This is a genomic window from Serinicoccus sp. CUA-874, from assembly GCF_001942225.1.
Classification (GTDB): domain Bacteria; phylum Actinomycetota; class Actinomycetes; order Actinomycetales; family Dermatophilaceae; genus Ornithinicoccus; species Ornithinicoccus marinus.
On record NZ_MKJZ01000007.1, the window covers coordinates 1 to 53,108 of the forward strand.

General features: G+C 72.8%; 49 protein-coding genes and 8 pseudogenes. 41 read left to right on the forward strand and 16 right to left on the reverse strand.

Annotated elements, in window-relative coordinates:
* Positions 1-16 precede the first annotated feature (16 nt).
* Positions 17-580 (reverse strand): LLM class flavin-dependent oxidoreductase, encoded by a 564-nt coding sequence (locus BJF80_RS02735; RefSeq protein WP_083673410.1) that lies wholly within the window; start codon positions 578-580, stop codon positions 17-19.
* A gap of 179 nt (positions 581-759) precedes the next feature.
* Between BJF80_RS02735 and ftsH the strand changes: the two genes are divergently transcribed.
* The 8 genes and pseudogenes from ftsH to BJF80_RS02775 all read left to right on the forward strand — a co-directional run bounded on the left by ftsH (position 760) and on the right by BJF80_RS02775 (position 7,350).
* On the forward strand, positions 760-2,805 hold the full coding sequence (gene ftsH, locus BJF80_RS02740; RefSeq protein ID WP_237767395.1) for an ATP-dependent zinc metalloprotease FtsH: 2,046 nt from the start codon (positions 760-762) through the stop codon (positions 2,803-2,805).
* A pseudogene (gene folE / locus BJF80_RS02745) lies at positions 2,783-3,456 on the forward strand (GTP cyclohydrolase I FolE). Before ftsH ends, folE begins: the two are co-directional and overlap by 23 nt.
* 32 nt (positions 3,457-3,488) lie before the next feature.
* A pseudogene (folP, locus tag BJF80_RS02750) lies at positions 3,489-4,306 on the forward strand (dihydropteroate synthase).
* Entirely contained in the window at positions 4,303-5,205 is a 903-nt protein-coding gene (folB, locus tag BJF80_RS02755; RefSeq protein ID WP_075811147.1) for a dihydroneopterin aldolase, read from the forward strand. The pseudogene folP and the gene folB overlap by 4 nt, the downstream one beginning before the upstream one ends.
* Positions 5,202-5,702: a DUF3180 family protein gene (locus BJF80_RS02760; RefSeq protein WP_022925469.1), complete on the forward strand. Its 501-nt coding sequence runs from the start codon at positions 5,202-5,204 to the stop codon at positions 5,700-5,702. The genes folB and BJF80_RS02760 overlap by 4 nt, the downstream gene beginning before the upstream one ends.
* Before the next feature lie 144 nt (positions 5,703-5,846).
* Positions 5,847-6,521 carry a class I SAM-dependent methyltransferase gene (locus tag BJF80_RS02765; protein ID WP_083673411.1) on the forward strand — a complete coding sequence of 225 codons (675 nt, stop codon included), beginning with the start codon at positions 5,847-5,849 and terminating at the stop codon, positions 6,519-6,521.
* Positions 6,518-7,033 carry a hypothetical protein gene (locus BJF80_RS02770; protein ID WP_075811149.1) on the forward strand — a complete coding sequence of 172 codons (516 nt, stop codon included), beginning with the start codon at positions 6,518-6,520 and terminating at the stop codon, positions 7,031-7,033. The genes BJF80_RS02765 and BJF80_RS02770 overlap by 4 nt, the downstream gene beginning before the upstream one ends.
* A 59-nt stretch (positions 7,034-7,092) precedes the next feature.
* Complete coding sequence (locus tag BJF80_RS02775; protein WP_143553942.1) at positions 7,093-7,350, forward strand: hypothetical protein; 258 nt, start codon at positions 7,093-7,095, stop codon at positions 7,348-7,350.
* Positions 7,351-7,357: 7 nt separating this feature from the next.
* Here BJF80_RS02775 and BJF80_RS02780 read toward each other — a convergent pair whose 3' ends face one another.
* Both BJF80_RS02780 and BJF80_RS02785 read right to left on the reverse strand, forming a co-directional pair.
* Positions 7,358-8,527, reverse strand: a complete 1,170-nt coding sequence (locus BJF80_RS02780) for an NADH-quinone oxidoreductase subunit D (RefSeq protein ID WP_075811153.1) — start codon at positions 8,525-8,527, stop codon at positions 7,358-7,360.
* 9 nt (positions 8,528-8,536) lie between these two features.
* Positions 8,537-9,673, reverse strand: a complete 1,137-nt coding sequence (locus BJF80_RS02785) for an SAM-dependent methyltransferase (protein WP_237767396.1) — start codon at positions 9,671-9,673, stop codon at positions 8,537-8,539.
* Between the two features lie 34 nt (positions 9,674-9,707).
* Here BJF80_RS02785 and BJF80_RS02790 point away from each other — a divergent pair, with 34 nt between their 5' ends.
* The 7 genes and pseudogenes from BJF80_RS02790 to BJF80_RS02820 all read left to right on the forward strand — a co-directional run bounded on the left by BJF80_RS02790 (position 9,708) and on the right by BJF80_RS02820 (position 15,318).
* Positions 9,708-10,832 carry a calcium/sodium antiporter gene (locus BJF80_RS02790; RefSeq protein ID WP_075811155.1) on the forward strand — a complete coding sequence of 375 codons (1,125 nt, stop codon included), beginning with the start codon at positions 9,708-9,710 and terminating at the stop codon, positions 10,830-10,832.
* A gap of 49 nt (positions 10,833-10,881) precedes the next feature.
* Entirely contained in the window at positions 10,882-11,910 is a 1,029-nt protein-coding gene (locus BJF80_RS20980) for a bifunctional transcriptional activator/DNA repair enzyme AdaA (protein WP_075811157.1), read from the forward strand.
* Positions 11,901-12,527, forward strand: coding sequence for a DNA-3-methyladenine glycosylase family protein (locus BJF80_RS20985; protein ID WP_075811159.1), 627 nt, complete (start codon positions 11,901-11,903; stop codon positions 12,525-12,527). The genes BJF80_RS20980 and BJF80_RS20985 overlap by 10 nt, the downstream gene beginning before the upstream one ends.
* Positions 12,524-13,030: a methylated-DNA--[protein]-cysteine S-methyltransferase gene (locus BJF80_RS02805; RefSeq protein ID WP_075811161.1), complete on the forward strand. Its 507-nt coding sequence runs from the start codon at positions 12,524-12,526 to the stop codon at positions 13,028-13,030. Before BJF80_RS20985 ends, BJF80_RS02805 begins: the two co-directional genes overlap by 4 nt.
* Before the next feature lie 147 nt (positions 13,031-13,177).
* A pseudogene (lysS, locus tag BJF80_RS02810) lies at positions 13,178-14,598 on the forward strand (lysine--tRNA ligase).
* Positions 14,598-14,825 (forward strand): hypothetical protein, encoded by a 228-nt coding sequence (locus tag BJF80_RS02815; protein ID WP_075811163.1) that lies wholly within the window; start codon positions 14,598-14,600, stop codon positions 14,823-14,825. The pseudogene lysS and the gene BJF80_RS02815 overlap by 1 nt, the downstream one beginning before the upstream one ends.
* 160 nt (positions 14,826-14,985) lie before the next feature.
* Complete coding sequence (locus BJF80_RS02820; protein WP_022925479.1) at positions 14,986-15,318, forward strand: histone-like nucleoid-structuring protein Lsr2; 333 nt, start codon at positions 14,986-14,988, stop codon at positions 15,316-15,318.
* Between the two features lie 167 nt (positions 15,319-15,485).
* Here BJF80_RS02820 and ligD read toward each other — a convergent pair whose 3' ends face one another.
* The 3 genes from ligD to BJF80_RS20990 are packed head-to-tail and all read right to left on the reverse strand — an operon-like array spanning position 15,486 to position 17,322.
* Positions 15,486-16,334, reverse strand: a complete 849-nt coding sequence (gene ligD, locus BJF80_RS02825) for a non-homologous end-joining DNA ligase (protein ID WP_075811165.1) — start codon at positions 16,332-16,334, stop codon at positions 15,486-15,488.
* On the reverse strand, positions 16,331-17,203 hold the full coding sequence (locus tag BJF80_RS02830) for an ATP-dependent DNA ligase (RefSeq protein WP_321166334.1): 873 nt from the start codon (positions 17,201-17,203) through the stop codon (positions 16,331-16,333). The genes ligD and BJF80_RS02830 overlap by 4 nt, the downstream gene beginning before the upstream one ends.
* Entirely contained in the window at positions 17,194-17,322 is a 129-nt protein-coding gene (locus BJF80_RS20990; RefSeq protein ID WP_321166335.1) for a hypothetical protein, read from the reverse strand. The genes BJF80_RS02830 and BJF80_RS20990 overlap by 10 nt, the downstream gene beginning before the upstream one ends.
* 18 nt (positions 17,323-17,340) lie before the next feature.
* On the opposite strand from BJF80_RS20990, the gene ku reads away from it, so the two are divergent.
* Positions 17,341-18,291: a non-homologous end joining protein Ku gene (gene ku / locus BJF80_RS02835; protein WP_075811167.1), complete on the forward strand. Its 951-nt coding sequence runs from the start codon at positions 17,341-17,343 to the stop codon at positions 18,289-18,291.
* Positions 18,292-18,348: 57 nt separating this feature from the next.
* Here the strand turns inward: ku and BJF80_RS02840 are convergent, their stop codons facing one another.
* A complete protein-coding gene (locus BJF80_RS02840) occupies positions 18,349-18,969 on the reverse strand; it encodes a hypothetical protein (RefSeq protein WP_075811169.1) in 621 nt (206 codons plus the stop codon).
* 132 nt (positions 18,970-19,101) lie between these two features.
* On the opposite strand from BJF80_RS02840, the pseudogene BJF80_RS02845 reads away from it, so the two are divergent.
* From BJF80_RS02845 to BJF80_RS02855, 3 genes and pseudogenes are all read left to right on the forward strand, one after another.
* Positions 19,102-21,626: pseudogene (locus BJF80_RS02845) on the forward strand (ATP-dependent Clp protease ATP-binding subunit).
* Positions 21,627-22,077: 451 nt separating this feature from the next.
* On the forward strand, positions 22,078-23,322 hold the full coding sequence (locus tag BJF80_RS19600; protein WP_075811171.1) for a C40 family peptidase: 1,245 nt from the start codon (positions 22,078-22,080) through the stop codon (positions 23,320-23,322).
* A gap of 50 nt (positions 23,323-23,372) precedes the next feature.
* The gene (locus tag BJF80_RS02855) at positions 23,373-24,650 is read left to right on the forward strand and encodes a carboxylate--amine ligase (protein WP_075811173.1); all 1,278 of its coding nucleotides are present in this window, start codon (positions 23,373-23,375) and stop codon (positions 24,648-24,650) included.
* Positions 24,651-24,657: 7 nt separating this feature from the next.
* Here the strand turns inward: BJF80_RS02855 and BJF80_RS02860 are convergent, their stop codons facing one another.
* From BJF80_RS02860 to radA, 4 genes and pseudogenes are all read right to left on the reverse strand, one after another.
* Positions 24,658-25,704, reverse strand: coding sequence for a lipid II:glycine glycyltransferase FemX (locus tag BJF80_RS02860; RefSeq protein WP_075811175.1), 1,047 nt, complete (start codon positions 25,702-25,704; stop codon positions 24,658-24,660).
* A gap of 1,200 nt (positions 25,705-26,904) precedes the next feature.
* A pseudogene (locus tag BJF80_RS02870) lies at positions 26,905-27,794 on the reverse strand (iron-sulfur binding domain-containing protein).
* Between the two features lies 1 nt (position 27,795).
* Positions 27,796-28,878: a DNA integrity scanning diadenylate cyclase DisA gene (gene disA / locus BJF80_RS02875; protein WP_075811178.1), complete on the reverse strand. Its 1,083-nt coding sequence runs from the start codon at positions 28,876-28,878 to the stop codon at positions 27,796-27,798.
* Positions 28,879-28,987: 109 nt separating this feature from the next.
* Positions 28,988-30,405: pseudogene (gene radA / locus BJF80_RS02880) on the reverse strand (DNA repair protein RadA).
* 81 nt (positions 30,406-30,486) lie between these two features.
* Between radA and BJF80_RS02885 the strand changes: the two are divergent.
* The 22 genes and pseudogenes from BJF80_RS02885 (at position 30,487) to BJF80_RS02990 (ending at position 49,675) form a co-directional block, all read left to right on the forward strand.
* Positions 30,487-31,413, forward strand: a complete 927-nt coding sequence (locus BJF80_RS02885; RefSeq protein ID WP_075811224.1) for a Ppx/GppA family phosphatase — start codon at positions 30,487-30,489, stop codon at positions 31,411-31,413.
* Positions 31,410-32,219 carry a sugar phosphate isomerase/epimerase family protein gene (locus tag BJF80_RS02890; RefSeq protein WP_075811180.1) on the forward strand — a complete coding sequence of 270 codons (810 nt, stop codon included), beginning with the start codon at positions 31,410-31,412 and terminating at the stop codon, positions 32,217-32,219. The genes BJF80_RS02885 and BJF80_RS02890 overlap by 4 nt, the downstream gene beginning before the upstream one ends.
* Positions 32,220-32,252: 33 nt before the next feature.
* Positions 32,253-33,218 carry a proline dehydrogenase family protein gene (locus BJF80_RS02895; RefSeq protein ID WP_075811182.1) on the forward strand — a complete coding sequence of 322 codons (966 nt, stop codon included), beginning with the start codon at positions 32,253-32,255 and terminating at the stop codon, positions 33,216-33,218.
* A gap of 5 nt (positions 33,219-33,223) precedes the next feature.
* Complete coding sequence (gene proC / locus BJF80_RS02900) at positions 33,224-34,027, forward strand: pyrroline-5-carboxylate reductase (protein ID WP_075811184.1); 804 nt, start codon at positions 33,224-33,226, stop codon at positions 34,025-34,027.
* 77 nt (positions 34,028-34,104) lie between these two features.
* Positions 34,105-34,644: a GNAT family N-acetyltransferase gene (locus BJF80_RS02905; RefSeq protein ID WP_075811186.1), complete on the forward strand. Its 540-nt coding sequence runs from the start codon at positions 34,105-34,107 to the stop codon at positions 34,642-34,644.
* A 25-nt stretch (positions 34,645-34,669) separates the two neighbouring features.
* Positions 34,670-35,856: pseudogene (locus BJF80_RS02910) on the forward strand (acetoin utilization protein AcuC).
* 215 nt (positions 35,857-36,071) lie between these two features.
* The gene (locus BJF80_RS02915; protein ID WP_028131110.1) at positions 36,072-36,272 is read left to right on the forward strand and encodes a helix-turn-helix domain-containing protein; all 201 of its coding nucleotides are present in this window, start codon (positions 36,072-36,074) and stop codon (positions 36,270-36,272) included.
* Positions 36,273-36,454: 182 nt separating this feature from the next.
* Entirely contained in the window at positions 36,455-36,553 is a 99-nt protein-coding gene (locus BJF80_RS02920; RefSeq protein WP_003792170.1) for a 30S ribosomal protein bS22, read from the forward strand.
* Between the two features lie 113 nt (positions 36,554-36,666).
* The gene (locus BJF80_RS02925) at positions 36,667-36,972 is read left to right on the forward strand and encodes a glutaredoxin family protein (protein ID WP_075811188.1); all 306 of its coding nucleotides are present in this window, start codon (positions 36,667-36,669) and stop codon (positions 36,970-36,972) included.
* A 143-nt stretch (positions 36,973-37,115) separates the two neighbouring features.
* The gene (locus tag BJF80_RS02930; RefSeq protein ID WP_075811190.1) at positions 37,116-37,781 is read left to right on the forward strand and encodes a redox-sensing transcriptional repressor Rex; all 666 of its coding nucleotides are present in this window, start codon (positions 37,116-37,118) and stop codon (positions 37,779-37,781) included.
* Positions 37,778-39,160: a glutamyl-tRNA reductase gene (locus tag BJF80_RS02935; protein ID WP_075811192.1), complete on the forward strand. Its 1,383-nt coding sequence runs from the start codon at positions 37,778-37,780 to the stop codon at positions 39,158-39,160. Before BJF80_RS02930 ends, BJF80_RS02935 begins: the two co-directional genes overlap by 4 nt.
* The gene (gene hemC, locus BJF80_RS02940; RefSeq protein WP_083673413.1) at positions 39,153-40,073 is read left to right on the forward strand and encodes a hydroxymethylbilane synthase; all 921 of its coding nucleotides are present in this window, start codon (positions 39,153-39,155) and stop codon (positions 40,071-40,073) included. The genes BJF80_RS02935 and hemC overlap by 8 nt, the downstream gene beginning before the upstream one ends.
* 61 nt (positions 40,074-40,134) lie before the next feature.
* Entirely contained in the window at positions 40,135-41,769 is a 1,635-nt protein-coding gene (locus BJF80_RS02945) for a bifunctional uroporphyrinogen-III C-methyltransferase/uroporphyrinogen-III synthase (protein ID WP_075811194.1), read from the forward strand.
* The gene (gene hemB / locus BJF80_RS02950; protein WP_075811196.1) at positions 41,766-42,758 is read left to right on the forward strand and encodes a porphobilinogen synthase; all 993 of its coding nucleotides are present in this window, start codon (positions 41,766-41,768) and stop codon (positions 42,756-42,758) included. Before BJF80_RS02945 ends, hemB begins: the two co-directional genes overlap by 4 nt.
* 1 nt (position 42,759) lies before the next feature.
* Positions 42,760-43,233, forward strand: a complete 474-nt coding sequence (locus BJF80_RS02955; protein WP_075811198.1) for a MarR family winged helix-turn-helix transcriptional regulator — start codon at positions 42,760-42,762, stop codon at positions 43,231-43,233.
* 48 nt (positions 43,234-43,281) lie between these two features.
* Positions 43,282-44,604, forward strand: a complete 1,323-nt coding sequence (gene hemL / locus BJF80_RS02960; protein WP_075811200.1) for a glutamate-1-semialdehyde 2,1-aminomutase — start codon at positions 43,282-43,284, stop codon at positions 44,602-44,604.
* Between the two features lie 44 nt (positions 44,605-44,648).
* Positions 44,649-45,359: a histidine phosphatase family protein gene (locus BJF80_RS02965; RefSeq protein ID WP_083673414.1), complete on the forward strand. Its 711-nt coding sequence runs from the start codon at positions 44,649-44,651 to the stop codon at positions 45,357-45,359.
* Complete coding sequence (locus BJF80_RS02970; RefSeq protein WP_075811202.1) at positions 45,356-45,979, forward strand: TlpA family protein disulfide reductase; 624 nt, start codon at positions 45,356-45,358, stop codon at positions 45,977-45,979. The genes BJF80_RS02965 and BJF80_RS02970 overlap by 4 nt, the downstream gene beginning before the upstream one ends.
* Positions 45,976-46,755 (forward strand): cytochrome c biogenesis CcdA family protein, encoded by a 780-nt coding sequence (locus tag BJF80_RS02975; protein ID WP_075811204.1) that lies wholly within the window; start codon positions 45,976-45,978, stop codon positions 46,753-46,755. Before BJF80_RS02970 ends, BJF80_RS02975 begins: the two co-directional genes overlap by 4 nt.
* Complete coding sequence (resB, locus tag BJF80_RS02980) at positions 46,756-48,432, forward strand: cytochrome c biogenesis protein ResB (protein ID WP_075811206.1); 1,677 nt, start codon at positions 46,756-46,758, stop codon at positions 48,430-48,432. It begins immediately after the preceding gene.
* The gene (gene ccsB, locus BJF80_RS02985; RefSeq protein ID WP_075811208.1) at positions 48,429-49,430 is read left to right on the forward strand and encodes a c-type cytochrome biogenesis protein CcsB; all 1,002 of its coding nucleotides are present in this window, start codon (positions 48,429-48,431) and stop codon (positions 49,428-49,430) included. Before resB ends, ccsB begins: the two co-directional genes overlap by 4 nt.
* Entirely contained in the window at positions 49,427-49,675 is a 249-nt protein-coding gene (locus BJF80_RS02990; RefSeq protein WP_075811210.1) for a DUF4229 domain-containing protein, read from the forward strand. Before ccsB ends, BJF80_RS02990 begins: the two co-directional genes overlap by 4 nt.
* A gap of 37 nt (positions 49,676-49,712) precedes the next feature.
* On the opposite strand, the gene BJF80_RS02995 is transcribed toward BJF80_RS02990, so the two are convergent.
* The 5 genes and pseudogenes from BJF80_RS02995 to BJF80_RS03015 form a co-directional block, all read right to left on the reverse strand.
* Complete coding sequence (locus BJF80_RS02995) at positions 49,713-50,585, reverse strand: 1,4-dihydroxy-2-naphthoate polyprenyltransferase (protein ID WP_075811212.1); 873 nt, start codon at positions 50,583-50,585, stop codon at positions 49,713-49,715.
* Between the two features lie 13 nt (positions 50,586-50,598).
* Positions 50,599-50,868, reverse strand: coding sequence for a PLDc N-terminal domain-containing protein (locus BJF80_RS03000; RefSeq protein WP_321166142.1), 270 nt, complete (start codon positions 50,866-50,868; stop codon positions 50,599-50,601).
* 12 nt (positions 50,869-50,880) lie between these two features.
* A complete protein-coding gene (locus BJF80_RS19605; RefSeq protein ID WP_075811214.1) occupies positions 50,881-51,135 on the reverse strand; it encodes a hypothetical protein in 255 nt (84 codons plus the stop codon).
* A 353-nt stretch (positions 51,136-51,488) separates the two neighbouring features.
* Positions 51,489-52,031: pseudogene (locus BJF80_RS19610) on the reverse strand (AMP-binding protein); the annotation flags it as partial.
* Positions 52,028-52,636 (reverse strand): hypothetical protein, encoded by a 609-nt coding sequence (locus tag BJF80_RS03015; protein ID WP_075811216.1) that lies wholly within the window; start codon positions 52,634-52,636, stop codon positions 52,028-52,030. The pseudogene BJF80_RS19610 and the gene BJF80_RS03015, both read right to left, overlap by 4 nt.
* Positions 52,637-53,108: the final 472 nt, after the last annotated feature.

The following is a 53,108-nucleotide window of genomic DNA, read 5'->3' on the forward strand; positions in this document are numbered from 1 at the left end:
CCGCTGCCGATCAGCCTCACCCTGCATACACCCAGAGTCTCAACCCAGCGCCCGGCCAACCCCCGGCGACGCGCGGATTGTTCAGCGCCCTCCTAGGGCGATAGGCACCCACGAGCACCGGCGGCACCTCCTCCGGCGGCCAGTCGAGCGCCACCGCGTCCAGGTGGACGTAGCGACCGTCGGCTGTGACCTCCTCCCCGGCGAGGAGCGACCGCAGGGCGCCGACATACTCCCGCAGCAGGGTCATCGGGGACTCCGCGCGCTCGCCGACCTGCCCCATCCAGTCCAGGACGCCGTGCCCCACCGCGGGCAGGAAGCGGCCCGGGAAGAGTCGTGCCAGGGTGGCGATCTCCATCGCGGTGAGCGCGACGTTGCGCAACGGCACAGGCATGAGCGCGATGCCGACCCGCAGCCGGGTCGTCCACGCCAGCGCCGCAGCGGCGGCCGAGACCCCCGCCTCCTTGAAGCAGTCCTCCCAGAGCCACAGCTCGTCGAGCCCGGCGGCCTCGGCCCCTTGGGCCACCTCCCGGAGCCGCTCCGGAGGCTGGTCCGGCGGAAAGATCACCCCGATGTGCGGCATACCGCTCAACGTAGCCGCTGGTGCTGACAGGGGTCGCTGTGACGGGGCGCGGGCCTCCAGCACCCTGCGAAGGTGGAACACTGACCTCCTGCCGCGCGTTGAGCGGCACGAAGAACCACCGCCGGATCGAGTCGACCAGGAGGACCGGGGAGTCCCGTGGCACCCCGAACGTCACTGACATGAGCACTGCCCCGAACAAGCGGCCCAGCAAGCGGCCCAAGCCCAGCCCGTGGATGTGGGTCTTCCTCTTCCTGGGCCTGGGCATCCTGTGGTACTCGCTGCTCGCGCAGAGCCCCTACAGCCGCATCGACACCGCCGACGCCCTCCAGCTCATCGAGGATGGCCAGGTCGCCGAGGCCGTGGTCACGCCGGACCGGATCGACCTCACGCTCAAGGAGGGCCAGCCGTTCTCCGACGACGAGGTGCGCGAGACCGAGCAGGTGCAGGCGTTCTACGTCGACGCCCGCGGCCCGCAGGTCATCGCCGCGCTCGACGAGAACCCGCCCTCGGAGCGGTGGACCGACGACCCCGCCCGTCAGAACGTCTTCGTCTCGATCCTCGTCAACTTCCTGCCCCTGCTGCTCATCCTGGCGCTTTTCCTCTGGCTCATGACCCGGATGCAGGGCGGCGGCCGCGGCGTGATGCAGTTCGGCAAGTCCAAGGCCAAGCTCGCGACCAAGGACATGCCCAAGGTCACCTTCGCCGACGTCGCCGGGTCGGACGAGGCCGTCGAGGAGCTGCACGAGATCAAGGAGTTCCTCTCCGAGCCGCGCAAGTTCCTCGAGGTCGGCGCGAAGATCCCCAAGGGCGTCCTGCTCTACGGCCCGCCCGGCACCGGCAAGACGCTGCTGGCGCGCGCGGTGGCCGGTGAGGCGGGCGTGCCGTTCTACTCCATCTCCGGCTCGGACTTCGTCGAGATGTTCGTCGGTGTCGGCGCCTCCCGCGTGCGCGACCTCTTCGAGCAGGCCAAGGAGAACGCCCCGGCGATCATCTTCGTCGACGAGATCGACGCCGTGGGCCGCCACCGCGGCGCCGGCATGGGCGGCGGTCACGACGAGCGGGAGCAGACGCTCAACCAGCTGCTCGTCGAGATGGACGGCTTCGACGTCAAGACCAACGTCATCCTCATCGCCGCCACCAACCGCCCCGACATCCTGGACCCGGCGCTGCTGCGCCCGGGCCGCTTCGACCGGCAGATCGCGGTCGAGGCCCCGGACATGCTGGGCCGCCTGCACATCCTGCAGGTGCACGGCAAGGGCAAGCCGCTGGCGGACGTCGACCTCATGGCCATCGCGCGCCGGACCCCGGGCTTCTCCGGTGCCGACCTGGCCAACGTGCTCAACGAGGCCGCGCTCCTCGCGGCCCGCAAGAACGAGCAGGTGGTCACCGACGCCGATCTCGACGAGGCGATCGACCGGGTCATGGCCGGACCGCAGAAGCGGACCCGGGTCATGAGCGCCAAGGAGAAGAAGATCACCGCCTACCACGAGGGGGGTCACGCCCTCGTGGCGGCGGCGATGAACCACACCGACCCGGTGAGCAAGGTGACGATCCTGCCCCGCGGTCGGGCGCTCGGCTACACGATGGTGCTGCCGGCCGACGACAAGTACTCCACGACCCGCAACGAGCTGCTGGACCAGCTCGCCTACGCGCTCGGGGGCCGGGTGGCCGAGGAGCTGGTCTTCCACGACCCCACCACCGGGGCCGCCAACGACATCGAGAAGGCGACCGGCCTGGCCCGCAAGATGGTGACCCAGTTCGGTATGTCGGAGCGGGTCGGTGCGGTCAAGCTCGGCTCGGCCGGCGGTGAGGTCTTCCTCGGCCGCGACATGGGCCACGAGCGGGACTACTCCGAGAACCTGGCCGGCGTCGTCGACCAGGAGGTGCGCCGGCTCATCGAGGCCGCGCACGACGAGGCCTGGCACGCGCTCAACGACAACCGCGACATCCTCGACGCGCTCGTGCTGGAGCTGCTGGAGAAGGAGACGCTCAACGCCGAGGCGATCGCCGAGGTCTTCACCGACGTCCGCAAGCGGCCGGTCCGCCCGGTGTGGCTGTCCTCCGACGCCCGGACCATCCACGAGGCCGGGCCGGTCCTCACCGACGCTGAGAAGCGCGCGATGTCCAACGGGCACCACCCGCTCACCGAGACCGACGGCGACAACCCGCCCTCCGAGGTGGTCCAGGTGCCCGAAGGCGGCCATGTCGACCCCGGGCACGCCTGAGGCCGCGGCGGGCGTGAGGCCCGCCCCGGCGGGCGCCGGTCCCGACCCGGACGAGGACGCCCCCGGACCGCACGACGCGGTCGGCCGCGCCGTCGACCACGCACGGATCGAGGCCGCCGTCCGGGAGATCCTGCTCGCCGTGGGGGAGGACCCCGACCGCGACGGGCTCCTGCACACCCCGGCCCGGGTGGCGCGGTCCTACGCCGAGATCTTCTCCGGGATCGACCAGGACCCGAGCGCGGTGCTCGGCACCACCTTCGACGTCGACCACGACGAGATGATCCTGGTCAAGGACATCGAGCTCTACAGCGTCTGCGAGCATCACCTCGTGCCGTTCCACGGCTCGGCCCACGTCGCCTACATCCCCGGCCCGGACGGCCGGGTGGTCGGCCTGTCCAAGCTGGCGCGGCTTGTCGACGTGTATGCCCGGCGCCCGCAGGTGCAGGAGCGCCTGACCACGCAGGTCGCCGACGCCTGGTGGACCACCTGGCCCCGCGCGGCGTCCTGGTCGTGGTCGAGGCCGAGCACCTGTGCATGTCGATGCGCGGCGTCCGCCGCCCCGGCGCCCGCACCATCACCTCGACCGTGCGCGGCCACCTGCGCAACCAGGCGACCCGCGCCGAGGCGATGAGCCTGATCACCGGGCGGTAGGGGCTTCGGTGGGCACCGCGCATACCCAGATCATGGGGGTGGTCAACGTCACCCCCGACTCGTTCTCCGACGGGGGGCGCTGGCTCGACACGGACGTCGCCGTCGCGCGCGGGCAGGAGCTCGCGGCGCAGGGGGCGCAGATCGTCGACGTAGGAGGCGAGTCCACGCGGCCGGGCAGCACGCGACCGCCGGAGCAGGAGGAGGCCGAGCGGGTCCTGCCGGTCGTCTCCGCCCTCGCGCAGCAGGGGTATGCCGTCTCCGTCGACACCATGCGCGCCGGCGTCGCGGAGGCGGCGCTGCGGGCCGGGGCGGTGCTGGTCAACGATGTCTCGGGCGGGCTGGGCGACCCGCGGATGGGGCCGATGATCGCCGAGACCGGGGCGCGCTACGTCGTCATGCACTGGCGCGGGCTGCTCACCGACGCGTCGGCGAGGCACACTACGACGACGTCGTGCGGGAGGTGTGCGACGAGCTCTCGGCCCGCGTCGAGGCGCTCGTGGGGCAGGGCGTGCGGGAGGATCAGTTGGTGCTCGACCCCGGTTTCGGCTTCTCCAAGGATGCCGGCCACAACTGGACGCTGCTCGCCGGCCTGGACCGCGTCGTGGCGCTCGGGCTGCCGGTCCTGGTGGGCACGTCCCGGAAGCGCTTCCTCGGGCGCCTGTCCACCCGCCCGGGCGAGGCGACGCCCGAGGACGGCGAGCCCAGCCCGCCCGACCAGCGCGACGCCGCGACCGCGGCCACCAGCCTGCTGGCCGCGCAGGCCGGGGCCTGGGCAGTCAGGGTGCACGAGGTCCCGTCGACCCGCGACGCGCTCGTGGTGTGGCAGCTGACGCAGGAGGCGACCCGGTGAGGGGCGGTGACCAGATCCGGCTGTCCGGCGTGCGTGCGCGGGGGCACCACGGTGTCCTCGACCACGAGCGTCGCGACGGCCAGGACTTCGCCGTCGACGTGGTCATGGAGCTCGACCTGCGCCCGGCCGGGACGAGCGACGAGCTCGCCCGGACCGTCCACTACGGCGAGGTCGCCGCTGACGTCGTCGCCGTGGTCGAGGGCGAGCCGCGCGACCTCATCGAGACGGTGGCCGAGGAGATCGCGACCCGGGTGTTGGCGCGCCCGCTGGTCGAGGCGGTCGAGGTGACGGTGCACAAGCCGCAGGCCCCGGTCGGCGTGCCCTTCGGCGACGTCGCGGTCGTGGTGCGTCGGCGCCGGGACGTGCCGGTCGTCATCGCGCTCGGCGCCAACCTCGCGGGGACCGACGGCGCCGAGCCCGCCGAGACGTTGCGCGCGGCCGTTGGACGGCTGCGTCGGCTGCGCGGGCTTCGCGGTGTGCGCGCCTCTCGCTCCTTCGTCACCGCCCCGGTGGGCGGCGAGGCCGTCGCCGGGCAGCCGGACTACGTCAACGCCGTGGCCCTCGCCCGGACGAGCCTGTCGCCCGCCTCGCTGCTCGCGGCGCTGCACCGCGTCGAGGCTGCCTTCGGTCGCACCCGAGAGGTCCGGTGGGCCGCGCGCACCCTCGACCTGGACCTGGTGCAGTACGGCGACCCCTCGGCCGGCACCGACGTGGTGAGCGAGGACCCAGAGCTGGCGCTGCCGCACCCGCGCAGCCACGAGCGCGCCTTCGTGCTCGTCCCCTGGGCCGACCTCGACCCCGCCGCGACCCTGCGCCGCGACGGGGACGTCGTGGCGGTGGGCGACCTCGTGCCGGGGCTGGTCGAGCAGCGCGTGCTCCCGATGGAGGAAGGTCCGTGAGCGGCGTGGACGGCGTGCGGGTGCGCGCCGGCGTCGTCGTCGCGGTGCTCGCCGGGATGGCGAGCTGGCTGCTGCTGCAGGTCGTGCGATCGCTGGGCGGGGCATACCCCGTCATCTCCTGGATCGGGCTCGTCCCGCTGGTCGCCGTGACGCTGCTCGTGCTCGTGATGTGCTGGCAGATCCGGCGTTACCTGCTCGGCAAGGGCACGCTGCGGCCCAGCCCGCAGCGGGGTCGCGGCACCGTCGTCGGTGCCCAGGCGGCGGCGCTCGGCGGGGCTGCGCTGCTCGGCTGGTATGCCGCCAACGCGCTGGTCCACCTGCCCAACGCCGACGTGGCGAGTGAGCGGGCCCAGCTGATCTGGGGGCTGGTGCACGCGGTGGCCGCCCTCGCCCTCTCCGTGGCGGGCTTCGTCGGTCAGGGGTGGTGCCGCATCCCGCCGACCGAGCACGACGACGATGACGACGGCGTGGCCGACGGGGACCTCGCGTACGGCTGAGTTCCGTCGCCTGAGCACCCTCGTGCTTGAGGTGGTGCGCCTCCTGGTGTCGCAGGCGTGCCCAGAGGCACCCCGGTGTCGCAACCTTCTGCACAAGCGTGCCGGGCCGACTGCAGGGACCGGGCACGCGCCTACAGTGACGGCATGAGCGAGCCTGAGTCCGGGTGGAGCGAGCGTGACCCCCAGGTCCCGATCGAGCCGAGGCCCGGCTCACGGGAGACCACGCTGTGGCCCGGGTTGGAGGACCCGGAGCACTCGCGGTGGTATGCCGACCGGTTCCGCCAGATGGCGGCCGCGGGCCAGGACCTGCAGGGCGAGTCGCGGCTGGTGGACGTGCTCGCGCCCCGCGGCGCCCGGCTGCTGGACGCCGGGTGCGGGCCCGGCCGGCACGGCGGGCACCTGTCGCGGCTGGGGCACACGGTCGTGGGGGTCGACATCGACCCGGCGCTGGTGGCGGTGGCGCGTCAGGACCACCCCGGCGCCACCTGGCTGACCGCCGACCTGGCCTCGCTCGATCTGGCGTCCCTCGGTGAGCCCGAGCCCTTCGACGGGGCGCTGGTGGCCGGCAACGTCATGGACTTCGTGGCCGAGCAGCACCGCGGCGCCGTCGTGGCCCGGCTGCGGGCGCACCTGCGGGAGGTCGGATTCCTCGTCGTCGGCTGCCGGGTGGTGCGCGGCTTCACCCCGGCCGACCTCGACGTGGCGGCGACCGCGGCCGGCCTGCGCCTCGAGCACCGGTTCGCCACCTGGGACCTGCGCCCCTGGCATACCGACGCCGACTTCTGCGTGAGCATCCTGCGGAACGAGCACGCCGGATGATCGTGAGCCGTCCGGCGCACGACGGCCGCACGACGGAGCACCAGTCACGACGGTCGCTGGCGCTCCACAGCACCGTGGCGGCGGTGCTGGGCTCCGGCGTGACGGTGCTGGTGCACGAGGCCACCCATCTCGTGGCGGTCTTGGGGCTCGTGGGGCAGGGCCGCCTCTATCCCTACGGCGCTCAGTACGACGGCGAGCTGGACGGCGTGTCCACCGCGGTCGTCGCGCTGGCAGGTCCTGCTGTCAGCCTCGCGCTGGGCCTGACTCTCCTGCTGACCTTGAGTCGGGCGAGAGTGGTCGGTCCGTGGCATCTCGTCCGGCTCTGGTGCGGAGCCTCGTCCTACGTCGTCGGTGCCGGCTACCTGTTCATCACCCCCTTCGCGCCGGTGACACGGCCATCGCCGTGCGGGCCCTCGACCTTCCTGCATGGACGGCCTTCGTCGCCGCGGCGGCCGGCCTCGCGCTCTGCCTCCTCGGCGCGCGCCTCGTGGCCTCGCGCGCGCTCCCGCTGACGGATCAGGACGACCGCATCGCCCGAGCGATTCTCCTCCACCCTGCGTGGATCGGCACCGTGGTCAACCTCGGACTCATGCTGGCCTATCTCCTCGGCAGCGACGCGGGCTTCCCTCTCGGGCAGCAGGTGGCTGTCGTCTCGGGGTATGTCGTGCTGCTCACCCTGGGCCCGTGGTCCTTGCCCTACCTGGCGCGTCGGAGCCCGACGAGTCGGACGCACCTGCGACTGGGCCGGGTTCCCGTCGTCGCGCTGCTCGGGCTGGGCGTCCTGATCGCGGTCAACCTCGCTCTCCTCCCCGGGCTCAGGATCGGCTGAGGAGCGGCTACTTGTCGATGTCGCCCACCACGAAGAACATGGAGCCCAGGATCGCCACCATGTCGGCGACGACAGCGCCGGGCAGCATCTCGCGCAGCACCTGCACGTTGTTGAACGACGCCGAGCGCAGCTTGAGCCGGTGGGGCACCGTGTCGCCGCGGCTGACCAGGTAGTAGCCGTTGAAGCCGAGCGGGTTCTCGCTCGCGCAGTAGTGCTCGCCGGCCGGCACCTTGAGCTTCTTCGGCAGCCGGGTGCTCACCGGACCCGGTCCCAGCTCGCGCAACCGGGCGGTGCACGCGAGCACGAGGTCCAGGCTGACCTCGACCTGCTCCACCAGCACCTCCAGCCGCGCCAGGCAGTCGCCCGCCTCCCGGGTCACCACCCGGCCGGGCCCGTCGTCGGTGAAGAGCTCGTCATACGCGAGGTAGGGCTCGTCGCGCCGCAGGTCGACATCGAGCCCGGAGGCGCGCGCGATCGGCCCGGACACGCCGTAGGCGAGGACGGTGTCCAGGTCGAGGACGCCCACGCCCCGGGTGCGGGCCTGCAGGATCTCGTTGCCCAGCACCAGCCCGACGAGGTCGGGCAGCCGCGAGCGCACCGAGGCCACCGCCGCGTCCACCCGGTCCAGCCAGCCGTCGGGCAGGTCGTGCAGGAGGCCACCGACCCGGGTGGCCATGAAGTGCATCCGGCCGCCGGAGTACTCCTCCATCACCGCCTGGATCTCCTCCCGCTCCCGGAAGGCGTAGAACATCGGGGTGATCGCACCCAGCTCGTGCGGGTAGGACCCCAGGAACATGAGGTGGTTGAGCACCCGCCCCAGCTCGCACAGCAAGGTGCGCGCCCAGGTCGCCCGCTCGGGCACCTCCATGCCCAGCAGGTGCTCGACGGTGAGCGCGACGCCGACCTCGTTGTTGAAGGCGGACAGCCAGTCGTGCCGGTTCGCGAGCACCATGATCTGCCGGTAGTCACGGACCTCGAAGAGCTTCTCGGCACCGCGGTGCATGTAGCCGATGACCGGCTCGGCGGCCGTGATCCGCTCGCCGTCGGCGGTGATGCGCAGCCGCAGCACGCCGTGGGTGGCGGGGTGCTGCGGGCCGATGTTGAGCACCATCTCGGTGGTCGAGAGCCCCCCGACGCCAGTGGCGCCGAGGGTGACGTCGAGGTCGCGGGTGCTCACCAGGTCAGCCTAAGCCCGGTCCGGCCGCCCGCGGTCGACCTCGACCACGAGCCACCAGAAGTCGCCGAGGACGCCGCTGCTCAGCGTCCGGGCGGCGGCGCGTCGGGCGAGCGCGTCGAGGTATGCCCGCGGCTGGTCCCGGGCGAGCGCGTGCGGCACCGGGGCGCTCGGGTCGCCGAGGAGGTCGCGCAGGACCTCCCGCTGCCGCCGCGGCGTCACGACGGGGTGTCCGGTCGGGGAGGGGAGCGAGGCGGCGAGGGCGTCGACAGCGACGTGCGCGGTGAGGTCGCAGCTGCCGTCGGGCACCGGGTCGACCTGTCGCCCGCCGCGGAACCCGGTCAGCGTCCCGTGGGCCGGCCGGTCCTCGGCGGTGTGGCCGTAGTCGACAGCCACCACCAGGCCGCTGCGGACCCGCCGCACCAGGTCGGCGAAGGCAACCTCCCGGGGCAGCCCGACCTCGGCCCGGACGACCGACTCATCCGCAGAAGCTGTTCCGCTGCGCTGATGCGTCACCGCAGCGGAACCCGTCCTGCGCAGGAGTGGACCCGCTGGCGCACCCTCTGGTCCGTCGCCGAGCCAGCGCCGCACCCAGGCCAGCTCCTCGCCCTCCACCGGCTTCCCGAGAGAGTCGCGCCACCGACCCCCCTGCGCGGTCCTCGCGACCTCGACGGTGCGCCATACCCCGGTCCCGTCCCGCTGCACCACCGGGCACGGGACGACGTCGAGCCACTCGTGCGCGAGCAGCAGCGTGGCGTCGAGGTCGCGCAGCGTGTCCGGCAGCGCCGTCCCGCCCGGCGCGACGTGCCACTCCTCGACGTCCAGACCCGCCGGCCGGCCCACGACGTCGACCCCGGTGAGGTGCAGCGCGGGCGAGACCCGGCGCAGCTCGGCCAGCAGCTCACCCCGCCCCGCGCCCACGTCGACGACCCGGTCGCACCCGTGCCGGACGGCCAGCGCCGCCACCGCCTCGGCGAGCACCCGCCCACCGCCCGGTATGCCCTGGGCCGAGGTCGCGAAGTGCGCCGCGGGCGCGCTGCGCCGGTAGAAGCCCCCCGCGCCGTAGAGCGCCTCCTGCCAGGCCGCCTCCCAGGACAAGGAGGTGTCCTGCGTCCGGTCCGTCGCGCTGCCCGTAGCCCGTTCGTGCACCGGGCCAGCCTCGCAGAGCCTAAGGTGTGCGGTCGTGGACCTTCTCGACATCGCGCGCGTCATCGGCGGCCTCGTCCTGCTCGTCGGCGGCGGGGAGCTGCTCGTGCGCGGCGCCTCGAACCTCGCGGCCCGCATGGGGATCAGCCCGCTCGTGGTCGGCCTCACCGTGGTCTCGGCGGCCACCTCGGCCCCCGAGCTGGCCGTGACGGTCGGGGCGGTCCTCGACGGCCAGCCCGACCTCGCGGTCGGCAACGTCGTCGGCTCCAACATCGCCAACGTGCTGCTCATCCTCGGGGTCGCGGCGCTGGTGCTGCCGCTCGTCGTGCGCGAGCAGCTCATCAAGATCGACGTCCCGGTCATGGTCGGGCTCTCGGTGGCGCTGCTCCTCGTGGCCCGCGACGGGCAGATCTCGACCGTCGAGGGTGTGGTCCTGCTCGGCGCGATGGCCGCCCACACCGTGCTCACGGTGGTCGTCAGCCGCCGGGCGCAGCGCGAGGAGCTGCGCAAGCGCCGGGCGCCCGCCCCTCGCGAGGGCGAGCCGATGCGGGCGCCGCTGGCGCTGCTGCTGGTGGTCGTCGGTGTCGCGCTCCTGGTGTCCGGCGCCAACCTGCTGGTCTCGGGGGCGGTCAACATCGCCGAGGCGCTGGGCATCAGCGGTCTGGTCGTGGGGCTCACCGTCGTCGCGATCGGGACCTCGCTGCCCGAGCTGGCTGCCTCGGTGATCGCGGCGGTGCGCGGCCAGCGGGACCTCGCGGTCGGCAATGTCGTCGGCAGCTGCATCGCCAACATCGGGCTGGTGCTCGGGGTCCCGGCGATCATCTCTTCGGGCGGTCTGCCGGTGCCGACCCCGGCCATCGCCCTGGACATCCCCTTCATGATCGCGACCACCGTGGCCCTGGCCCCGGTCGTCTTCACCGGCTTCACCGTCGCGCGCTGGGAGGGTGGTCTCTTCGTGCTGTTGTATGCCGCCTACACCGCCTTCGTCGTGCTCAACGCCACCCGGCACGAGGCGCTCGAGGGCTTCGAACTGGTCATGGTGATCTTCGTGCTCCCGCTCGTCGCGCTGACCCTCCTGGTGACCTCGACCTTCGAGCTCGGCGTCCTCGCCGAGCGGCGCCGGGTGCGCGCCAAGGCGGCCGCGGGACAACCCGTACCGTGATGTCGTTTTTCTGCTAGATCTACGTCGCGGCAGGCGGCACCATGGTCGTGTGAGCACCTCAGCCATGCACCTCGACCACGACCGCTGCGCCATGGTCGTGCGCAGCAAGGACCCGCGCTACGACGGCTGGTTCGTCACCGGGGTGCTCAGCACCGGCATCTACTGCCGGCCGAGCTGCCCGGCCATCACGCCCCGGGTGCGCAACATGCGCTTCTACCCCAGTGCCGCGGCGGCCCAGGGGGCCGGCTTCCGGGCCTGCAAGAGGTGCCTGCCCGACGCGACCCCGGGCTCGCCCGAGTGGCACGTGCGGGGGGATGTCGTGGCCCGGGCCGTGCGGCTCGTCGCGGACGGGGTCGTGGACCGGGAGGGCGTCAGTGGGCTGGCGGCCCGCCTCGGTTACTCGACCCGGCAGCTCGAGCGCCTCGTGCGCGCTGAGCTGGGGGCAGGACCGCTGGCGCTCGCCCGGGCGCAGCGCGCGCAGGCGGCCCGCTTGCTGCTGGAGGGCACGGCGCTGACGATGGCCGACGTCGCGCACGCCGCGGGCTTCTCCAGCATCCGGTCCTTCAACGACACCGTGCGTGAGGTGTATGCCGCCACCCCCTCGCAGCTGCGGGCGGGAGCCAGGGGTGGCGGCACCGGCGGAGACCGCGGCACCGTGGGGCAGCCACCACCGGAAGCCCCGACGACGCTGACCCTGCGGCTGCCCTTCCGGGCGCCGCTGCACGCCCCCAGCCTCTTCGGCCACCTCGCCGCGACCGCGGTACCGGGGATCGACACCTGGGTCGACGGCGCGCTCGTCCGCTCGCTCCGTCTCCCCGCGGGTCCCGCGGTGGCCGAGCTGCGCCCCGGCCGCCCTGACGACCGTCACGTCCACGTCACGCTGCGGCTCACCGACACCGGTGACCTGGCGGCTGCCATCGGGCGCTGCCGGCGGATGCTGGACCTGGACGCCGACCCGGTCGCGGTCGAGGAGCACCTCGCCTCCGACCCGGCCCTGGCGCCCCTGGTGCGCAAGCACGCCGCGTCCGGCTCCCTGGCAGCCCGGACACCGACGAGCTCGCCCTCCGCGTGGTCCTGAGCCAGCAGGTCTCGACCGTCGCGGCCGGGACGCTGACCGGGCGGCTGGTGCAGAGCCTCGGCGACCCGTTGCCGGAGCCGCTGACCGGGCCGGTGACCCACCTGTTCCCGACGGCTGCTGCGGTGGCCGGCGCCGCCGACCACGAGCTCCCCGGGATGCCGGCCTCCCGTCAGCGCACCCTGCGCACGGTGGCTGCGGCGCTCGCGGAGGGCGAGGTCGACCTCGGCCCCGGGGCCGACTGGGGCACGGCGCGCGAGCAACTGCTGGCACTGCCCGGTGTCGGCCCGTGGACCGCCGAGATGGTGCTCCTGCGGGGCCTGGGCGACCCCGACGCCTTCCCCGCCACCGACCTCGGCGTCCAGGTCACCGCTGCCGCCCACGGGCTGCCGGGCGGTCGCGGACTGGCGCAGCACGCTGCTGCCTGGAGCCCGTGGCGCAGCTATGCCACCTCGCTGCTCTGGGCCGCCTCCGACCACGCCGCGGCGCGCCTGCCGGACGCCGAGCCGGGCACCGACCGATCCACGACCGACTTCCACACGACCGACCGCCACACCACCGACGGCACCGACCGCCACGGCGGCGACGGGCATACCGTCACGACGAAGGAGACACCATGACCACCCTGCACCTGACGATCGACTCCACCCTGGGTCCGCTGCGCCTCGCCAGCGACGGCGAGCACCTGACCGGCGTCTACTTCGCCGAGCACCGGCACGCGCCGCAGGAGCTGGGCGCCGAGGTCGACGAGGCGCAGGCGCCCGCCGTGCTCCTCACGGCGGCCCGGCAGCTGCGGGAGTACCTGGCGGGGGAACGCACCGAGTTCGACCTCCCCCTGGCGGCCGAGGGCACCGACTTCCAGCAGCGCGTCTGGGGCGTGCTGCGCACGATCCCCTACGGCACGACCTGGTCCTACGGCGACCTGGCCCGGGCGCTGGGCCAGCCCGGGGCCTCGCGCGCGGTGGGGCTGGCCAACGGTCGCAACCCGATCTCCATCGTCGTGCCCTGCCACCGCGTCATCGGGTCCACCGGCGCCATCACCGGCTACGGCGGCGGCGTGGAGCGCAAGCAGCAGCTGCTGGACCTCGAGCGCAGCGCGAGCGCCCCCGCGCTCTTCGGCTGAGTCGACCCCCGGCAGCGCCGCCGACGCCGTGCCGGGGAGCCGCCGACGGACGACTACGCTGGGAGGGTGAGCGACGCGACCCCCCAGCCCGTCCCGGACACCGACCTGCCCGAGCAGATCGCGGTCCGTCAGGGCAAGCGTCAGGCGATGCTGGACGCCGGGGTCGACCCCTACCCGGTCAGCCTGCCGGTGACCCACACCCTGCAACAGGTGCGCGAGCAGTGGGACGGCCTGGAGACGGGCGAGGAGAGCCAGGACGTCGTCGGGGTCGCGGGACGGGTCGTCTTCGTGCGCAACACCGGCAAGCTCTGCTTCGTCTCGCTGCAGGCCGGTGACGGCACCCGGCTGCAGGGGATGCTCTCCCTCGCCGAGGTCGGGCAGGAGTCGCTGGACCGGTGGAAGGCCTGGGTCGACCTGGGCGACCACGTCTTCGTCGAGGGCCGGGTCATCCGCTCCCGCCGCGGTGAGCTCTCCGTCATGGCGGCCCGGTGGGAGATGGCCGCGAAGGCGCTGCGTCCGCTGCCGGTCCTGCACAAGGACCTGTCCGAGGAGCAGCGGGTCCGGCAGCGCTACGTCGACCTCATCGTCCGGGACGAGGCGCGCCAGATGGTGGCGGACCGGGCGGCCATGACCCGCGCCGTGCGCCGCGTGCTGGAGCAGGACGGCTATCTGGAGGTCGAGACCCCGGTGCTGCAGGCGGTGCACGGCGGTGCGAACGCCCGGCCGTTCGACACCCACCTCAACGCCTTCGACATGCCGATGTCGATGCGGATCGCGCTCGAGCTCTATCTCAAGCGGGCGGTCGTCGGCGGGGTGGAACGGGTCTACGAGATCGGCCGGATCTTTCGTAACGAGGGCATCGATTCCACCCACTCGCCGGAATTCACGATGCTCGAGTGCTACCAGGCATACGGTGATCAGTTCACCATGGCCGATCTCATCCGCCGGATCATCCTCGCGGCGGCCGACGAGCTCGGCTCACGCACGCTCGACACTCCTGCAGGAATGATCGACCTCGACGCGGAATGGTCCTGGCTTCCCTTCTACGAGGGCCTGTCGGCGGCGGTGGGGGAGAGGGTCGGAGTCGACTCCTCGCTCGACGACCTGCGTCGGCTCGCTGCCACGCACGAGGTGCCGGTGAAGCCGGAGTGGGGCGCCGACAAGATCGCCATGGAGATCTTCGGCGACGTCGTCGAGCCGACCCTCGTCCAGCCGACGTTCGTCTGCGACTACCCGACGATCGCCCAGCCACTGGCCCGCCCGCACCGCACCCAGCCCGGGCTGGTCGAGGCGTGGGACCTCGTCATCGGCGGGGTGGAGCGGGGCACCGCCTTCTCCGAGCTGGTGGATCCCGAGGTCCAGCGGGCGCGGCTGACCGAGCAGTCGCTGCTCGCCGCGGGCGGGGACCCCGACGCGATGCAGCTGGACGAGGACTTCCTGCGGGCGCTGGAGTATGCCGCGCACCCATGGGTGGCCTGGGGATGGGTCTGGACCGGGTGCTCATGCTGCTGACCGGCACCGGGATCCGGGAGACCATCCTCTTCCCCTTCCTCAAGCCGGAGGCGTGATGGGCGACCTCCTGTACGAGGGGTGGATGATCCTGGCGGCGCTGCTGCCGTCGGCAGGGCTGCTCTACCTCTTCTACGTCGTCATGAAGCACGTGGTGGAGGGAGACCGCCGCGAGCGTGCCGCGCTGCGGGCCGCCGAGCAGGCGCAGGACGCGCAGGAACGCGAGAGGGGCACCGCACGCGCCCCGCAGGACGATCCGGACACCCACCCGGAGCAGCGTCGCTGACTGCTGCGCCCACCCGCTGGCGGGTCGGCGAAGAATGGCACTGTGATTGCCTTGTGACCTTGTCGCGCAATTGCCCGGGTTCGCGTTCGGAGGAAAAGGCGCTAGTCTTCTTTCGCGCCGCATCCTGTTGGCGGCGCAAGGTCTCATCAAGGAGAAGAAAATGGCACAGCGTGTGCAGGTCATCCTCGTCGATGACCTCAGTGGCGGGGAGGCGAGCCAGACCGTGGAGTTCGCCCTCGACGGGGTTCACTACGAGATCGACCTCAGTGACGAGAATGCTGCGAAGTTGCGTGAGGACTTCGCCTCGTGGATCGGTCAGGCGCGTCGTTCCGGCGGTCGTCGGCAGACCCGCCGCAAGGGCTCGTCCGCCACGAGCGGTCGCAGCGACGAGCTCGCGAAGGTCCGTGAGTGGGGCCGGGAGAACGGCTTCCAGGTGAGCTCGCGCGGCCGTGTGTCGCAAGAGCTGCAGGACGCCTACGCGGCGGCCCACTGACAGCAGCGTCTGCCCCCGGGCGGACCTGGACGGGGCCGGCACCCAGGAGGGGGCCGGCCCCGTCGTCGTTCTCCAATCCCCACCGAGCGTCGTGAATGGTTGTTCTCGCCCCCCGAGCGCCGTGAATGGTTGGCTCGGGTCCCACCGAGCGTCGTGCATGGTTGCCCTCACGCCTCGTGGAGGCTGACCTGGGTGAGCTCGTCGTCGCCGTCCGCCGCGGCCTCGACCTCGTCCCACTCGCGGGGGAGGGCGACCTGAGGGCGTTCGCGTCCTCGGAGCGACCATGGGCAGATCGTCGTCTTGGCCCCGTTGTTCTGGCTCCAGTCGAGGAAGACCTTGCCGGGTCGGACCGCCTTGGTCATGCGCGCCGTCACCAGGTCGGGGTGCTGCTCGGCGAGGCTCTCGGCCAGCGCCTTGATCACCGCGGAGACCTCGTCCGAGCTGCGGGTGCCCTCGAGCGCGGCATACAGCTGCATCCCCTTGGACCCGCTCGTGACCGGGCGGGCCTCCAGGCCCACCCCGGCCAGCCGGTCGCGCACGAGCACGGCGACCCTCGCGCACTCGGCGAGCCCGGCACCGGGCCCGGGGTCGAGATCGACGACGAGCCGGTCCGGGTGCTGCGGCACACCGTCCTCGTCCAGCCGCCACTGGGGCACGTGCAGCTCCAGGCTGCCGAGGTTGACGAGGTAGACGAGGTCGGCCAGATCCGTGACGAGGGGGAAGGTCAGGTGGGTGTGCCCGCGCGAGGACCCTGGGGTCGGCACGACGACCCGTGGCAGCCAGTCGGGAGCCCCGGAGGGGAGGTTCTTCTCGAAGAAGTGTGCCTGCGCGACTCCCTCCGGCCAGCGGATCCGGGTGACCGGCCGGTCGGCCAGCTCGGGGAGGATCTGCTCGGCGTGGGTGACGTAGTAGGTGAGGACCTCCCCCTTGGTCGTGCCCGTCGCGGGGTAGAGGACCTTGTCGAGGTTGCTGACCTTGAGCGTGCGTCCGGCGACGCTCACCTGCTGGCTGCTCACGTCAGCTCCTCCTGCACCAGGTCCTCCGGGGTGAGGTCGGCCCGGACCCCTTGGAAGGAGGGTTGTCGCAGCCGGTCGGCCTCGCTCAGCCCGAGCGAGGCCACCTCCACGACCACCCGGGGCTCCAGCCAGGTCGACCCGCGGGCCTCCACCGCGGGGATCGGCGCGTCGAAGGGGTATGCCGCCCGCGGCACCGCCGCGAGCAGCCGCTGCAGCTGTTCGCCCGCGCGCCCGGCCAGCCCGCTGCCGACCCGACCCCGGTAGCGCAGGAGCAGGCTCCCGTCGTCGGCGCGCACGGGCATACCGTCGGGACCGGGGACGGGAAGACCCACGTGCACCGCGCCGAGCCGTCCCGGCCGCCCGGTCTCGGGTCGCCACCCCCCGACGACCACCGAGCGGCGGGCCCGGTGCGGGAACTTCACCCAGTCGGCGCTGCGCTGCCCCGCCCGGTATGCCGCCGTCCGCCGCTTGCTGACGACCCCCTCCAGCCGCTGCTCCCGGGTCGCGGCCAGCAGCATGGCCCCGTCGTCGTAGACCGGCGAGACCGAGACCTGGGTCTGCGGCACGTCGTCGAGCAGCTCCTCCAGCGCCTGCCGCCGCGCGCTCCACGGGAGCGAGGTGAGGTCGAGACCGTCGACGCGGAGCAGGTCGAAGGCGACGTAGGTCGCCGGACGGGTGCTCGCGAGCCGGCGGGCCGCGGCGGTGGTCGAGGTGTGCACCCGCTCGACGACCTGGCCGAAGGACGGGCGGCCGTCGACGAGCACGACGGCCTCCCCGTCGAGCAGCAGGTCGTCGGCGATCCCGACCAGCCCGGTGAGCTCGGGGAAGGCGACGGCGATGTCGCGCTCGCCGCGCGTGGTCAGCCGCAACGTCCCCCCTGGACGTCGGCGAGCAGCCGGATGCCGTCCCACTTGATCTCGTGGGCCCAGTCCGCACCGGGCGGCGGACCGACCCGGGTCTCCCCCGGGGTGGCGAGCATGGGGCGCATGGGTCCATCCTGGGGTGCGTGAGAGCGATCTGGAAGGGTGCCGTCTCGTTCGGCCTGGTCAACGTGCCCGTGCGGCTCTACTCGGCGACCGAGAACCACGACCTCAGCTTCCATCAGGTGCGGCGCAGTGACGGCAGCCGTATCCGCTACAAGCGGGTGGCCCAGGCCGACGGCGAGGAGGTCGCCTACAAGGACATCGCCAAGGCCTACGAGACCGATGACGGCAAGACCGTCGTGCTCACCGACGAGGACCTCGCCAGCCTGCCCAACCGCAGCAGCAAGGAGATCTCGGTCGAGCGCTTCGTCCCGCGCGAGCAGATCGACCCGATCCTGTTCGACAAGGCCTACTTCCTGGAGCCGGACGCCATGGGGGCGAAGGCCTACGGCCTGCTGCGCGAGGCGCTGCGGGAGTCCGACCGGGTCGCCGTGGTGACCGTCTCGGTGCGCAGTCGCATGACCATGGCCGTCCTGCGCGTGCGCGAGGACGACGACGCGATCGTGCTGCAGACCTTGCTCTGGCCGGACGAGATTCGGGCCTCCGAGCAGCTGGACCACCTTGACGAGGTGAGCGAGCCGAAGAAGGACGAGGTCGCCATGGCCCGGATGCTCGTCGACTCCATGTCCGGCGACTTCGAGCCCGAGGGGCACGTCGACGACTTCAAGGAGGCCGTGGACGCCCTGGTCGAGAAGAAGATCAGCGGCGGCGAGGTCACCGAGAGCCCGGACGAGGAGGACGAGGCCGACTCCGGCGAGGTCGTCGACCTGCTCGCCGCGCTGCAGCGCTCGGTGGACCGGGCCAAGAAGGGCCGCGGCTCCGACTCCGGCGCCGGATCCTCCGACGACGGGGGCAGCTCGGCCACGAAGGGCGGCTCCTCCTCGAAGACCTCGACCAAGAAGGGTTCGACGAAGAAGGCGACCAGCACGAAGTCGAGCTCGGCCAAGCGGTCGACGACCAAGAAGGCCGGCTGAGCGACCCGGTCACGGGGACCTGTCGCCGGGCGCCTCCCGGACCCGCACCCGAGCCGGTCAGGGCGTCACGGTCTGCTCGGCCGCCTCCTCGCGGGCCTGCTTCGGGCTGCAGCCGACGCCCTGGTCCAGCTTCTGGGCGATGGAGGTGAGGGTGGAGCGCAGCGGCTCGCGCAGGTCGTCCTCGCGGTCGACGAGGACCTCCGCGGTGAGGCTGTAGGGCTCTCGTGATCCGGAGCCCTGCGCTCCGCACAGGGTGAGGCCCACCCCGACCGTCGGGGACAGGTAGGACTCACCGAGGTACTCCGGGCCAGGCGCCATGCCCTCGGTCGCCTCGACGAGCGACCGGGCGGTCTCGCGGCCCTCCTGACCGACCTCGACGCTCACCCGCACCAGCGGCGTCTGCCCGTCGTAGGCCTCGCACACCCACCGGGTCTCGTCGTCGGCGACCATCACCTCCCGCGGCTCGGTGAGCTCGCCGCCGGCGAGGGCGCGCAGGGACTGCGGGCTGACGTCCTCGCACAGCCAGCCGTTGCTGCCTGAGCCGTCGGTGGCTGCCGCGTCCTGCTCGGCGGGGGCCGAGGTCTCGGTGCCGGGCTCCTCGGTGGGCTCGGAGGTGCAGGCGGCCAGGACGGCGACGAGCAGGAGCGGGGCGAGGCGGGTCAGGTGACGGCGGCGCATGGCCCGCATCGTAGGTCGGCTCCGGACCGCATTCCGCCGGGGGCGAACACGGAACATCGGCCGTGGATCTCGGCGTTGATCCGGATCAGACGCACGTAGAGTGGGTATACGCCCACAGTGGAGGAGAAGAGCATGTTCGAACGGTTCACCGACCGGGCTCGACGTGTGGTGGTGCTCGCGCAGGAAGAGGCGCGCATGCTCAACCACAACTACATCGGCACCGAGCACCTGCTGCTGGGCCTGATCCACGAGGGTGAGGGCGTGGCCGCCAAGCGCTGGAGTCGCTGGACATCTCGCTGGACGCGGTGCGCCAGCAGGTGCAGGAGATCATCGGCCAGGGGCAGAACAGCCCGACCGGCCACATCCCGTTCACCCCGCGGGCCAAGAAGGTCCTCGAGCTCTCGCTGCGCGAGGGACTCCAGCTGGGGCACAACTACATCGGCACCGAGCACCTGCTGCTCGGCCTCATCCGTGAGGGTGAGGGCGTGGCTGCGCAGGTGCTGGTCAAGCTGGGCGCCGACCTCAACCGGGTCCGTCAGCAGGTCATCACGCTGCTCTCGGGCTACCAGGGCAAGGAGTCGGCGACCGCCGGCGTCGGCGCCGGCAGCCAGCAGGAGGGCCAGCAGTCCGGCTCGCTGGTGCTGGACCAGTTCGGCCGCAACCTGACCCAGGCCGCCCGTGAGGGCAAGCTCGACCCGGTGATCGGGCGCGAGCAGGAGATCGAGCGGGTCATGCAGGTGCTGTCCCGCCGCACGAAGAACAACCCCGTCCTCATCGGCGAGCCCGGCGTCGGCAAGACCGCCGTCGTCGAGGGTCTGGCCCAGGACATCGTGCGCGGCGACGTGCCGGAGACGCTCAAGGAGAAGCAGCTCTACACGCTCGACCTCGGTGCCCTGGTGGCCGGCTCGCGCTACCGCGGTGACTTCGAGGAGCGGCTCAAGAAGGTCCTCAAGGAGATCCGCACCCGGGGCGACATCATCCTGTTCATCGACGAGATCCACACCCTCGTCGGGGCGGGTGCGGCCGAGGGCGCGATCGACGCCGCCAGCATCCTCAAGCCGATGCTGGCCCGTGGCGAGCTGCAGACCATCGGCGCCACGACCCTGGACGAGTACCGCAAGCACATCGAGAAGGACGCCGCCCTCGAGCGCCGTTTCCAGCCCATCCAGGTCGCCGAGCCGACGCTCAAGCACGCCATCGAGATCCTCAAGGGGCTGCGCGACCGCTACGAGGCGCACCACCGGGTGACCATCACCGACAGCGCGCTGGTCGCCGCCGCGTCCATGGCGGACCGCTACATCAACGACCGCTTCCTGCCGGACAAGGCGATCGACCTGATCGACGAGGCCGGGGCCCGGTTGCGCATCCGTCGGATGACCGCGCCGCCGGACCTGCGCGACTTCGACGAGAAGATCGCGCACGCCAAGCGTGAGAAGGAGTCGGCCATCGACGGCCAGGACTTCGAGAAGGCGGCCCGGCTGCGCGACGAGGAGCACAAGCTCACGCAGGCGCGTGCCGAGCGGGAGAAGGAGTGGAAGAACGGTGACATGGACGTCGTCGCCGAGGTCGACGAGGAGCTCATCGCCGAGGTGCTGGCTGCGGCGACCGGCATCCCGGTCTTCAAGCTGAGCGAGGAGGAGTCCTCCAGGCTGCTCAACATGGAGGACGAGCTGCACAAGCGGATCATCGGCATGAACGACGCCATCAAGGCGCTGTCGCAGGCCATCCGCCGCACCCGCGCCGGCCTCAAGGACCCCCGCCGCCCCGGTGGGTCGTTCATCTTCGCCGGACCGACCGGTGTCGGCAAGACCGAGCTGGCCAAGACGCTCGCCGAGTTCCTCTTCGGTGACGAGGACAGCCTCATCACGCTCGACATGTCGGAGTACTCCGAGAAGCACACCGTCTCGCGGATGTTCGGCTCGCCCCCCGGCTACGTCGGGTACGAAGAGGGTGGCCAGCTGACCGAGAAGGTGCGGCGCAAGCCGTTCTCGGTGGTGCTCTTCGACGAGATCGAGAAGGCGCACCCGGACATCTTCAACAGCCTGCTGCAGATCCTCGAGGACGGTCGCCTGACCGATTCCCAGGGTCGGGTGGTCGACTTCAAGAACACCGTCATCATCATGACCACCAACCTCGGCACCCGCGACATCGCCAAGGGCGTCTCGCTCGGCTTCTCCGCCGGCTCGGACACCCAGAGCGACTACGACCGGATGAAGAACAAGGTCACCGACGAGCTCAAGCAGCACTTCCGGCCCGAGTTCCTCAACCGCGTGGACGACACCATCGTCTTCCCGCAGCTGTCGCAGGAGGAGATCGTGCAGATCGTCGACCTCATGGTCGCCGGCCTCGACGAGCGCCTCAAGGACAAGGACATGGCGATCGAGCTCACCTCGGCCGCCAAGGAGCTCCTGGCCAAGCGCGGCTACGACCCGGTGCTCGGCGCCCGGCCGCTGCGCAGGGCCATCCAGCGCGAGATCGAGGACCAGCTCTCGGAGAAGATCCTCTTCGGCGAGCTGGGCACCGGTCAGATCGTCATCGTGGACGTCGAGGACCCGGTCGGCGAGGGCAAGAACCGCGACAAGGTCTTCACCTTCCGCGGGCAGGACAAGCCGTCCGAGGTGCCCGACACGGTGCCGGTGGAGGAGCAGGCCGGCTGACCCCCGGCTGACCCACCCGAACGGGCGGGGCGTGGTGCACGACGTGCGCCGCGTCCCGCCCGTTCTGCGTCTGGGAAAGGTATGCCGATGACCCTCTCCTGACGCATTTCACAGGTGCCACTCAGACACGCCGAGTTCACTCAGATCACGTGCTCGGAGGGGCGCCCGAGAACGGTGTGAAAAGCGAGAAAAATGCTGGTCATCGAACTACACCTATGTGATATCCGGGCTGACCTGCATCAACCCTGAGAGCGTGTGAGCAACATCACGAACTACACGCTTGTCATGCCCCCGGGAAATGCACTCATGGGGGTGGGGGTGGGGTTGCGTCGCAGGTCAGGGGTGGGTTTCATTGCTCCTGGCCCACCTGAGGGTCGTCCCAGAAACACCGGTCTCCGCACCCTGCCGGATACCTCTGCGTCCTGCCCCGCCACACACGTACGGATCACTGATGACCCTGAGCACCCGTCGCCTGTCGCGCACCATGATCGCCGTGACCGCCGCCACCGCCCCGGTGGTGTCGCTCGCGCCCGCGGCCCACGCCGCGCCCTCCGGCACCCCGCAGCTGCCGCAGCAGCCGCTGTTGCCGGCCACGCCGACCACCCCGGTCGCGACCCCCCGGGTCCTCCCGACCCCCGCCCCGACCTCGACCGTCACGATGACCGTCAACGCCGCTGCCGGCGTCAACGCCCGCAGCGGCCCGTCGACCTCCTACGGCATCGTGGGCGGCTACCGCAACGGGGCCAAGCTCACCGGCACGCTCACCTCCAACAACTGGCTCAAGGTCGGCAACAACACGTTCGTCGCCGCCTGGAACCTCACCCGGTCCTCCGGCAGCAACCCTGGTGGCGGTGGCGGCGGTGGCGGGAGCGCCGAGCGGGTCACGCAGTGGATGGAGGCCTCGGTCGGCAACGTGCGCTCGGGCCCCGGCCTGGGCAACCCGGTCGTCACCACGATGCGCAAGGGCACGAAGGTGATGGGCACCTGGACCAGCAATGGCTGGCTCAACATCGGCGGCGGGAAGTACATCGCCGGCTCGATCCTCACCGGCACCAACCCCGGCGGCGGTGGTGGCGGTGGCGAGCAGCCGGACCCCGCCCCGAACGAGGTGACCCGGTGGGTCAGCGCCGCGTCGGCGAACGTGCGCTCCGGCCCCTCGACGTCATACTCCGTCGTCGGCAGCATGTCGCGCGGCACCGAGGTCACCGGCACGCTCACCAGCAACGGCTGGCTGAAGATGTCGGGGTCGCAGTACATGGCGGGCTCGGTGCTCACCGCGAGCAACCCCGGCGGTGGCGGCGGTGGTGGTGGCGGCGCCGAGCCGGCTCCCGCCCCGGCCCCCTCGACCACCCGCCAGGAGATCCTCGACACCGCCGCGCAGTACATCGGCACCCCGTACAAGTGGGGCGGCAACAGCCCGCAGGAGGGCTTCGACTGCTCCGGGTACACGAAGTACGTCTTCGCCGAGGTGGGTCTGACCCTCCCGCGCACAGCGGCGATGCAACAGGCGGCCACCACCCCGGTGAGCAACCCGCAGCCCGGTGACCTGGTCTTCCACGGCTCCCCGGCCTACCACGTGGGCATCTACGCCGGCGACGGCATGATGTACGACACCGGTCGGCCCGGCGTCCCCACGCAGTACCGCGCGATCTTCAGCGGGGTGTCCGGCTACGGGCGCGTCGACGGGGTCGGCTGAGCGGTCTCGCCGGCCCGGCGGCCGAGGGTCCGTGACGTAGCATTCGCGGTATGCCCTCGGTCGCCCCTGTGCCCTCGCCTGCCCCAGACGTCGCCTTCCGACCGGTCTTCCTCGGCACCGACCCGGGGACCTACGGCCTGGCCCGCGCGCTGCACGAGAGCTACGGCGTCGAGACGACCCTCGTCTCCCGCGGACAGACCGGCGCGATCGCGCACTCGCGCATCCTGCGGCCCGTCGAGGCGGGCCACGACACGGGCCGCGCCCAGCTCCTCGCGACGCTCCTCGCCGAGGGGAGGGCCGCCAAGGAGCGCGACCCCGACGTCACGCTCGTGCTGGGCTGCAACTCCGACTCGCACACCGACCTCATCGCGCAGCACGCCGAGGAGCTCTCTGCCTCCTTCGCGTTCCCGCGGATGTCGCCGGAGACGCTGGAACAGATCGCGGACAAGCACCAGTTCGGCCAGATCTGCGAGCGGCTGGGCCTGCCGACCCCCCGCACGACGGTCGTGCACTTCGGCGACGCCGACCAGCCGGGGTGGACCCCGGAGCCGATCGAGATCACCTACCCCGTCGTGGCCAAGCCGGCCAACAGTGCGCACTTCGAGAACCTCAAGTTCCCCGGAGCGCAGAAGGTGTGGTTCCTGCAGAGCCCGCAGGAGTGGCAGGAGCTGGTCAAGGTGCTGGTGTCCGGCGGTGTGCGGCAGGACTTCCTCGTGCAGGAGCACATCCCCGGTGACGACACCCACCAGCTCTCGATCGTCGCCTACGTCGACCGCACCGGGCGGATGACCGCGTGCGCGACCGCGCAGGTCCTGCTCGGCGAGCACGACCCCACGACGATCGGCAACCCGATCGCCATGATCACCACCCCGATGCACGACCTCATGGACGCGGCGGAGCAGATCCTGGGCGCGGTGGACTACTGGGGCTTCGCCAACATCGACGCCAAGCGCGACCCCCGGACCGGGACGATCTACTACATGGAGGTCAACCCGCGGATGGGGCGCAACAGCTTCTACGCGACGGCTGCGGGTGCCGACCTCGCCGGTGCCGTGGTCGACGACCTCGTCCGGGGCGTCGAGCGGGAGCCGGTCCGCGGCACCGAGGAGGTGCTCTACAGCATCGTCAGCCCGCTGGTCCTGCCCTACTACGTCCGGGACGCCGCGCTGCGCCGGCGGGTGCTGGCCGCAGCACGCCGCAAGGTCGTCCACCCGTTGCTCTACGAACGCGGCAACTGGCGACGCCGCGCCTACGTCGCGGCGAACCGGCTCAACCACGCCAAGAAGCTGGCGACGTTCTACCGTCGCCCGTCGGCCTCCGGCTTCTGAGCAGCGCTCAGTAGAACGTCGCGCCGGAGCGGCCGCGGGACACGACCTTCGCGGTGACGCGGTGCCCGATCCGCTGCCACAGGGCATACCGGCGGGGGCGGACGACGAGGTCGTAGGTGCCGACGAAGTCGGTGACCTCCTTGGCGAAGCTCCGCTTGAACTCGCCGATGCCGAAGTAGGGGTCGTCGCGGTCGTCCACCTTGGTGGAGTGCGGGGTCCCGGCCATGTCGTAGGTCGTGGCCCCCTGGCTCTGCGCCCACTGCATCGCCGCCCACTGGAGCGCGTGGCTGCCGCCGCGGACCGGGCGCTCGCGGACGCTCGCGCCGTCGCGGTAGCAGGCGACGTGACCGACCACGGTGACGAAGGCCCCGGCGACGTCGCGCCCCTCGTGCTGGGCGAGGAAGACGCGGCCCAGGCCGGCGTCGCAGAAGGTGCGCCACATGGCGACCTGGTAGTCGTGCCCCCGCGGGGTGATGCCCTGGTCCTGCACCACCTCCATCCACAGGGTCCACATGCGCTCGTAGGTCGACTCTTCCAGCGGGGCGGCCTCGGCGACCACGCCCTGCTTGATCCCGCGGCGGATGGTGTTGCGCGTCTTGGACGGGAAGCGGGCCATGAGGTCGTCGGGGGTGCCGGTGACGTCGACGAAGACGGTGTTCTTGTTGGTCTGGATCCGGCCGGAGGGCAGCAGACCCAGACGGTCCAGGCCGGCGAGGGTCTCCGGGCTCTCGACGATCTCGGGCTCGAGCTTGACGAGGAAGACGCCCTCGCGGTGGGCTGCCTCGCGCAGCGGCGGCAGCAGCGGCTCGAGCTGCTCGAGGGTGGCCACGCCCGGGCCCTTGGGGAGGTACCAGACCTTGCCGAAGCCGGGGGCCCGCCGCTCGTGCACGGTGACCGGGAAGCCGTCGATGTCGGCATACCGGGGCGTCCACCCCATCATGGTTTTGACCTGCGCGAACTCCGGCGTCTGGAACATCGAGGGCTGGCCCGGCGTCGCCCGCAGGCGCTCGCGCCACGCGGCGTTGGACTGCGGTTCCACCCAGGTCAGCGTCATACCGGGATCGTAACGGCTGGCCCTGCCCGCTCCCGGGGGGGAACACGGGTGCCCGGGAAGCCCGGGCGACCTCGGCGATGAGTCCGGGCCGCCGGGGTGGTCCACCTCCTCATGGATACCGCGAACGACCCGACCGAGCGCGTGCGCCCCGTCGTGTGCAGGAGACCCTCGGCTCCGCGTCGCAGGAGCGCCAGCGGCTGGTCCGACAGGGACACGCCCTCGATGACGGCCGCGTCGAGCCCGGTCCCTGGCACCGGCACCGGATCCGCTGCAGGCGTGCGGATCTCACCGGGAGCGATGAGGCGTACGTCGCGGGAACCTCCCGGCAGGAGCATGCCGATGGCGGGGCCGTCCGCGAGCGGGAGGTCGGCATACCCGGCGCCTGGTGCTCGGTCTCCGGCTCGCGCTCGATCAGCAGTCGGGTCCTCACCTCGGACGGATCGTCGTCGGTCTGGTCCGACGAGAGCGCCAGGACCAGGGCGTCGAAGGGGCATCCTATGGCGAGTCCCGCGATCACTTCCTCGCCGGTGGGGAGCGGGATGGTGACTCCGCCCAGCTCGTCGGTCCCGACGACCGGGTCGCTGTGCCACCCGCTCACCGGGCAGGCCCACGGCGAGGCCGGCAGGGCCCGGCCGGTCGACCCTGGCAGGTCGCCCAGTGCCCACGCCGTCGTCACCGGCAGAGTGAGGGCGGCCACGCCGGCGACGATGACCTGACTCCCCCTGCGGCGTCGGTGGGCACGTGCCGCAACCCGCGTCGTCGCGCTGGCATCGAGCCGGAGGCCGGGGGGAGGGTGCTGCACCGAGCTCGGCCCGGATGCGCTCTTCCGCGTCGATCGTCATGACATGACCTCCTCGTCGGCGAGATGCTCGCGCAGGCGGGCAGGTCCTGCGTGGCATGCACGTCGCCGGTGAGGAACCAGCCGATACGCAGCAGCTCGGGGCTCGCCTGCTCGACGAACGCGGTGAACTCGCGATCGCGGGTTCGGCCCCGCGTGGTCTCGCGGCTCTCCCTGCGGCCTCGTGCCACGGCATACCTCCTCGGCTGGTTCACCCTCTCCTACCCTGACCGGCCCGGAAAGGTTGCCTGCGGCGGGCTCCGGCCTCGCGCGTCCCGCCGACAGGCCGGCCGCGAACGGCTGCAGCGTTCACGTGAACGCCAAGGCCGTTCGGGTCGGGCGTGTCGCCGGGACGGAGCGGCTCAGGTGCCGGGCAGGCGGTAGCGGTCGTCCGCGAGCGGCTCGACCAGGCCCTCGGCGACGAGGGCGTCCAGGCAGCGGTCGCGCTGCAGGTCGTCCTGCTGCCAGGCGGCGCGGAGGAGCTCGCCGGGCACCGGCCCGTCGGCGGACCGCAGGACCTGCAGGAGTGTGCCGCGGCACTGCCGGTCGGTGCCGGCCCAGGCCTGCCCGCGCCGGGCGGGCCCGTCGTGCGCGGGTGACCCGGCGAGCCGCCAGGCGCAGAGGTCGGCGACGGGGCACTCGCCGCAGCGGGGAGCGCGGGCGGTGCACACCAGCGCCCCGAGCTCCATGACGGCGACGTTCCACGTCGCGGCCTCGGCGTCGTCCGGCGGCAGCAGCCTGGTGGCGAGCTCCACCTCGGCCCGGCTGAGGGAGGGGGCGGGCAGGGCGGTGCCGGTCACGGCGCGGGCGTGCACCCGCCGGACGTTGGTGTCGACCACGGTGGCGCGCCGCCCGAAGGCGAAGGCGGCGACCGCCGCGGCGGTGTAGTCGCCGATGCCCGGAAGGCTGCGCAGCGTCGCCTCCTCGGAGGGCACCTCGCCGCCGTGCTCGTCCCGGATGGCCGTCGCGGCGGAGTGCAGCCGCAGCGCCGCCGGGGGTAGCCGAGGCGTCCCCACTCCCGCACCGCCGTGCCGCTCGGCTGCGCGGCCAGGTCGGCGGGCGTCGGCCAGGCCGTCATCCACCGCTCCCACACCGGCAGGACGCGCGCCACCGGTGTCTGCTGCAGCATGACCTCGGACACCAGGACCCCCCAGGGTGTCCGGTCGGGCCGCCGCCAGGGCAGGTCGCGCTGGTGCGCGGCATACCACCCCAGGACGCGGTCGTGCAGGACCTCGGTGCCGGCCGCGGTCACGTCAGACGTAGCGCTCGAGGATCGAGCTCTCGGCCAGCCGCGACAGCCCCTCGCGCACCGCGCGGGCCCGCGCCTCGCCGACACCGTCGACCTGCATGAGGTCCTCCAGCCCGGCGGAGAGCAGCTGCTGGAAGCTGCCGAAGTGCGTGACCAGCCGGTCGACGATCGCCCCCGGCAGCCGGGGGATGCGGTGGAGCAGCCGGTAGCCGGAGGGGCTGAGCTGCTGGTGGTCCATCCCGTCGCCGACGACGGTGATGCCCAGGCACCGGGCGACGGCGCTGAGGTCGAGCAGCTCGGTGCTGTCGAGGGCTGCCAGCGCCGCCTGGACCTGTGCCGGGTCACGACCGGCCTCGGCGGCGCCGATGTAGTCGCGGACGACCAGCTCGCGCTCCCGGTCCACCCCGCCGGTCATCTCCTCCAGCTGCAGCCCGATGAGACGGCCGTCGACCCCGAGCTCCACGACGTACTGCTCGATCTCGGCGCTGATCCGCCGGACCATCTCCAGCCGCTGCAGGACCTGGGCGAGGTCCCGCACCGTCACGAGGTCCTCGATCTCCAGCGCGGACAGGTTGGCGCCGACCTCGTCGAGCCGGGCCCGGTAGCGCTCCAGCGTCTGCAGCGCCTGGTTGGCCTGACCCTGCAGCTGACCGCGGTCCTCGAGCACGTGCCGGATGCTGCCGACGTAGAGCGCGATGATCGACATCGACTGGCTCACCGAGATGACCGGGTAGCCGGTCTGCTTGGCGGTCCGCTCGGCCGTCCGGTGACGGGTGCCGCTCTCCCGGGTCTCGATGGTCCGGTCCGGCGCCAGCTGGGTCGCGGCGCGCACGATCCTGGTGCCGTCGCGGGTGAGCACGATGCCGCCGTCCATCTTGGCCAGCTCGCGCAGCCGGGTGGCGGAGAACTCGACGTCCAGCTCGAAGCCACCGGTGCTGATGGAGTCGACGACCCGGTCGCTGCCCAGGACGATGAGTGCGCCGGTGCGTCCGCGCAGGATGCGCTCGAGACCGTCGCGCAGGTCCGTGCCGGGGGAGACGGCGCCCAGGGTCACGCGCAGCAGCTCCTCGTCCCTGCGTTCCGACATGCTCGCCTCCCTGACCGGTCCACGTCCGTCCGGGTGCCGCCCCGCGGCGTGCCCGGTGCCGCCGATCCTAGGCGCCGCGTGCGCGGGCACCCCGACCCGGCGCAGATCTTTACAGATTCTTGATCAGCGCGTCGTCACGTCCATCCCCCTGGCGGGCGGTGGCGCTCGCGGCTGCCAGCACGAGGGCGACCGCATCGCTGAGCGTGGCGAGCTCGTGGACCCGCATCGACGCGGGCGGTCGGCCCTCGGTCAGCGACCCGACGGGGATGACCGCCTCGGTGAAGCCGATGCGTGCGGCCTCCGCCAGCCGCCGCGGCGCGCCGGTCACCGGGCGCAGGTCGCCGGAGAGCCCCACCTCGCCGACGGCGATCGTGCTCACCGGCAGCGCCAGGTCGGCCTTGGCGCTGGTCAGCGCCAGGGCCAGCGCCAGGTCCGCCGCCGGCTCGGACAGCCGCACCCCGCCCACCGTCGCGGCGTAGCAGTCGTCCTTGCCGAGAGGGACGCCACCGCGCTGACCCAGCACCGCCAGGACCATCGCCAGCCGGGACGCGTCGAGGCCGCTGGTCGTCCGCCGCGGCGACCCGGCGGCCGCCTCGCTGACCAGCGCCTGGACCTCGGCGACCAGGGGCCGTCGCCCCTCGAGGGTGACGGTGACGCAGGTGCCGGGGACAGGGCGGTCGCGGCTGGAGAGGAAGAGCCCGCTGGGGTCGGCCAGGCCGACGATGCCGGAGTCGCCCAGGTCGAAGCAGCCCACCTCGTCGGTCGGACCGAAGCGGTTCTTCACCGCGCGCACCAGGCGCAGCCGGCTGTGCCGCTCGCCCTCGAAGGCGACGACGACGTCGACGAGGTGCTCCAGGACCCGCGGCCCGGCGATGCCGCCGTCCTTGGTGACGTGGCCGATGAGGACGGCTGCCGTGCCGCGTGTCTTGGCCGCCTGGATGAGCGCCGAGGCCACCTCGCGCACCTGGCTGACGTTGCCCGGTGCCCCCTCGACGTCGGCGCTCGCGACCGTCTGCACGGAGTCGACGACCAGCAGCCCGGGATCGGTCTGCTCGATCTGCCCCAGGATCGTCGCCAGGTCGGTCTCGGCGGCGAGGAAGAGGGTGTCGGCGACCGCGCCGATACGCTCCGCCCGCAGCTTGACCTGGGCCGCGGACTCCTCGCCGGAGACGTAGAGGACCGAGGTCCCCTCCCGCGCCGCCCGGGCCGCGACGTCCAGCGCCAGGGTCGACTTGCCGATGCCGGGCTCGCCCGCCATGAGCACGACGGCCCCGGGGACGATGCCCCCGCCCAGCACCCGGTCGAACTCGCCCACCCCGGTCGAGCGGGCCTGGGCGCGTCCGCGTCGACCGTGCGGATCGGCACCGCCGGGCGGGTCGGTGACACCGCGCTGGTGCGCACCGTGGTGCGCCCGCCGACCTCGGAGACCGTGCCCCAGGCCTGGCACTCGGGGCAGCGCCCCACCCACTTCACGCCCTGCCAGCCGCACTCGGTGCACCGGTATGCCGCTCTGCTCGCCTTCGCCACCGTGCCAGGGTAGGTGCGGGCACCGACAGCCCTGGCCCGCGGTGGCTCCCGGTGTCACCGGGGTAGGGCATCATGGCCGCCATGCGCCTGGGTGTCATCGACGTCGGATCGAACACGGTGCACCTCCTCGTGGTCGACGCCCAGCCCGGCGGGCACCCCACCCCGGACTACTCGCACAAGGTGGAGCTGCGGCTCGCCGAGCACCTCACGCCGCAGGGGGACATCAGCGACGAGGGCGCCCGGACCCTGGCGGGCTTCGTCACCGACTGCGTCGAGGTCGCCGAGAGCCGCGGCGCCACCGAGCTGCTGCCCTTCGCGACCAGCGCCATCCGCGAGGCCGGCAATACCGAGGAGGTGCTCGCCCTGGTGCGCGAGACCTCCGGGGTGGAGCTCGACATCCTGCCGGGGGAGGAGGAGGCCCGCGCCACCTTCCTCGCGGTGCGCCGCTGGTTCGGCTGGTCCGCGGGGCGGCTGCTCAACGTCGACATCGGGGGCGGCTCGCTGGAGCTGGCGGCGGGGCTGGACGAGCACCCGGACGCCGCCATCTCGCTGCCGCTGGGAGCGGGGCGGCTCAGCCGCGCCCTCGAGCACGACCCGCCGGAGCGCTCGGAGGTCAAGGCGCTGCGCAAGCACATCCGCTCCGAGATCGCGACGGCCCAGCCGGCGCTGACCAAGGTCGGGACACCCCAGCTCGTGGCGGGCAGCAGCAAGACGGTGCGCTCGCTGGCCCGTGCCTGCGGTGCCGCACCGAGGGGTGAGGGGCTCTACGTGCCGCGGGTGCTCCGCTTCGCGGACCTCGCCGAGCTGACGCCGCGGCTGCTGACGATGACGGCGGCGCAGCGGGCCGAGCTCCCCGGTGTCTCGGCCTCCCGAGCCCACCAGCTCGCGGCCGGCGCGCTCGTGCTCGAGGCCGTGCTTGAGCTCAACGGGGTCGACGAGCTGGCGGTCAGCCCGTGGGCGCTGCGCGAAGGTCTCATCCTGCGCTTCCTGGACGGGCTGTCCCGATGAGCGACCACATCCCGGTCCACCTGTCGACCTCGTCGGTCTACCCCGAGAACGCCGCCTACGCCTTCGACCTGGCGCAGCGGCTGGGCTACGACGGCGTGGAGATCATGGTCTGGACCGACCCGGTGACCCAGGAGGCGGGCGCGCTGCGCGCCCTCGCCCGGCTGCACGACCTGACCATCGGCGCGATCCACGCCCCCACCCTGCTGCTGGCGCAGCGGCTCTGGGGGTGGGAGCCGTGGGGCAAGATCGAGCGGGCGCTCGACCTGGCGCGCGACACCGACGCCCAGTGCGTCGTCGTCCACCCGCCGTTCCGGTGGCAGCGGGGGTATGCCGAGGGCTTCGTCGAGGGGGTGGCGCAGCGGCAGGAGCGGTGGGGCATCCCCATCGCCGTGGAGAACATGTTCCCCTGGCGCACCGGTGCCTCCGCGATGCAGGCCTACCTGCCCGGCCCGGACCCGCGCGAGTTCCCCTACAGCGACGTCACCTTCGACGTCAGCCACGCCGCGACGGCGGGCGAGGACGCGCTGGACATGGTCCGCGACCTCGGTGACCGGGTCCGGCACGTCCACCTGGGCGACTCCTTCGGGTCCTTCAAGGACGAGCACCTCGTGCCCGGCCGTGGTGACCAGCGGTGCCAGGAGGTGCTGGAGCACCTCGTCGCCACGGGCTTCGGCGGCGTCGTCAGCCTGGAGGTGGGGACCCGCAAGATGAAGCCTCCGGAGCGGGAGGAGGCGCTGGCCGAGTCGCTCGCCTTCGCCCGCCGGCACCTGGGTCAGCACGACCTGCCAGGTGCTCTCCCGGCGTGAGCGCACCAGTGCTCCGGGCGTAGCCTGTCGCCCATGGAGCTCGCCGACCTCAACCCCTCCGCCCTCATGCGCCAGACCCTGCTGGGCATGAGCCGCAACACCACGCTGCGCCAGGTGATCGAGCAGGCGCCGGTCAGCCGGGACGTCGTCCAGCGCTTCGTCGCGGGCGACGCCACCGCCGACGCCGTCCGGGTGGCGGGCGAGCTCGTGGACACCCGCCGCCAGGTGACGATCGACTACCTCGGCGAGGACACGCAGGACCCGGAGCAGGCGGCCGCGACCCGCGACACCTACCTGGAGCTGCTCTCCGCGCTCTCCGACGCCGGGCTCACCCAGGACGGCGCGGTCGAGGTCAGCCTCAAGCTCTCCGCGCTCGGCCAGTTCCTCGGCCGGGACGGGCACGCCATCGCGCTGGACAACGCCCGGGCCATCTGCCAGGCGGCCGCCAACTCCGGCACGACGGTGACCCTCGACATGGAGGACCACACGACGACCGACCCCACCCTGGCTGCGCTGGCCGAGCTGCGCCAGGACTGGCCCTGGGTGGGCGTGGCGCTGCAGGCCTACCTGCACCGGACCGAGCAGGACTGCCGCGACCTCGCGGGCGAGGGTTCCCGGGTGCGGCTGTGCAAGGGCGCCTACAAGCTGCCGGAGTCGGTCGCCTTCCAGGACAAGGAGGACGTGGACAAGTCCTACGTCCGCTGCCTGAAGATCCTGATGCAGGGCCCGGGCTACCCGATGATCGCCACGCACGACCCGAGGCTGGTGGAGATCGCTACGGTGCTCGCCGACAAAGCACAGCGTCAGGCTGACTCCTACGAGTTCCAGATGCTGCTGGGTATCCGGCCCGACGAGCAGCGCCGGCTCGCCGGTGCCGGTTCCCGGATGCGGGTCTACCTCCCCTACGGCGAGGACTGGTACGGCTACCTCGTGCGGCGGATGGCCGAGCGCCCGGCCAACCTCACCTTCTTCCTGCGCGGCCTGGCGACCAAGGGCTGATCCCTGTGACGATCGCGCTCCTCGGCGCCGGGGTCATGGGGGGCACCCTGGCCGCGGCGCTCGTCCGGTCCGGGCAGCGCCCGGACGAGCTCGTCCTCAGCGACAAGGTCACCGCGCGCGCCGAGCAGGTCGCCGGGCAGCACGGCACCCGGTATGCCCCTCCGGCCGAGGCCGTCGAGGTCGCCGACGTGGTGGTGCTCGCCGTCAAGCCGCAGGACATGGCGGCCCTGGTCGAGGAGGTGCACGATCACGTCCGCCCGGGCACGCTCGTCGTGTCCATCGCGGCCGGGATCACCACGGACTTCCTGGAGCGACGGTTGCCCCAGGGGACCTCGGTGGTCCGTGTCATGCCCAACACCCCCGCCCTGGTGGACCAGGGCATGTCCGCGATGAGCCCCGGGCGGCACTGCACCGACGAGCACGTGGAGCGGGCCCGTCACCTCATGGAGCACGTCGGCCGGGTCGTCGTGCTGGATGAGGGGCATCAGGACGCCGTCACCGCCATCAGCGGCAGCGGTCCGTCCTACATCTTCTACGTCGTCGAGGCGATGATCGAGGCCGGTGTGCTGCTCGGGCTGCCCCGGGACACGGCCACCGAGCTCGTCACGCAGACGTTGTATGGTGCCGCCACGATGATCCGCGAGACCGGGACCCACCCGACGGTCTTGCGGGAGCAGGTCTCCAGCCCCGGCGGCACGAGCGTCGCCGCCTTGCGGGCCCTGGAGGACCACAAGGTCAGGGCTGCTTTCCTCACGGCGATGGAGGCGGCCGCGAGAAGGTCGCACGAGCTGTCCCCGCGCGAGGAATGAACACCCGGGTGCCGCGTCACCCACTGTTCACCTCGCTCGGCGCAGCACCGACGACCCGTGTGAAAGAGTAGGGAAACATGAGCGAGATCCACGTGCGCGTCCTCGACCCGGATGACTGGCCGTCCTACAAGGACGTGCGTCTGCGGGCGCTGCGTGAATCTCCCGAGGCCTTCGTGGCCTCCGCCGAGGAGGAGGAGGCCTTCCCGGACTCCCGCTGGCAGGAGCGGATGGAGCGCTCCCGGCGCCTCCTCGCGCAGGACGGCGACGAGGTCGTCGGCGTCGTCAGCGTCGGCACCGGACATCGCACCAACATCCCCGGCGCCGGTGAGCTCTTCGGTCTGTGGGTGGCGCCCGCCCGCCGCGGCTCCGGCGTGGCCCGTCGGCTGCTCGAGAAGGCCGCCAAGGTCGGTCGCGAGGTCGGTCTGCGCCAGCTCGTCTACTGGGTGGGCACCGACAACGGGCGCGCCGTCGCCTTCGCCTCGAGCTTCGGCTTCCGCCCCACCGACGACCGTCGTCCCATGCGCATCCGTGGCGTGGACGAGGAGGACGCGGAGTCGGAGGAGATGATGATGGTCTACCCGCTGGGTGACGCCGCTGGGGTTCCCACCTCGCTCTGAGCGCACCGTGGTCTAGCGTGAGCCCATGACGGGCTCCTGGGTGATGTGGGACGAGCGCTACACCGACTACGACTTCGGCCCCGGTCACCCGATGCACCCGAGCCGGCTCGACCTCACGCACCGGCTCGCAGGGTCGCTGGGACTCCTGGATCACGCCGACGTGGAGATCCACGGCGCCCGGCACGCCAGCCAAGACGAGCTGCTCTCGGTGCACACCCCCGACCTCCTCGAGGCGGTGCGGGCCGCCTCGGACGACCCCCGTGCCGCGACCGGACGTCACGGCGTCGGCACGGAGGACACACCCGCCTTCGCCGGTATGCACGAGGCCACGTCGTTGGCCGTCGGCGCGACCGTCGAGGCGTGCCGGGCCGTCTGGTCCGGGCGGGTGCGGCGCGCCTGCAACATCGCCGGCGGCCTGCACCACGCCATGCCGCAGGCGGCCTCGGGATTCTGCGTCTACAACGACATCGCCGTGGGCATCCAGCACTTGCTGGACGCGGGGGCCGAGCGGGTGCTCTACCTCGACCTCGACGTCCACCACGGCGACGGGGTGGAGCGGTGCTTCTGGAACGAGCCGCGGGTGATGACGGTCTCGATGCACGAGACCGGCCGGGCGCTCTTCCCCGGCACCGGCTTCCCCGGTGACACCGGCGGCCCGAAGGCGCCGGACTCGGCGGTCAACATCGCCCTGCCCCCGGGCACCGGGGACGAGGGGTGGCTGCGGGCCTACCAGGCCGTGGTGCCGACCCTCGCCCGCGCCTTCGATCCCCAGATCGTCGTGAGCCAGCACGGCTGCGACTGCCACTACGCCGACCCGCTGGCCCACCTGTCGGTCTCCATGGAGGCGCTCGCGGTCGCCTACGGGTGGGTGCGGGAGCTGGCCGACGACCTGACCGAGGCAGGTGGGTCGCGCTCGGCGGGGGAGGGTATGAGCTGGTCGAGGTGGTGCCACGGGCGTGGACGCACCTCATCGGCGTGGTCACCGGGCGGCCGGTGGACCCCGCCACGGCGGTGCCGGAGGAGTGGCGGCGGCACGTCGAGGAGATGTACGGCGTGACCGCGCCGCGGTCCATGGGGGATCGTGAGGGGCGGGAGATCCGCTACGGCCGCTGGGACGAGGGCCACGACCTCGACGAGCCGGTGGACGCCGCGATCATGGCGACCCGCCGGGCGAGTCTGCCGGGCTGGGGGCTGGACCCGTACTTCGACTGAGACCCTCCGGCCGCCCCTCCGGACCCACCCGACAACTCCAGGCCCGTGCATCCCGTTGACACCACCCCGCGTGTCGCGCTGGACTTTTTGGTTCCACGACTTTCGCAAGCACCACATCTGCCCCTAGTGTTAGCCCGACAACCACGCAGGCCGCTTGCCGGAGGGGAAGCCGTGCGCGCTGCCTGCACAGAAGTTCAAGAGACGGGATGCGTCCGATGGCAGATGAGCGCCAGCTCGCCGAGATGACGTTCATGACCGTGGCCGAGGTGGCTGCCGTCATGCGCGTGTCCAAGATGACCGTGTACCGGCTGGTGCACTCGGGCGAGCTGCCCGCGGTGCGGGTCGGACGGTCATTCCGGGTGCCCGAGAAGGCGGTGCACGCCTACCTCGAGGACTCCTACCACGGCACTGCCTGACGCGTCCGACCGCCGTGGCCGGCGACCCCGGCGACGGCCCTGCAGCCGACCTGCGTGACCGGGTCGCTTTGGGGCACGCCGCTGCGCCGCGCTAGGCTGACCGGGCCGTGCCCCGCCCCGCGTCCGCACGACGCAGGCCGGCGGAGGCACCATCAGGACCGACGACGACGAAGGATGGCCCCATGGGCTCAGTGATCAAGAAGCGCCGCAAGCGGATGGCCAAGAAGAAGCACCGCAAGCTGCTGCGCAAGACGCGTCACCAGCGTCGCAACAAGAAGTGAGGTCGTCGGCCACCGGCCGATGACGATCCGACCACGGCGCCCGCCCCGCGACAGGGAGGGCGCCGTCGTCGTCCCCGGGGACGACGCCGAGCGTGGCGAGGGAAGGACCAGGTATGCCGTGGTGGAGACGGGAGCGCGCCCCGGGCCCCGAGCCCCGCGTCGAGATGCTCTCCCGGCCTGGCTGCCACCTGTGCGACCAGATGCTCGCGGTGGCCCGGGAGCAGGTCGACGAGGTCCGGGTCCGGGACATCGACGCCGAGCGTGCCGCGGGGGACATGGACCAGCAGGAGCACGACCGGTGGAGCACCGAGGTGCCTGTCCTGATCGTGAATGGCGAGCCGGTCGCACGCTGGCGGATCGAGCCCGGGGAGCTACGGCTCGCGCTGTCCCGTGGGCGTCGGCGCGGGTCGGGGCGCTGAGCCCGGACCTCGGCGCCGTTTTGGTGGAACCAGGGGTGCGAGCCTACAGTTGAAGGGTCCGCGCCGACCGCTCGGCGAGGGTCTGATATAAGCCCCTCCCGTCGCCGGCGCCACCCATCCAGAGAGGAGCCGGTGCCGCCGTGATGGCCGAGTCGAACCGGCGCGGGGTGCCGGACGCCACGGTCGGCCGGCTCCCGGGCTACCTCCAGGCCCTCACCACGGTCGCCGAGCAGGGGCATACCTCCATCTCCAGCGAGGAGATCGCCGCGCTCGCGGGCGTGCGCTCGGCCCAGGTGCGCAAGGATCTCTCCCACCTCGGCTCCTACGGCGTCAGAGGGGTGGGCTACGACGTCTCCCGACTGGTCGAGCAGGTCTCCGCCGAGCTCGGGCTGAGCCAGGACTGGCCTGTCGTCATCGTCGGGATGGGCAACCTCGGCCGTGCCCTCGCGAGCTACGAGGGTCTGGCGACCCGTGGCTTCCACGTCGTCGCGCTCGCCGACAACGACCCCGACGTCGTGGGCAGCCACGTGGAGGGTATGCCCGTGCAGCCGCTCGCCCAGCTGCGCACCGGCGGGCCCGTGTCCGTGGGGGTCATCACGACGCCGCCCGAGGCGGCCCAGGAGGTGGCCGACGTGCTCGTCGAGCTCGGCGTGCACTCGATCCTCAGCTTCGCCCCGGTCGTGCTCCAGGTACCGCCCGACGTCGACGTGCGCCGGGTCGACCTGGCGACCGAGCTGCAGATCCTCACCTTCCACCAGCACCAGCGGGAGGTCGCCGTGTCCGGCACACCGGTGGAGGGGGTCTCGTGAGCGTCCTCGTCGTGGGCCTGTCCCACCGCACCGCACCGATCGACCTGCTCGAGCAGGCCGTCCTCGACGCCGACGGTTCCCGGCAGCTGGCCACCGGCCTGCGGGCGGGCGACCACGTCCACGAGGCGTTGGTGCTCTCCACCTGCAACCGGCTCGAGGTGGTCGTGGAGGCAGGGACCTTCCACGGGGCGCTCGAGGAGATCGGGGCCGCGCTGGGAGCGCTGACCGGGCTCACCCGCGACCAGCTCACCGACCACCTCTTCGTCCACTACGACGACCGCGCCGTGGCCCACCTCTTCGAGCTCGCCTGCGGGCTGGACTCCCTGGCCGTCGGCGAGAGCCAGGTCCTGGGGCAGCTGCGCGAGGCACTCGCCCTGGCGCAACGGCACGGGCACCTGGGCCCGTCGCTCAACCCGCTCGTGCAGCAGGCGCTGCGCGTGGGCAAGCGGGCACACGCCGAGACGGGCATCGACGAGGTCTCCCGCTCGCTGGTCGGCCTCGGCCTGGACCAGGCCGCGTCGGTCCTTCCCGACCTCACCGAGGCGCGCACGGTCGTCGTGGGGGCAGGGGCCATGTCCGGCCTCGCCGTCGCGACCCTCGCGCGGCACGGGGTGCACGACCTCACCGTCGTGAACCGGACCCGCGACCGTGCCGACCGGCTGGCCGCGACCCACGGTGCCCGGAGCCTGCCCTGGTCCGACCTGGCCGCGGCCGTGGGCTGCGCCGATCTCGTCCTCACCTGCACCGGTGCTGTCGGGCACGTCCTGGACGGTCCCGCCCTCGCGCGTGCCCGCAGCGAGGCCGGACGGGCCGGGTCGCCGCTCGCGCTGGTCGACCTCGCGCTCCCGCGCGACGTCGACCCGGCCGTGTCCCGGCTGCGCGGGGTCCACCTCTGGGGTCTCGCCGAGCTGCAGGAGGCCGCGGGCCTGGCGGGGGCGGGCGACGCCGGGTCCGCGACCGAACCGGCCGCCGTCACGGCGGTCCGGGGCCTGGTCGCGACCGAGGTCGCGACCTACCTCACCGAGCGGCACGCCGCGCGGCTGGCCCCCACGCTGGCCGCCCTGCGCACCTCCGCGGGCCGCGTGGTCGACGCGGAGATGACGCGGCTGGACCAGCGCCTGCCGCACCTGCCGGACGACGAGCGCGCCGAGGTGCGCCAGACCGTCCAGCGGGTCGTGGACAAGCTGCTGCACACGCCCACGACACGCGTCAAGCAGCTCCACTCCGGCGTCGAGGACGTCCCGGCCGACTACGCCCACGCCCTGCGTGAGCTCTTCGACCTGGACAGCCGTGAGGTCGCGGCCCTGTCCAGCCCCCCGCTCGGCGTGGTCGAGAAGGCTGCCGAGCAGCGCGGGGAGGGGGACCGGGCCGATGGCTGACACCCCGTCCCTGACGCCGACCCGGCCGCTGCGGCTGGGCACCCGGCGCAGCGCTCTCGCCACCAGCCAGTCCACCTGGGTGGCCGACCGGCTGCGTGCCGCGGGGCACGAGGTGGAGCTCGTCCTGGTGACCACGGAGGGAGACACCTCGGCGCGCAGCCTGCGCGAGATCGGCGGCACCGGCGTCTTCGCCTCGGCGCTGCGCACCGCCCTGCTGGAGGAGCGGATCGACCTGGCCGTGCACTCGCTCAAGGACCTGCCGACGGCGCCCGCCGACGGTCTCGTCGTGGCAGCCGTCCCGGCGCGGGAGGACCCCCGTGACGTGCTGGTCGCGCGGGACGGGCTGACCCTGGACGAGCTCCCGAGCGGTGCGGTCGTCGGCACCGGGTCCCCGCGCCGCGCGGCCCAGCTGCGCCTGGCCCGCCCCGACCTCGAGGTCCGCGACATCCGCGGCAACGTCGACTCGCGCATCCGGATGGTCGACGACGGCGTCCTCGACGCCGTCGTCCTGGCCCGGGCCGGGCTCGCGCGGCTGGACCGCCTCGACGACGCCACCGAGGTGCTCGCCACCGACGTGGTGCTCCCCGCGGCCGGCCAGGGCGCCCTCGCGGTGGAGTGCCGGGCCGAGGACACCGAGCTGACCCGAGGCCTCGCCGACCTGCTGGAGCACCCGCCCACCCGGGCCGCCGTCACCGCCGAGCGGGCCGCGCTGGCCCGGCTCGAGGCGGGCTGCACCGCACCGGTCGGCGCGCTCGCGCAGACCTCCAGCGACGGCATATCCGGCGACGGCCCCGCCACCACCCTCACCCTTCACGTGTTCGCCGCCCTGCAGGACGGGGCGCGCACGCACGTGCTGACCGGCGCGCAGGACGCGCCGGACGACCTCGCGCCCGCGCCGCCGAGCTGCTGTTGAACCGTCCCGACCCGGCCGGCTTCGTAGCCGTCTCCGGGTCATACGAACCGGAGTCCGACCTGTGAGCACCGACGCCGCCCCCGTCCACCTGACCCCCGTCCCCAGCGCCGCCGCGCGCGTCGCCTTCGTCGGCGCCGGGCCCGGCGACCCGGGCCTGCTCACCGTCCGCGCCCGCGACTACCTCGCGGTCGCCGACGTCGTCGTGGTGGACTCGGCCCACCGTGAGGAGGACGTGCGCGCCTGGGTGCGGGAGGACGCCGAGATCGTCCGCACCGTCCGCGGCGAGGACGGTCCGGCACTCACCCCGTCGGCCCGCGCCAAGCTGCTCGTGCGCACCGCCTCGAAGTTCGACGACGCCACCCACCTCGTCGTCCGGCTCATGCCCGACGACTCCTCCGGCGGCACGATGGCCGACGAGGCGCGCGCCTGCCACGAGGCCGGGGTCTCCTTCGAGATCGTCCCGGGGGTCAGCGCGGCCTGGGCCGTGCCGGCGTATGCCGGGATGCTCCCAGACGGCGACGGCGGGCAGGTCCACGTCGTCAGCGCGGCCGACACCGCCGTGGACTGGTCGCACTCGGTCGACGACGAGGTCACCGTCGTGGTCCTCGGCGACCGCGACCGGCTGCACCGCGCGCTGCGGCACCTGGCCGACGCCGGGCGGGGCGGCGAGACCCCCACGGCCCTGACCGGCAGGGGCACCACCAACACCCAGCAGACCAGGGTCACCACCCTGCAGGAGTCCCTGGACAGCCCCGAGGAGCTGGACGGCGTGAGCCTCGCCGTCGTCGGTCGACCGGTGCAGCTGCGGGCCGAGCTGTCCTGGTGGGAGTCCAAGCCGCTCTTCGGCTGGTCGATCCTGGTGCCGCGCACCAAGGAGCAGTCCGGGCCGATGACCGACCGCATCGCCGGCTACGGCGCCACGTCCTCGGTCGTCCCGACGATCAGCGTGGAGAAGCCCCGCACCCCGCAGCAGATGGACCGGGCGGTCAAGGGCCTGGTGACCGGTCGCTACGAGTGGATCGGCTTCACCTCCGTCAATGCGGTCAAGGCCGTGCGGGAGAAGTTCGAGGCGCTGGGGCTCGACGCCCGGGCCTTCGCCGGGCTCAAGCTCGCCGCTGTCGGGGGAGTCACCGCCGAGGCGCTGCGCGACTGGGGCCTGGAGCCGGACCTCGTGCCGGACGGTGAGCAGTCCGCGCGCGGGCTGCTGGAGTCCTGGCCCCCCTTCGACGAGGTGCTGGACCCGATCAACCGGGTCTTCCTGCCGCGGGCCGACATTGCCACCGACACCCTCGTGGCCGGGCTGCAGGAGATGGGCTGGGAGGTCGACGACGTGACGGCCTACCGCACCGTGCGGGCAGCCCCGCCGGCCGCGGAGATCCGGGAGGCGATCAAGGGCGGCGCCTTCGACGCCGTCTGCTTCACCTCCTCCTCCACGGTGCGCAACCTCGTCGGCATCGCGGGCAAGCCGCACCCGGGCACGGTCGTGGCCTGCATCGGCCCGGCCACGGCCAAGGCGGCCGAGGAGCACGGCCTGCGGGTCGACGTGGTCGCCCCCGAGCCGAGCGCGACGAACCTCGTCGACGCCCTGGCCGAGCACGCCCGCTCGCTCCTGGCCCAGGCGCAGGCGGAGGGCGAGGAGTTCGTGCGACCGAGCCGGCGCGCACCGGCGGCGCGACGCCCCCGGTCGCGGCGGTGACGGCATACCCGGGACCGCCCGAGCGCCCGCGTCGGCTGCGCGGCACGCCCGCCCTGCGGCGGCTGGTGTCGCAGACGCGGCTTCATCCGGCCGAGCTGGTGCTCCCGGTCTTCGTCCGTGACGGCATCACCGGGCCCGAGCCGATCGGCTCGATGCCCGGCGTCGTGCAGCACACCCCGACCAGCCTGGTCGCGGCGGCGCGCGAGGCGGTCGAGGCCGGCGTCGGGGGGATCATGGTCTTCGGCGTCCCCCGGGCGCAGGACAAGGACGCGGTCGGCAGCGTGGGGCTCGACCCGGACGGGGTGCTCAACGCCGCCCTGCGCACGCTGCGCACCGAGCTCGGGGACGACACGGTGATCATGAGCGACCTGTGCCTCGACGAGTTCACCGACCACGGCCACTGCGGCCTCGTGGACGACGCGGGTCGGGTCGACAACGACAGCACCCTCGAGGTGTATGCGCGGATGGCGGTGGCGCAGGCGGAGGCCGGGGCACACGTCGTCGGCCCCAGCGGGATGATGGACGGCCAGGTGCGGGTGGTCCGCCAGGCCCTCGACGCGGCCGGTCACCAGGACATCTCCGTGCTCGCCTACACCGCGAAGTACGCCAGCGGCTTCTACGGGCCCTTCCGCGAGGCGGTCGCCTCGACCTTGCAGGGGGACCGCGCGACCTACCAGCAGGACCCGGCCAACCGGGCCGAGAGCCTGCGCGAGCTGCGGCTGGACCTGGAGGAGGGCGCGGACATGGTCATGGTCAAGCCCGCGCTGCCCTACCTCGACGTCCTCAGCGACGTCGCGGCGCAGTCCGACGTGCCGGTCGCGGCCTACCAGGTCAGCGGGGAGTACGCCATGATCGAGGCGGCCGCCTCCCAGGGCCTGCTCGACCGGGACCGTATGGTGATCGAGACACTGACGTCGATCCGCCGGGCCGGTGCCCAGGTGGTGCTGACCTATTACGCGACGACGGCCGCTCGACTGCTGGGAGGGTGAGATGGTCCGCTGGCTGGACGAGGAGGAGCAGCGCGCGTGGCGGTCAATCCTGCGGGCCTCCCACCTCATCCAGCGCGTCATGGAGGAGGCGCTGGACGAGTACGGCGTCTCCCTCGGGGAGTACGAGCTGCTCAGCATGGTCTCCGAGGCGCCGGGCGAGCGCATCAGGATGGCCGAGCTGGCCCACCTCATCGTCCAGTCCCGCAGCCGCGTCAGCCACACCGCCAACCGACTGGAGAAGCGTGACTGGGTGCAGCGCGTCCGCACCCCGCGGGACGGCCGGGGGGTCGTGCTGCAGCTCACCGCGACCGGGGCGAAGGAGCTCAAGCGGCTGGCGCCGGTGCACGTGGAGAGCGTGCGTCGAGCCCTCCTGGACCACCTGAGCCGGGAGGAGCTGCTCGAGCACGGGGAGGCGCTGCGCCGCGTCGTGCGGCCCCTCCGGCACCGCGATGACGAGGCCCTCGACGCGGTCTGAGGGCAAACCCCGCCCGGACCTCGTGAGCCCCGCACCTACGCTGGTGGCATGAGCACCCAGGCACCGGCATACCCCGACGACGCACCCGCCTCGGCGCAGCTGCTGGCGCGGGCGCAGCAGGTCATCCCCGGCGGCGTGAACTCCCCGGTGCGGGCCTTCCGGTCGGTGGGCGGCACACCCCGGTTCATGGAGCGGGCGCAGGGGCCGTGGCTGTGGGACGCGGACGGACGGCGCTACCTCGACCTGGTCTGCTCCTGGGGCCCGATGATCCTGGGGCACGCCCACCCCGAGGTGCGGGAGGCCGCGCTCGAGGCGGCGCAGGGCAGCTTCTCCTTCGGTATGCCTACCGCCCGCGAGATCGCGCTCGCCGAGGAGATCGTGGCCCGCGTGGCACCGGTCGAGCAGGTGCGGCTGGTGAGCTCGGGCACCGAGGCGACCATGAGCGCGATCCGGCTGGCCCGCGGCGCCACCGGGCGGTCGGTCGTCGTGAAGTTCGCCGGCTGCTACCACGGCCACGTCGACGCGCTGCTCGCCGCCGCGGGGTCCGGCGTGGCGACCTTCGGGCTGCCGGACAGCCCCGGGGTGCCCGCCAGCGCAGCCTCCGAGACGATCGTGCTGCCCTACAACGACGTCGCCGCGCTGGAGGCGGCCTTCGCCGAGCGGGGTGAGGAGATCGCCGCGGTCATCACCGAGGCCGCCGCCGGCAACATGGGCGTGGTCCCGCCGGACCCGGGCTTCACCGAGGCGCTGCGCCGGGTGACCCGCGAGCACGGCGCGCTGCTGGTCAGCGACGAGGTGATGACCGGCTTCCGGTGCTCGCGCGGCGGCTGGCTCGGGCTGGAGGGCGTCCCCGAGGGCGGTGCCCCGGACCTCTTCACCTTCGGCAAGGTCATGGGTGGCGGTTTCCCCGCGGCGGCCTTCGGTGGCCGCGCCGACCTCATGGCCCAGCTCGCCCCGGAGGGGCCGGTCTACCAGGCGGGCACCCTGTCGGGGAACCCAGTGGCCGCAGCGGCTGGGCTGGCGACGCTGCGGCGGTGCACCGACGAGGTCTACCAGCGGCTCGACGAGGTGAGCGAGACGCTCGCCGGCGCGGTCACCGACGCCTTCACGCGCCACGGCATACCCCACCGCATCCAGTGGGCGGGCTCGATGTTCAGCGTGTTCTTCCGGGAGGGCGCGGTCCGCTCCTACGACGACGCGAAGGACCAGGACGCCGAGCGCTTCGGCCGGTTCTTCCACGCGATGCTGCGGCGCGGCGTCCATCTGCCGCCGAGCTGCTTCGAGGCGTGGTTCGTCTCCGCGGCGCACGACGACGAGGCGGTCGAGCACGCGGTGAGAGCGATCGAGGAGAGCGCCGCCGAGGTCGGCTGAGCCGTCTCAGGGGGCGCTCAGCGGTCCGTGGGATACTGGGGGCTATGCCAGGAGCCGACGGACTGCCCCCCGAGGAGGGCACGCCGCGTGCCCTCTACGACGGCACCCCGGTCACGCTGGTGCACGTCGTGCGGCACGGCGAGGTGCACAACCCGCAGCGCGTCCTCTACGGTCGGCTGCCGGGGTACCACCTCTCCGACCTCGGCCAGGAGATGGCGCGGGCCACCGCCGAGCACCTCGCCGGCCGGGACGTCACGCACGTCGTCAGCTCGCCGCTGGAGCGGGCGCGGGAGACCGCCGCGCCGATCGCCACCGCGCACGGGCTGGAGGTCGCCACCGACCCGCTGCTCATCGAGAGCGGCAACGTCTTCGAGGGCGAGACCATCGACCGGCGCATGCTCGCCGACCCCCGCCACTGGGGGGCCTACGTCAACCCCTTCCGGCCCTCGTGGGGCGAGCCCTACGTCGACATCGCCGACCGGATGCGCCGCGCCCTCGACGCGGCGCGGGAGCAGGCGGCGGGTCGCGAGGCGGTGATGGTCAGCCACCAGCTGCCGATCTGGACGCTGCGGCGGGCGCTGGAGGGGCGGCGGCTGTGGCACCACCCGCGTCGCCGCGAGTGCAGCCTGGCCTCGGTGACCACCGTCCTCTTCCACGGACCGCTACCGGTGCGGGTGATGTATGCCGAGCCCGCCGCGCACCTGCTGGCGGGCGCCGTGGACGTCACCGGCGGGGCGAGCGAGGTGGCGCCGTGAGGCGGGCCGTCCGGGGTGCCGGTGTCGCCGCGGCCCTGGCGTTGGCGCTGGCCGGCTGCAGCGGTGAGGAAGGCACGAGCATCACCGAGCAGATGCGCCAGGGCGACCAGAAGGGCTACGTCGCCGGGGACGGCACGCTGGAGCAGCTCGGCCCTGACGAGCGCGAAGAGCCCGTGGACCTGGCGGGGACGACCCTCGAGGACGAGCAGTGGAGCGTCGAGCAGCAGCGGGGCAAGGTCGTCGTGGTCAACGTGTGGGGCTCCTGGTGCGGCCCGTGCGTGGCGGAGGTCCCGGACCTCGTCGAGGTCGCGACAGCCTTCGACGAGGCGGGTGAGCCGGTGGAGTTCATCGGGCTCAACTCGCGCGACACCGTGCCCAACGCCCTGGCCTTCCAGCGGAAGTACGACGTCCCCTACCCGTCCCTGCAGGACGACGGCGGCCGCACCCGGGCCCAGCTCGGCAGCCTGGCCGTGGCTACCCCGACCACCCTCGTGCTGGACGGCGAGGGGCGCCTCGCGGCGCGGGTGAGCGGCGAGGTCGACGCCTCCACCCTCACCGGCATGGTCGAGGACGTCCTGGCCGACGGCACGGTGGCGGACGGCGAGGGAGCCGGCGGGTGAGCGAGCTGGTCCTCACCGGTCCGCTCCTGCTGGCCGTGGGTGTCGCCGCGCTGGCGGGCGTTGTCTCCTTCGCCTCGCCGTGCGTGCTCCCCCTGGTGCCGGGCTTCCTCGGCTATCTCGGGGGAATGACGCCCGGTCGGCCCGCGGTCGCCGGTGGAGCGGTCGGCCGTGGCGGGACGGACGCGAGCGCGGGCCGCGGGCGGCTGGTGCTCGGCGCGGTGCTCTTCGTGCTCGGCTTCACGGCCGTCTTCCTGCTCATGAGCGTGGCGATCTCCGGGCTCGGGCTGCTGCTCGTCGAGCACCAGGGTCTGCTGCTCCGCGTCGCCGGGGCCGTGGTGATCCTGCTCGGGCTGGTGATGATCTTCCAGCCCGGTGCCGCCTGGCAGGTGCGCTGGCGCCCGGCCGCGGGCCTCGCCGGGGCACCCCTGCTGGGGGTCGCCTTCGGGCTGGGCTTCACCGCCTGCACCGGCCCGGCGCTCGCCGCGATCCAGACGCTCGGCACCTCGATCCTGCCCGGCGACGGACAGCTCGGGCGCGCAGTGGTGCTGGGCACGGCATACAGCCTCGGCCTGGGGCTGCCCTTCGTTCTCGTCGCCGCCGGGCTGGGCTGGGTGAGCCGCGCCTCCCGCTGGCTGCGTGACCACCACCGCGTCGTCCAGCGGACCGGCGGGACGCTGTTGGTGCTGCTCGGCCTGCTCATGGTGACCGGGGTGTGGGCCGGGCTGACCGCCTGGGTCCAGGCGCACCTCGTCAGCGGCTTCGAGACGGTGCTCTAGATGACGACCGACCAGCGGCAGCGGATCGAGCCGACCTATCCCAAGGACCGGACGGCGCTGGGAGGCCCGCGCCTGGGCCCGCTCGGGTGGGCGAGGTGGGTGTGGCGCCAGCTCACGAGCATGCGCACCGCCCTCGTGCTGCTCCTCCTCCTCGCCGTCGCGGCGGTGCCCGGCTCGGTCTTCCCGCAGCGCGGGGTCGACCCGGTGCGGGTGCGGCAGTACTTCGAGGACTCCCCGACCCGCGCGCAGTGGCTCGACCGGCTCGGGATGTTCGAGGTCTACTCCTCGCCGTGGTTCGCCTCGATCTACCTGCTGCTCATGATCAGCCTCATCGGGTGCGTGCTGCCCCGGATGCGCCAGCACGCGCGGTCGCTGCGGGCGCAGCCGCCACGAGCACCGGCCCGGCTGGGCCGGCTGCCGGTGCACCGGGAGGTGGCGCTGCAGGCCGACCCGGAGACGGTCCTGGCCGCGGCCCGGGCGACCCTGGCGCGCCGACGGTTCCGGCTGCGGCGCGAGGACGACGGTGCGGTGACGGTCTCCGCGGAGAAGGGCTACCTCAAGGAGGCCGGCAACCTGCTCTTCCACATCGCGCTGCTCGGGGTCATCGTCGCGGTCGCGGTGGGGCATCTCTTCGGCTGGCGCGGGGAGATCATCATCAAGGAGGGCGAGTCGTGGACGTCGGGGGCCGGCACCTACGACACCCTCACCCTCGGCCCGCTCGTGGACCAGAGCGACGTCCCGGCCTTCACGGTCCGGCTCGACGACCTCCAGGTGGAGTTCGAGAGCGAGGCGGAGGGGGCGCAGTTCGGCCAGCCCCGCGTCTTCGAGGGGGTCGCCACGATCGAGCAGGACGGGGAGCAACCGCGGCAGCGCGGCTTCGGCGTCAACGACCCGCTCTCGGTCGACGGCACCTCGATGTTCCTCCTCGGCAACGGGTATGCCCCCGTCGTCACCGTCCGCGACCCCGCCGGGGACATCCTCTTCTCCGACGCCGTCACCTTCCTGCCGCAGGACAACACCTACGGCTCGGACGGCGTGATCAAGGTGCCGGCGGCCGACCCCGGGCTGGGCTTCGCCGGCGGCTTCCTGCCGACCATCGACATCAGCGAGCAGGGCATGACCTCCTCCTTCCCCGGCCTCGTGGACCCGGCGCTGGTCCTCACGGCCTACGAGGGCGACCTCTTCCCCGAGGGACGCTCGCAGTCGGTCTTCGCCATCGACACCGAGTCGATGGACCAGCTCACCACCGTGGACGAGGAGAGCGGCGAGGAGCAGCCGTTGCGGCTGCTGCTGCGCCCGGGGGAGACCTACGACCTTCCCGACGGCACGACGCTCGCCTTCGAGGACGTCATCCGCTGGGGTGGCATGCTCGTGCGGCACGACCCCGGCCGGCTGCCCGCCCTGGTCTTCGCCGGCGCCGCGCTGGTCGGGCTCGTCCTCATGCTGGGCGTGCGGCGACGGCGCGTCTTCGTGCGGGTGGACCCCGGGCCACCTCCCGGCGACGACTACGACGGGACGTCGCGGCATACTGGAGTGAGCATCGCTGCCCTGCCGAAGGGCACCGACCCCGGGCTCGAGGACCTCGTGGAGGAGCTCCTGGAGCAGATCACGACGGCCGCCGGCGCCCGGGTGCCGGACCGACCGACCACCGTGGGTGGACGAGAGGACGAGGAATGACGAACGACAGCCTGGCGCAGGCCAGCGACCTCGCGATCTGGGGCGCGGTGGTGGTGCTGGTCCCGGCGATGCTGGCCTTCCTGGTGCACCTGGCCGCCTCGGGCGCGGCGGTGCAGCGACGGGCGGAGCGGCGCGAGCCGGTGGCCGTCGGTGCCGGTAGAGCTGACCCCGCGGGCGTCGGCCCGGCCGGGGCCGCACCTGTCGACGGAGCCGCCGACGGGCCGTCGGGCACCGACCGCGGCAGCAGCTCGCGCCGCTGGGGCGTCATCGGGCTGCAGCTGACCCTTCTCGCGACCTTCCTCACCGTCGCCGGCACGGTGCTGCGCGGGGTGTCCGTGGGCCGGGCGCCGCTGGGCAACATGTACGAGTTCGCGCTCGTCACCGCCAGCTTCGCGCTGGTCATCTACTCCGGGTGGAGCCTGCGCAAGGACCGGCTCTGGCTGGGCGCCTTCGTCACCCTGCCGGTGCTGGTCATCCTCGGCGCGGCCAAGGTGGCGTGGTACACCGAGGCCTCCCAGCTCATGCCGGCGCTCAACAGCATCTGGCTGATCATCCACGTGACCATCGCCATCCTGGCCACCGCACTGTTCACGATCGGGGCGGCGCTCGCGGTGGCCTACCTGCTGCGCGACCGCGCCGAGACCGGGGGACGCGTGCGCGGATGGATCGCGGCGCTGCCCGAGGCGGGGCGGCTGGAGCGGATCACCTACGGCATCCACATCGTGGCCTTCCCGCTGTGGACCTTCACGCTCATCGCCGGCGCCATCTGGGCCGAGCAGGCCTGGGGACGCTACTGGGGCTGGGACCCCAAGGAGGTGTGGACCTTCATCATCTGGGTGGTCTACGCCGCCTACCTGCATGCCCGCGCCACGAGCAGCTGGAGCACCCGCCGGGCCACGTGGGTGGCGCTGCTCGGCTTCGGCTGCGTGATCTTCAACTACGTCGGCGTCAACCTGCTCATGACCGGCCTGCACTCCTACTCCGGGGTGGCGACGTGATCGCGGCGCGCTACTCAGTGATGCGTGTGCTGATCTTCGTCGGCTTCTTCGCGTTCTTCCGGCTGCTGCGGCTCGAGGTCATCTGGGCGGCCGTCGCGGCGGCGCTGGTCTCGATGGTCGTGTCCTACTTCCTGCTGGCGCCGGACCGGCAGCGGCTCGCGGCCGGCCTGGAGCGCCGGGTCGGTGACCGCGTCGCGCGGCGCCAGGCCAAGGTCGACGCCGAGCGGGTCGACGAGGAGGACTGAGCGGCGCCCGGGGGGCTGGCGGGCGGGGAGTCGCCCCTCAGGAGAGCGCGAGACCCAGGGCGAGGGCGATGGCATACCCGAGCTGGAGCAGACCGGTCTGCACGAGGGCCGGCAGCAGGGCGGGGCCGTAGGCGTCGCTGGTGACCAGCCGGGTGGGGCGCCAGGCGAGCGGTGCCGCGAGCAGCCCCAGCAGCGCCCAGGGGTGCGCGATCGCCGCCAGCCCGACCGCGAGGAAGGCACCGACGACGAGCCCGAGGTAGAGCCGTCGCGTGCGGCGGAAGCCCATCCGCACCGCGAGCGTGCGCTTGCCCGCGGCCCGGTCGCCCTCCAGGTCCCGCAGGTTGTTGGTGACGAGGATCGCGCTGGCGAGGAAGCCGCAGCCGAGCGCCCCGCCGAGCGCCCCGAGGTCGAGCGTCTGGGCCTGGGTCCACGTGGTGCCGAGCACGGCGACGAGGCCGAAGAAGACGAAGACCATGACCTCGCCCCAGCCGCGGTAGCCGTAGGGGTTGTCGCCGCCGGTGTAGTGCCACGCCGCCCACAGGCAGGCCAGCCCCAACGCGAGCAGCAGCCAGGCGCCGGACAGCGCGACCAGGGCGAAGCCGGCCAGGCCCGCGCCGAAGAAGGCGGCGAAGGCGGCGGTCCGGACGTTGGCCGGCTCCGCGAGCCGCTGCCCGACGAGCCGGACCGGCCCGACCCGCTCCTCGTCGGTGCCGCGGATGCCGTCGGAGTAGTCGTTGGCGTAGTTGACGCCGACCTGGAAGCCGAGGGCCACGCAGAGGGCGAGCACGGCATACCCCAGGTCGGCGCTGCCGAGGGCGTGCGCCGCGGCCGTGCCGACGAGCACGGGAGCGACGGCGGCGGGGAGCGTGCGCGGTCGCGCCCCCTCGATCCACTGGGCGAGGGATGCCATGTGGGTATGCCCCTTAGAGGTCTCGCAGGAAGTCGGGGTCGTCGTCCGGTCCCAGCGGGCCGCGCCCCGGGCCGCCCTGGCCGCGACGCCCGCCGAGCAGGATGTCGAGGATGCTGCGAGGACGGCCCGCCACGAGCCAGGCGATCCCGCCGGCGACCGGGAAGATCAGGCAGATGATCACCCAGAACGGCTTGGGCAGACCGCGCACCTGGTGCTCGTCGGTCTGGACCGCGTCGACGACGCAGAAGACGGTGAACGCCAGCAGCGCCACAGCGAGGGCCACGCGGAGCACGTCTCAGCCGTCCTTCCTGGTCACGATGGGTGAAGATCCCATTCTGCCACCGTCGGTGAGCAGCCGCCGTGCCGCCGCGCGGTCCGGCTTGCCGGTCGCGAGCAGCGGGATCTCCCCGACGACCGCGATCTGCTGCGGCAGGGCGTGCGGGGGGAGGTGACCCCGCTCCCGCAGCGCCTGCCGCAGCGGCTCTGTCGCGGTCGTGACCTCCGACCGGACTCCCCGTGCGTCCCGCGCCAGGGCCACCAGAGCGGCCACGCGCTCGCCCCACTCCTCGTCGGGCAGCCCGAGGACGAGGCGTCCAGCACCTGCGGCAGCGCCCGCAGCGCGGTCTCGACGTCGCGCGGCTCGACCTTGTGCCCCCCGGTGACGACGACATCGTCGACGCGGCCGAGGACGGTGAGGCGCCCGTTCCGGTATGCCCCGCGGTCGTCGGTCACGAACGACCGCCCGGTCGCGTCGGAGACGAAACGCTCCTGCGTGAGCACCGGGTCCTCGGGGTAGCCGTCGGCCAGGATCGGGCCGCCCAGCCGGATCCGGCCCTCGCCGTCCACGGCGACCTCGACCCCCGGCAGCGGCGTCCCGTCGTAGACGCAGCCGCCGCAGGTCTCGGACATGCCGTAGGTGGTCACCACCCGGACACCGGCGTCACGGGCGGCGTCGAGCAGCCCGGGATCGCTTGCGGCCCCCCCGACCAGCACGGCGTCCAGCTGCCGGAGAACCCGAGCCCCTCGCTCCGCGGCGAGCGCGCGGCGCAGCTGGGTGGGGACGAGCGAGGCATACCGGCGCGTCGACGGTTCCATGCGGGCGACGGCCTCGGCGAGCGCGTCGGCGGTGAAGCGCGCGGCCGGGTCGAGCTCGACCGGCTCGGTGCCCGCCAGGGCGGAGCGGGCGAGGACCTGCAGACCGGCGACGTGCGCGGTGGGCAGCGCGAGCAACCACTGCCCGTGCCCACCGAGGACCTGCGCGGTCGCCTCGCCGGACGCCCGGAGCGCCTCCGCACCCAGCCGGACCCGCTTGGGCGAGCCGCTGGACCCGGAGGTCTCGACGACCACCGCGTCCGGCCCACCGGGGCCGAGCAGGTCCCGCAGTGGTTCACCGAGCGCGGACCAGTCGGCTCTTGCGGCGATCGTCAGGGCCGGGCGGTCCGTCACGGTGTCGCGAGGAAGCGGTCCACGTCGACGAACCAGTCGCCGTCGATCTTGACCAGGGTGATGGTCGACCCGCCCATCGACTCGGCGAAGAGCTCGCTGTAGTTGTCCTCGTCGATGACGGCGGTGTCGCCGTCGACCGCGGCACCGGTGATCTGCATCGCCTCGAGGATGCCGCGGCCCTCCTCGCCCAGCCCCTGCGCCTCGACGGCCGCCGACATCGTCTCGGGCAGCTGCGCCTCGCACAGCTCGAGATCCTCCGGGGCGTCCCGCATCGGCACCGTGGGATCGCTGAAGGAGAGCATCAGGTCGCAGGTGGCCGGGTCGGCGTCCACCAGCCCGAGCAGGAACTCCTTGGCCCGGTCCGCAGCCGCCTGGCCGTCCTCCCCGCCCTCGGCGCCGTCCGAGGGGATCTCGCTGGTCACCGCGGCGTCGTCCGGGGCGGCGCTGGCCGCGGCATCGTCCCCGCCGCTGGTCACTGCGGCGTCGTCACCGCCGGCGGGTGCCTGCGAGGCGTCCGCGGTGGGCTCGATCACCTCGGGCCCGGAGTCGCAGGCTGCCAGCAGCAGGGCGGGCACCGCCAGCAGGGGTGTGAGTGGGCGTCGCATCGCGGTGTCCTCCCTGGTCGCAGCAGTGACGGGCGCGCTCAGTCTCTCACGCGCGCACGCTGCGCACCGGGCAGACGGACGCGGGGCGGCGGTCGGCCCAGACCTGGGAGGGCATGGGTGGTGGGCTCAGAAGTACCAGGGGAATGCTGATACCCGGATATTCCCTGTTGGCATAGTTGGTCAGTGCCGATTCTTGCGATCTGACCAGCGCCTATGCGAGTTGAGTCCCCCATAGTGGTGTAGCGCGGTAGCCGAGGTCGTCGTCTCCGGCGTGTGCGTCAGGCGAGGACGCGGCCACCGCGTGATCCTTCGAGTGAACCTCTCACAGCACCCTCGAACGGAGTCACACGATGACCGCTCCTCACATTGTCGACCCTGCCGGCCTGCTCGGTGAAGCCCTGGCGGAAGCATCCCCGGATCTGATGCGCACGCTGTTGCAGTCGATCATCAACAGTCTGCTGTCCGCGGACGC

Excerpts from the sequence above, each read along its gene's own strand:
- BJF80_RS02735 (WP_083673410.1), bottom strand. The coding sequence starts at position 580 with ATGCCGCACATCGGGGTGATCTTTCCGCCGGACCAGCCTCCGGAGCGG.
- ftsH (WP_237767395.1), top strand. The coding sequence starts at position 760 with ATGAGCACTGCCCCGAACAAGCGGCCCAGCAAGCGGCCCAAGCCCAGC.
- BJF80_RS02765 (WP_083673411.1), top strand. The coding sequence starts at position 5,847 with ATGAGCGAGCCTGAGTCCGGGTGGAGCGAGCGTGACCCCCAGGTCCCG.
- BJF80_RS02770 (WP_075811149.1), top strand. The coding sequence starts at position 6,518 with ATGATCGTGAGCCGTCCGGCGCACGACGGCCGCACGACGGAGCACCAG.
- BJF80_RS02805 (WP_075811161.1), top strand. The coding sequence starts at position 12,524 with ATGACCACCCTGCACCTGACGATCGACTCCACCCTGGGTCCGCTGCGC.
- BJF80_RS02815 (WP_075811163.1), top strand. The coding sequence starts at position 14,598 with ATGGGCGACCTCCTGTACGAGGGGTGGATGATCCTGGCGGCGCTGCTG.
- BJF80_RS02820 (WP_022925479.1), top strand. The coding sequence starts at position 14,986 with ATGGCACAGCGTGTGCAGGTCATCCTCGTCGATGACCTCAGTGGCGGG.
- BJF80_RS20990 (WP_321166335.1), bottom strand. The coding sequence starts at position 17,322 with ATGCGCCCCATGCTCGCCACCCCGGGGGAGACCCGGGTCGGTCCGCCG.
- BJF80_RS02840 (WP_075811169.1), bottom strand. The coding sequence starts at position 18,969 with ATGCGCCGCCGTCACCTGACCCGCCTCGCCCCGCTCCTGCTCGTCGCC.
- BJF80_RS19600 (WP_075811171.1), top strand. The coding sequence starts at position 22,078 with ATGACCCTGAGCACCCGTCGCCTGTCGCGCACCATGATCGCCGTGACC.
- BJF80_RS02855 (WP_075811173.1), top strand. The coding sequence starts at position 23,373 with ATGCCCTCGGTCGCCCCTGTGCCCTCGCCTGCCCCAGACGTCGCCTTC.
- BJF80_RS02860 (WP_075811175.1), bottom strand. The coding sequence starts at position 25,704 with ATGACGCTGACCTGGGTGGAACCGCAGTCCAACGCCGCGTGGCGCGAG.
- disA (WP_075811178.1), bottom strand. The coding sequence starts at position 28,878 with ATGTCGGAACGCAGGGACGAGGAGCTGCTGCGCGTGACCCTGGGCGCC.
- BJF80_RS02885 (WP_075811224.1), top strand. The coding sequence starts at position 30,487 with ATGCGCCTGGGTGTCATCGACGTCGGATCGAACACGGTGCACCTCCTC.
- BJF80_RS02890 (WP_075811180.1), top strand. The coding sequence starts at position 31,410 with ATGAGCGACCACATCCCGGTCCACCTGTCGACCTCGTCGGTCTACCCC.
- BJF80_RS02895 (WP_075811182.1), top strand. The coding sequence starts at position 32,253 with ATGGAGCTCGCCGACCTCAACCCCTCCGCCCTCATGCGCCAGACCCTG.
- BJF80_RS02905 (WP_075811186.1), top strand. The coding sequence starts at position 34,105 with ATGAGCGAGATCCACGTGCGCGTCCTCGACCCGGATGACTGGCCGTCC.
- BJF80_RS02915 (WP_028131110.1), top strand. The coding sequence starts at position 36,072 with ATGGCAGATGAGCGCCAGCTCGCCGAGATGACGTTCATGACCGTGGCC.
- BJF80_RS02920 (WP_003792170.1), top strand. The coding sequence starts at position 36,455 with ATGGGCTCAGTGATCAAGAAGCGCCGCAAGCGGATGGCCAAGAAGAAG.
- BJF80_RS02925 (WP_075811188.1), top strand. The coding sequence starts at position 36,667 with ATGCCGTGGTGGAGACGGGAGCGCGCCCCGGGCCCCGAGCCCCGCGTC.
- BJF80_RS02930 (WP_075811190.1), top strand. The coding sequence starts at position 37,116 with ATGGCCGAGTCGAACCGGCGCGGGGTGCCGGACGCCACGGTCGGCCGG.
- hemC (WP_083673413.1), top strand. The coding sequence starts at position 39,153 with ATGGCTGACACCCCGTCCCTGACGCCGACCCGGCCGCTGCGGCTGGGC.
- BJF80_RS02955 (WP_075811198.1), top strand. The coding sequence starts at position 42,760 with ATGGTCCGCTGGCTGGACGAGGAGGAGCAGCGCGCGTGGCGGTCAATC.
- hemL (WP_075811200.1), top strand. The coding sequence starts at position 43,282 with ATGAGCACCCAGGCACCGGCATACCCCGACGACGCACCCGCCTCGGCG.
- BJF80_RS02965 (WP_083673414.1), top strand. The coding sequence starts at position 44,649 with ATGCCAGGAGCCGACGGACTGCCCCCCGAGGAGGGCACGCCGCGTGCC.
- resB (WP_075811206.1), top strand. The coding sequence starts at position 46,756 with ATGACGACCGACCAGCGGCAGCGGATCGAGCCGACCTATCCCAAGGAC.
- ccsB (WP_075811208.1), top strand. The coding sequence starts at position 48,429 with ATGACGAACGACAGCCTGGCGCAGGCCAGCGACCTCGCGATCTGGGGC.
- BJF80_RS02995 (WP_075811212.1), bottom strand. The coding sequence starts at position 50,585 with ATGGCATCCCTCGCCCAGTGGATCGAGGGGGCGCGACCGCGCACGCTC.
- BJF80_RS03015 (WP_075811216.1), bottom strand. The coding sequence starts at position 52,636 with ATGCGACGCCCACTCACACCCCTGCTGGCGGTGCCCGCCCTGCTGCTG.